This is a genomic window from Candidatus Palauibacter soopunensis (assembly GCF_947581735.1).
Lineage (GTDB): Bacteria > Gemmatimonadota > Gemmatimonadetes > Palauibacterales > Palauibacteraceae > Palauibacter > Palauibacter soopunensis.
This window is the reverse complement of sequence record NZ_CANPVT010000027.1, coordinates 115343-172311: the sequence shown is the minus strand read 5'-3', so window position 1 is coordinate 172311 and position 56969 is coordinate 115343. Positions and strand designations below refer to the sequence as shown.

The following is a 56969-nucleotide window of genomic DNA, read 5'->3' as shown; positions in this document are numbered from 1 at the left end:
AGCCTACACCTGGCAGGATCTCTCGGAGATGATCTACGAGCCGGGAAGGATCTACCAGCATCCCGGTGCCCGGTGATCGCGGTAGACACCAACATCCTCGTTTATGCGCACCGCCGGGATTCGTCCTTCCACGAGTCGGCGCGCGACATGCTGGGGATGCTGACGGAGGGCGACCGCGCGTGGGGCATACCCTGGCCCTGCTGCTACGAGTTCCTGAGCATCGTGACGAACCGGCGCATCTGGCGCGACACGGTGACGGAGCCCGACGAGGCCTGGACCCAGCTTCGCGCCTGGACCGAGTCGCCCTCCAACCGCTTGCTCGGAGAGACGGACGGTTTCCTCGACCTGTTGGAGCGCTTGGTCACGCGCCGGCGTGTCCGCGGTCCGCTCGTGCACGATGCTCGCGTGGCGGCGATATGCCTGGCCCACGGCGTGGAAGCTCTGCTCACGCGAGATCGCGATTTTGCGCTCTTCCCGGAACTGGTGACGCGGGACCCCTGGCGAGACCGCCCCGGTTGAGACGACCGGCATCCCGCGACACAGGCGTCGGGACAGTCCGAGACCGCCGGACGGCTCCCGGACCCAAGCTACGGCAATCCCACTGCCGACCCAGGAACTCAGCGACTCCGGCGTAGTCGGCGCCGACACTCGGGATGCAGCGTAGACACCAGGCGATTGAAGTGCGCACGCATCCACTCGACGGCTTCGTCAAAGTCGCGGATCTCCTGTCCGGCTACGAAAGCCGTGCTGCGACGGAACCCCAGCCGCGGTTGGCTGTACTTGTTGTCCCACCGTTCCCATCCGTCGAGTACGCTTCCAAGTCCCTCAGCATGGTCCACGGCATCGACGATCTCATCGAAGATTCTTCCCTCTTCCGGGAAGCCCGCACGCCTCGTCAGATAGGTTCCGATACTGGATCCGCTACGGTCCAGGTAGGCACCGAACGAGATGCCCCACCCTCCGTGCCCCGATCCCTCGACCTTCACCCAGACAGTTGCACCCCTGGAGGACTGCGGTATCTCGGGTCCGGGGTCGTCAAAGGCGAAATCTCTCAGCACCGCCGTCCAGAATCGCTCGTTTTCATCCTCCCTCGGCGATGACTCGTGCTCTTCAATCGGGTCGTCGTCGGTCTCCTCCATGATCGTCCTGCGAACGAGAACCGTGCGGGGCAGGAGTTCGGTCCGCGCCAAAACTCGCGGTTGGATGATCAGATCTTCTCCATCCGCACGTCGAAAAACGGCGGCTTCGACGAGCGCGAGATTGAAGCGGAGGCCGCTGTGTGCCTGAACGTAAGCGACAATGTCCTCGACTCCCTCGCGGATTCCGTCGCCGATGATCAGAAGCAGGAATTCGCCCCGTTTCAGCCGGCGAGCGACGTTATCGACGAAGACATGCTCCCGGACGTTGCGGTGCGCGGCGGAAACGATTTCGAACGGCGACCGTTTGGTTCGATTCCTGACTTCCCGCTCCAGGTCGTCGTAACTCCACGACGCGAGCACGCGGGCGTAGTCGAGGATCTGGCCGATGACTTCCCGGCGCGCGTCCGGGTTCCTCCAGAGTTTAAACTCGGCAAGGATGATTCTCCCGGTGGGCGTCAGAAACAAAGCATCGGCCGATCCGGCCCGCGTGCCGAGTTCCATGCAAACCGGAACTGGATCGCCGTACGCTGGATCGATCTCACCGAGCGGCAGGATGTCGGCGTGGCGGAACAGGACTTCTTGCAGGCGGCCCTCGTCGAACAGACCTTCGCCTCCGGTAGACCCAACCGGAATGTGCTGCCAAGTAGTTTCCGCGGTGAGGTCTTCGTTCAACTGAACGAGGTTTCCGTACATCTCGCACCCTTCCGTGTACAGTTCTGAGGAGCAAGGCGGACTTGGCAGAGTCCGATCCTGGATCGGGATGCAAGATAGCGGAAACTCATGGAGCTCCCCACCGACCGCATCTCGTCGCGACCAGGCGGGCTAGCGGAGCGACGGGACCCCCCGTAGAGTCTCGCGCATGGATCTCAAGCTGAAGGGGAAAGTTGCGGTCGTCACCGGCGGGAGCCGGGGGATCGGCCTCTACATCGCGCGGGCGCTGGGGGCGGAAGGCGCGCGGCTGGCGCTGTGTGCGCGCAACCGGGAGCCGCTCGAAGAAGCGGCCGAATCGCTGCGGGCGGACGGCGTCGCGGATGTCGTCACGGTGGCCTGCGACATCGCCGAGGAAGGCGGTGCGGCGCAGCTCGTCGAGGCGGCGGTCGACCGCTACGGGGCGCTGGACGTGCTCGTGAACAACGTCGGGGGCAACCGGCGCGGGAAGTTCGAGGAGACGAGTGACGAGGACTGGCTGGACATCCTCCAACTCAACGTCCTGTCGGGCTTCCGGGCCAGCCGGCTGGCGATCCCGCACATGCGGGCGGCGGGCGGGGGGTCGATCGTCTTCGTGTCGTCGGTCTTCGGACGCGAGAAGGGCGGTCCCGGACTCTCGATCTACAACACCACGAAGACGGCGCTGATTTCGGCCGCCGGGATCATGGCGCTGGAACTCGCCAAGGACGGCATCCGCGTGAACTGCGTCGCGCCCGGCTCTATCCAGTTCCCCGGCGGGAGCTGGGACAAGCGCGTGAAGTCGGACCCGGAGGGGATGCGGAAGTTCGTGGAGGCGAACCTGCCGCTGGGGCGGTTCGGGCGGGCCGACGAGGTGGCGGATGTCGTGACGTTCCTGGCCTCCGAGCGCGCCAGCCTGGTCACCGGAGCCTGCATCGCCGTGGATGGCTCACAGGGCCGCTCGCTCGTCTGACCGGAGCCGCCTGAACCCCGGCGTCGCGCCCGTTCAGGTTGAGGCGACGCCCATTTGATCCCAAGTTGATCCTTGCCCGGAGGTTGGTGCGGAAACGGCACGCGGCCGTCGCGTCGCCGCCGCACGGAAACCTCGACGGGAGCTCGAACGATGGGATTGGACGTGGCCGGAATCATCACCCTGATGCTGACCATCATCAGCGTGGGCGCGGCGGTCGGCGCTTTCACCCACGCCGCCATCCGCAAGCTCAGCGGCGAGATGAAGGAAATGCGCGGCGAGATGAATGGATTCCGAGCCGAGTTGGGCGGCGTCCAGGAAAGTTCGCGCGGCGAGATGAAGGGCCTCCAGGAAGGGCTTCGAGGCGAGATGAAGGGCCTCCAGGAAGGGCTTCGAGGCGAGATGAAGGGCCTCGAGGAAGGGCTTCGCGGCGAGATGAAGGGCCTCGAGGAACGGCTGCGGGGTGAGATACGCGGCGTGCGCGATGAGCTGCGGGGTGAGATACACGGCGTGCGCGATGAGCTCCGGGGCGAGATACAGGCCGTGCGCAACGAGCTTCGGAGCGAGGTACGGGGCGCCCGCGACGATCTCCGGGCCGAAATCGCGGAAGTGCGCACCGAACTCCGCGGGGTCGAGGGTCGGCAGACCGGTCGTGTGACCCGCCTTGAGGACAAGGTGTTCGGAGTCCCACTTCAGGACCCCGCCGCCGGCCCGGCCTGACACGGCCGCCGGAGTTGCGGCCCGGGCCTTCGCCGCGGGCGGCTGCTAGCTGCTAGGCGAAGCGGACGAGTTTCACGTCGAGGTCGCGGGTCGTTTCCCCCGGGGCCCTCCACTGGATGAGGATGGGGCTCTGGTAGGTGCCCCACGGGATCTCGCCGTTCCCATCCCCGTCGCGGTCGATCACGGGAAGGCTGATCTCCCGCCTGAGGCCCTGGAAGCGGCGCACCGGAAGCGCCACCGCCCGGTTCAGCACCCGCGCGATCACGGATTCGTCCACGCCGATCCGTTCCAGGACCCGATTCATGATGTGGACGGCCTCCACCGTGGCGGTGTCGAGGACGGGGCCGGGAGAGGTTCGCAGCACGGTCGTGCCCATTCTGGCGACGTTCAGCGCTTTCCCGGACAGCCGCAGCGCCTTCCCCGGCAGCCGCAGCGCCTTGCCCGGAAGTGACAGCGGCGTTCGCAGGATCTCCCGGCCCTGATCGGCCATGAATCGCAAGGGGCTGAGAAGCGCGCCGCGAAGATCCTGCGTCATCAACAGGGGCTCGAACTCGTTGACCGTCAGGCTGGCGTTGGTCTCCTGCGGCGCCAGCGAGACATCCAGTCGCCCGAAGGAGACGCCGTGTTCCTCGACCAGGTCCTGTAGCCGATCCACGAACCCGGCCTCCGGTTCCCTGAGGTCGATGGCATCGATGGCCCGCGTCGAGGCTTTGACGCTCAACTGCGTTTGGGCCACGACTTCCTCCGAACCGTATCCCACGACCGTCGTCCGCCTGTTGCGGGTGCCCCCCCTGTGGACGCCATCGAGATCGACGAACCAGACCGGTCGCCCTTCTTTGTTGTCGTACGAGGTGGCGCTCTGGAGCCCGGCGCCGATGAACGTCAGGTGCGAGTCCGCGTTCTCCGGCTCCGTGGCCTTCTGCTCCTCCGACAGCTCGGTCCGCAGCTCGAGTTCATCGTGCTCGTATCCCGCGTTGGGCGGAAAAATCTCGAGGAAGACCTTGATGTATTCCCGCAGCCTGGTCCGGTCGTTGTCGAGCCGCTGCGCGAGCCGCTGGTCCAGGTATCCCGCCGTCGTATGGTGCGAGACATAAAGCGCCTTCGGATAGCGGGCGAACTCGGACCCGAACTCCTCGGCCAGCTTCGCGCGCACGTCGATGAAGTCCGTGCGGGACGCGGGCCTGATCCCGAGCGTGGCCTTGAACGGTGGATCCGATGACACGCCTACGACACCTCCTCCTCGAGCTGTCTCGCTGTCCAGCCGGCGCCTACGGCCGCCAGAGCCACCCGTGGCGGTCTTCTATCCGCCCCGTCTGTATCCCGTGAAGCTCCGCCTTGAGCCGTGCGGCAAGGGAGTCGGGACGCTGCGGAAGCAGGACATCCGTCCCGTCGAGGCCGAGGCGGTCGATGGGCTGGACCGTGGCGGCCGTTCCCGAGCCGAACGCTTCGTCCAGGGTGCCGGCGGCGTGCGCCTCCAGGAGTTCGTCCACCGCGATCCGGCGCACCTCGCACGGGATCCCGAAGTCCTCGCACAGCCGGATCAGGGAGTCGCGCGTGACGCCCGGGAGGATCGTCCCCTCCAGCGGAGGCGTGATCGCGGTCCCGTCGATGACGAACCACATGTTCATGACCCCGCACTCCTCGACGTACCGGCCCTCGTGGCCGTCGAGCCAGATCACGTTGTCGTACCCCTGCTCCTGCGCCTGCTGGGAGGCCAGCATCGTCGGCCCGTAGTTGGCCGCGGGCTTGTGGCCGCCGGTACCGCCGGGGAAGGCCCGCACGAACTTGCGCGTCGTCACGAGGCTGACCGTTTCCGATCCGGTGAAATAGAGCCCGACGGGCGCGGTCATCAGGACGTACCGGAACGAGCGGCCCGACACGACGCTGAGCGTCGGATCCGTGCTGAAGTAGCTGGGGCGGATGTAGAGCGCGCCCTGTTCGGCGGTAGGCAGCCAGCCGCGGTCCACGTCGAGCAGTTCCCGCATCGCGTCGAAGAACAGATCCTTCGGGAGTTCCGGCATCACGAACCGGGTCGCCGTGCGGTTGAACCGCTTCTGGTTCATGTCCGGCCGGAAGACCGCCAGGTCCCCCTCGGGGGTCATGTGCGCCTTGAACCCCTCGAACATCGAGACGGCGTACTGCAGCCCCTTCGAACTCGGGTAGATCGGCATCGGGCCGTAGGGCCGGATCTCCGCGTCGGTCCATTCGCCATCGATGTTGTCGGCCACGAACATGTGGTCCGACCAGATCGAGCCAAACGGAAGGTTGTCGAAGTCGACGGATTCGAGCCGTGAACGCTCGACGTGTCTGAGGGGAAACCTCGTGGTGATCGTCGCCATTATCTCTCGCCTGTAGTCAGTCGCATGTATCAGTCGTCGTCGGCTGCCCACCGGTTCCGCGTCATGCCCCTTGCGGAGTCCGGGATGGGCAGGATGCGACAGCCTAACGCGCACCGTCCCGCCCTGCCAACCGCTGGCGACCTCGCCGGAGCGGGCGGCTACTCGCGGGCCGAGCAAGCTGTTAGTGTCAATTTACGCAAGCTCCGCTGAAACGAGGAGGTTCCCGCATGTTCCGCCCCACCCGCCGCGCCCTCTCGATCACCACCACGCTGGCCTTTCTCGCCATCCTCGTCCCGGGGGGCGGGCTGCTGGGGCAGGCGACGGCGATCGTCGGCGCGACCCTCATCGACGGAAACGGCGGCCCTCCTCTCCCCGATGCCACCGTCGTCGTGGAAGGGGACCGCATCGCGGCCGCCGGTCCGCGCGCGGACGTCGACGTGCCGGATGGCGCGCGCGTCATCGACGGCGCCGGCAAGTTCGTCACGCCCGGCTTCGTCGACACGAACGTGCACATCTCCCTGTACGGCGGGGGAAACAAGGACCGGAAGGAGAGTTCCGTCTTCTACCGGTTGATGGGACCCGAACTCACGCTCGAGGCCGCGCAGATGCACCTCAAGTTCGGCGTCACCCACCTCCGCGACAGCTACGGCGCGCTCCCGGAACTCCAGCAGGTGCGGGACGCGATCGCCTCGGGCAAGGCCATCGGACCGCGGCTCCAGGTCGCCGGCAACATCGTCGGCTGGGGCGGGCCCTACTCGATCACCTTCGCCCTCATCCCGGAGGACGACCTCTCGCTCTACGAGGAACAGTTCTCCGACCACATCGCCCAGGGCGCGGGCGAGGATCTGATGGACCTGTATCCCGAGGAACTGCGGGTGAGGATCCGCGAGTATCTCGACAAGGGGGTGGACTTCCTCAAGTACGGGGGGACGAGTCACTGGGCGTTCCCCACGCTGATCGGGTTCTCGCCGGAGGCGCAGCGGGTGATCGTGGAGGAGACGCACGCGCGGGGCCTGATTGCGGAGACCCACTCCACGAATCCGGAGGGGCTGCGGCTCTCCGTCGAGGCGGGAATCGACCTCATCCAGCACCCCGAAGTGCTCGCGAACCGCGAGCTGTCGGACGCGCTCGTCCAGCAGATCGTGGACCGCGGCATCGTGTGCTCGATGCTCGTGAACACGATCACCGGCCCCGCCTGGGAGAACCACCTGGCGAACCGGGCGGCGGCCGAGGAACGTCTGGCCCGCGAAGCGGAGGGAGCCCGAGCGCGCGAATGGGGGCGGCTGCGGCGTCCCGTGGAGCGCGAGAAGACGAGCTACCAGATTCGCCGTGAGCAGCGGGCGCTTGGGTACGGCACGGAGATGCGCCGCCTGAACGCGAAGAAGCTGATCGACGGCGGGTGCATCACCACCCTCGGCACGGACAACTATGCGGGCGTGGCGCCGGAGTACGGACGCGCGCCCAAGCCGATCTGGCAGGAGCCCGGCATCGGGACGATCCTCGCCATCGAGGGTCTCGTCGAACTGGGGATGACGCCGGGCGAGGCGATCGTCGCCGCCACCCGCAACGGCGCCATCGCGTCGGGCGCGCTCGATGAGTTCGGCACGGTCGAAGTTGGCAAGCTCGCCGACCTCCTCGTGCTCGACGCCGACCCGCTCGCCGATATCGCGAACATCCGGAAACAGTCGGTCGTCATGGCCGCCGGCAGGATCGTCGATGTCGACGCGCTGCCGACCGACCCCGTCTACTTCAAGCGTTGAGACTTATGAACGTCCCGAAACAGGAGCGTCGGATGCTTCCCGTCTCTGGTTCTTCCCGTCCTTCCGTCCGCCGCCGCCGGTTCGCCGCCGCGGCCGCCTTTCTCCTCGCGCCCGCCGCGCTGGCCGCCCAGGAAGTCAAGCCAGCGCTGGATCACGAGGACACGTACCGCTGGAACTCCATCGGCGGCCGCACGATCTCGGCGGACGGCACCTGGCTCGCCTACGTCCTCACGCCCTGGGACGGCGACCCCACGCTCGTCATCGCGCGCAGCGACGGCTCGGCGGAACGCCGCTTCCGGGGTCGCTCGCCCTCCTTCACGCGGGACTCACGGCACCTCGCCTTCCGCGTGCCGCCGGTGAAGGCCGTGGTCGACTCGCTCCGCCTCGAAGGGAAGCGCGGGGACGACCTCCCCGGCGACTCGCTCGCCGTAATGAACCTCGCCGAAGCGTTCGCGGACGGCGCCGGAGATGACGTCGGAGTCCGGCGGGCCGGTCCCATCGACTCCTTCCGGGTCCCGGAGGACGGGGGCGCCTTCGTCGCCTACCTCCTGTCCGAGAATCCCGAGGAAGAAGAGGAGGAAGAAGAGGCCGAGGAGGCCGCGGAAGCCGCCGAGGAGGAAGAGGGGGAGGGCGAAGAGGAAGAGGAAGAGGAGCGCTCCGCGGAGTACGAGAAGCGGCACGAGAAGGAAGATGGGACGCCGTTCGTGCTCCTGAATCTCGACACGGGCGAAGAGCACAGCTTCGCCGACGTCGTCTCCTACACCGTCGCGGACGCGGGGAACGGGCTCGCGTACGTGGCCTCGACCGAGGACGAGGGCGGGGACGGGCTCCATCTCGTGGATCCCGCGAGCGGCCAGAGCGTGGAGGTGCTCGCCGGGGAGGGCCACTACGAGCAGGTCGCCTTCGACGAATCGGGTGAACGCCTCGCCTTCCTGAGCAACGTGGACGAGTGGGAGATGGACCAGCCGTCCTTCGCACTCTACCGGTCCGACGGCGGGGCGGCGGAGAAGGTGGCGGACCACGAGACGGCCGGCGTGTCCGCCGGCTGGTGGATCAGCGAGAACGGGTCCGTCTCCTTCAGCGAGGACGGGGATCGCCTCTTCTTCGGCACCGCGCCGCGTCCCGAGCCGGAGCCCGACGAGGAGATCCTCGACGCGGACCGCGTGACGCTCGACATCTGGAACTGGCGCGACCCGTACCTGCAGCCGATGCAGCTCGTGCAGGCGAACCGCGAACGCAACCGTTCGTATCTGGCGGTGGCGCACGAGGGCCGGGACGGCGTCGTGCAGTTGGGCACCGCGAGCATCCCGGACGTGTCCCGCCCCGAGAGCGGCATGAGCGACTACGTGCTCGCGACCAGCGACATGCCGCACCGCCAGAAGATCTCGTGGGACGGACGCTACGAGGACGCGTACGCGGTCGACGTTCTGACCGGCGAGCGCCGCATGATCGTGGAGGCGGTGCGCGGCTTCGGCGGCGCCAGCCTCTCGCCGGATGGGACGTACGCGTACTGGTGGGACGAGACGGATCGGGACTGGAAGGCCGCGCCGATGGACGGTTCCGGGCCGACGCGCAGCCTGACCGCGAGTCTTCCGGTCGCCTTCTACAACGAACTCGACGACCACCCGCAGGGACCGCCCCCCTATGGTGGCGCGACGTGGGTCGAAGGGGACGCCGCCATGCTCGTGTACGACCGGAACGACGTGTGGCGCGTCGATCCGAGCGGCGATGAGCCCGCCGTGCGCCTCACGCAGGGGAGGGAGGCCGACCTCCGCTACCGGGTGCAGCGCGTGGCCGAGGGTGGAGGCGGCAACTTCTTCGGGTTCGGATTCGGCGGAGGAGGCGGCGCGGGCGAGGGCATCGAGGAGGGCGACGTCCTCTTCTCCGTGTTCGACATGGGTACGAAGGCGTCCGGGTTCGCGCGCGGCCGGACGGACGAGGCGGGCCGGGTCGAGGAACTGGTCATGGACGATGTGCGCTACGCGTCGCCGACGAAGGCCGAGGACGCGGAGCGCTACGTGTGGACGCGCCAGACGTTCGTCGAGTTCCCCGACCTGTGGGTCGGCGACGCCGACTTCGGGAACGCGCGCAAGGTGAGCGACGCGAACCCGCAGCAGGCGGAGTACCGCTGGGGGAGCGCCGAACTCGTCCACTGGATGTCGAACGACCGCACGCCGCTCGACGGCATCCTGATCAAGCCGGACGGCTTCGATCCCTCGCAGCAATATCCGCTCATGGTCTACTTCTACGAGCGCATGTCCGACGGGCTGCACAGCTACCAGCCGCCCGTGCCGAACCGGGCCTCGGTCCGCTTCTCGTTCTACGCGAGCCGGGGATACGTCGTGTTCGTCCCCGACATCCCGTACGAGATCGGCTATCCAGGCGAGAGCGCGCTCGACGCCGTTGTGCCCGGCGTGCAGGCGCTCATCGCGCAGGGGTTCATCGATCCGGACCGGGTCGGCGTGCAGGGCCACTCGTGGGGCGGATACCAGATCGCCTACATGATCACGAAGACGAACGTCTTCGCCGCCGCGGAGGCGGGTGCGCCCGTGTCGAACATGACGAGCGCGTACGGCGGCATCCGCTGGCAGAGCGGGATGAGCCGCATGTTCCAGTACGAGCGCACGCAGAGCCGCATCGGCGGCACTCTGTGGGACGAGCGCGACCGCTACGTCCACAACTCACCCGTCTTCTTCGCGGACAAGATCCGGACGCCGCTCCTCATGCTCCACAACGACGAGGACGGCGCGGTGCCGTGGTACCAGGGGATCGAGATGTTCGTCGCCATGCGCCGGCTGGAGCTGCCCGTGTTCATGCTGAACTACAACGGCGAGGGACACGGGCTCGGACGACAGGCGAACCAGGAGGACTGGGCGATCCGCATGCAGCAGTTCTTCGACCACTACCTGATCGATGCCCCGGCCCCGCGCTGGATGGAGGAAGGCGTCCCGGCCGTCGTGAAGGGCCGTGACCTCGGCCTCGAACTCATCGGCAAGCCGGTCTCCGAACAGGGCGGGGTTTCCAGCGAGCGCGGCGGCCGCTAGCCCCGGGCGCTTGGTGCGCGCGTGATGCGGTTGCGGTTTCCGCACCCGCTGACGCTGCTCACGGTCGCGATCCTGGCGGCCGCGGCGCTGTCGTACGTCCTGCCGGCGGGGGAGTACGACCGGCGGGACGATCCGGTGACGGGGCGCAGTGTCGTGGTGCCCGGGACCTTCCACGAGGTCGAAGCCAACCGGATCGGCGCCTTCGAGGCGATTGTCGCGATCCCGCGGGGGATGGCGGATCGCGCCGATGTTGTGTTCCTCATCTTTCTCATCGGCGGGGCGTTTGCCGTGTTCGATGCGACGGGGGCGCTCCGGCGGGGCGTGACCTGGCTCGTCCGGGGGCTCGAGGGCCGCGAGATCCTCGCGATCCCCGTCGTCTGTCTCGCCTTCGCGGCGGGCGGCGTGACGGAGAACATGCAGGAGGAGATCATCCCCCTCGTGCCCGCGCTCATGCTGCTCACGAAGCGGCTCGGCTACTCTCCGATGGTCGGGGTGGCCGTGAGCGCGGGCTCCGCGTTCGTGGGGTCGGCCTTCAGTCCCATCAACCCGTTTCAGGTCCTGATCGCCCAGCAGGTGGCGGAGGTGCCGCCGCTTTCGGGCAGCCTCTTCCGGATCGCTTTCCTCGCCATCGCCCTCGGTCTCTGGATCTGGTGGACGATGCGCTACGCCGCCCGCACCCGCGTCCCTCCGGAAGACGCGGACGCCTCCGAACCGGACACCGCGTTCGGATGGAGGGACGGGACCATCTTCGCCATCGTCGTCGCCACCTTCGGCATCCTCGTGTGGGGACTGGTCGGGCTGAAGTGGGACTTCGACCACATGTCGGCGCTCTTCTTCATCATGGGGATCGTGGTGGGGATCATCGGGCGGCTCGGCGTGACGGGGACGGCGAAGGCCTACGCGGAAGGCTTCCGGTCGATGGGGTACGCGGCGCTCCTCATCGGCTTCGCGCACGCGATCTACGTGGTCATGGTGGACGGGCGCATCATCGACACGATCGTGCGCGGGCTGTTCATCCCGCTCGCCGACCTGCCGCTCGCGCTTTCGGCCATCGGCATGTCGGCCGCGCAGGGGGTGCTGCACTTCGCCGTGCCCAGCGTGAGCGGCCAGGCGGTGCTGACGCTGCCGGTCCTCGTCCCGCTCTCGGACCTGCTCGGGCTCTCGCGGCAGATCACGATCCTCGCCTACCAGTACGGGGCGGGGCTGTGCGAACTCATCACGCCCACCAACGGCGCCCTGATGGCGATCCTGGCCGCGAGCGGCGTCCGCTACGAGTCGTGGCTGCGCTTCGTGATCCCGCGCTACCTCATGCTCATGGCGCTCGGAGCGGTCGCCCTCGTCATCGCCCTCGCCATCGGCTACAGCTGAACCCCGCCGCGTTCCCGCGGGAACGTCCGAGTCAGAAGTTCTTGCGATCGACCGAACAGGCCGGTGAAGTCCCGAGCCACCCTGTCGCCCAGCCGGCGGGGCCGGCGGTGGTCCAGGCGTCGCGCGCCAGCCAGTCCATCGCGGGCTCCCCGATCGGCGCGCCCGGCGGGGCGTTCGGCGTCCCCGGCATCGCGTAGGGCGCCGACGGCTTCTCGAGGAAGCGCTCGATGTCGCGGTCGACTAGTTGCACGAAGGCCGCGTCCCTTTCCGGTGGGGGATTCGCCGCCATCTCGGCCCTCAGGTCCACCAGCTTCCGGGTCGCAAGGGCCCGCACATGCGGCATGGAGGCCCCATCGGCGAGCACCATGATCCGGTCCACGAGCACGCGGTAGGCCGCGAGCCGCAGTTCGGTGCGATAAAGCGTCTCGTTCGGCTCCGGGCGCACGGCGTCGACGAGCGCCGTCAGCACTTCCTTAAGCCCCGGGAGCGTCGGGTCGAGCGCGTGTTGCTGCACGAGCCGCGCGGCCCGCGACGGTTCGAGGACGCGTGACAACGTGTGGTCCGCCGCCACCACCGCCGGGGTGACCGCATCGAAGGCCGGCCCGGTGTAGCGCGGGAAGGTCTCGCGCGTGCGGCCGAACCCCGGCGGCCGGGGCGGCAGCAGTTCCAGCACGCCCGCGGGGATCTCCAGCTCCGCCGGCCGCATCGTCCGGGCCAGCGCGCCGAGCGCTGCCCGCTGTGCCTCGCCGGCGACGCGCTTCACGGGCGTCCGCCCGTCCCCTCGGAATGCGTAGACGTACTCCAGCCCCCCGAGCAGCGAGGCGGCGGCGTCCACCTGGTAGCGGTGGTGCATGTACAGCGGGACAAGCGCCTCCTCGACCGTCACGATCGGTCGTCCCGAGCGGATCGCGCCCTCACCGAAGCGGTCCAGCGCGTGCCGCCGCACGTCCATCATCCGCTCGAGTTCCGCGGCCGCGTCGACCCCGTTCGACCACTGGTCGGCGCGCGCGTGGATGTTGATGTCCTGGTTCGTGAAGTAGATGAGGTCCTCGTCCCAGGCTTCGTCGAGGATCCGCTGCAGTTCCGCGGCTTCGTCCGTCCCCTCCGGGAAGTCCGAATACCCGTACACGATGGCGACCTTGTCCCACTCTCCGATGTCCACGTCGTAGACCTCGGAATAGTCGAGCCGTCCGTCGTCGCCCAGCGTCACGAGTGGGTGCGGGTAGTCCAGAACCGAGATCCGGCCGCGGCTGCTGTCGTAGTAGTTGTGGCCGAGGCCGAGCGTGTGTCCGACCTCGTGCGCCGACAGCTGCCGGATCCGGGCCAGCGCCCACTCCGCCAGATCCGGCGGCACTTCGTCGCCGTTGGCGTAGGGCGAGAGGAGACCCTCGGCGATCAGGTAGTCCTGCCGCCACCGGAGCGAGCCGAGCGTCACCACCCCCTTCAGGATCTCGCCCGTGCGCGGGTCCGTGACGGAGCCGCCCGTGCTCCAGCCGCGCGTCGAGCGGTGCACCCAGTTGATCACGTTGTAGCGCACGTCGTGCGAACTCACGCCGTCCGGCAGCATCTCCACCCGGAACCCGTCCCGGAAGCCCGCCGCCTCGAACGCCTGGTTCCACCAGCGGGCGCCGTCGAGCAGCGCGGTCCGGATCGGCTCCGGCGCCCCCGGATCCAGGTAGTAGACGATCGGCTCGACCGCCTCGCTCATGGCCGCCGACGGGTCCCGCTTCTCAAGCCGGTGCCGGCGGATGAACCGCTGCCGCATGTCCTCTCCCAGCGGCGCCGAGTAGTCCGCGAAGCTCATGGCCCCGTAGCCGGCCCTCGGATCGAACGCCCGCGGCGTGTACTCCCCCAGCTCCGGCAGTTGCACGAAGGAGTGATGGAGACGGATTGTCGCCGCCTCGCCGGTCGAGGCCACGTTCCCGACCCCTTCGAACGCGCCGCTCCCACCTCCGAATCCGCCGAACCCGCCGCCCCCACCTCCCGGCTGGCGGACGAAGGTGAGCGACGCTTCGATCTCCGTGTTCTCCGGGAACCCCATCGTCATCGGCAGGTGCACGGCGCTCCGGCTCGCGTCGAACCGGTATGTCCCCGGCCGCAGCCGCTGCGCCCAGTTGATCATGTCCCGGACCACGAAGTCCGTCGCGTCGACGAGCACGCGCCCGTCCGTCTCCGCCGCCGCCGTGAAGCCCCACAGCGTGGAGGGGGCGAACGCGTCCGTGACCGCCTGCACCTCGCGCGGGTTCGTGCTGCTCGCCCGGAAGTCGAGGTTCGGCTGGATCATCAGCACCTTCGGCCCCACGCGGTGGAAGCGCACGAGGCGGGAGCCCGAGAGCGCCCCGCGGTCGAGCCCGATGTCGTTCGACCCCAGCCCCGAGGCGAGCCCCGTCATGTGGAGGATGTCCGTGTCCCAGCGCGAGATCTCGAGCCACAGCTTGCCGCTCGACGCTTCCCAGTACATGGGGATGAAGCCGTCGATGGCCCGCATCGAGGCGGTTTTGTCCGCGATCGAGGGGAGTTCGCCTCCGGAGTCCTGCGCGACCGCCGCCGCGGGGATCAGGACGAGAAGAAGCGCGATAAGACGCATTCGAAAACGGGTCAGCGAGTACACAGACGCCTCCTGCCGACAGGAACTGACTCCCCCGGGGTGCCGGGGAAAGGGCCTACACATTACAACGGCGGACGGCTACCGGTCGATTGCCGCGGTCACTTCGCCGATGATGTCCGACATGTAGGCGCCGTGGTCGGCGGGACTCGGCCCCAGCCGGACGATCACCAGATCCCGGGACGGGATGATGGCCGTGTACTGTCCCATGGCCCCCGCCGCCCAGTACGCGTCTTCCGGGGCCCCCGGAAACGCTCCGCCGCGATTCACCCAGAACAGCCCGCCGTAGTTGAGGAGTTCCGCGCCGGGAGCCGGCGTGCTCACGAAATCCACCCAACCCTCCGGGAGGATGCGGTCGGACCCGCCATCGGGCGTCGGCCATACGCCGTCCCACAGGTGGAGGAGCCCGAACCTCGCCCAGTCCCAGGCGCTCCCGTAGTCGTATCCCGTGATGATGAAGTTCCCCCACGCGTCCGTCTCGAGGACGTAGTCCCGCGCCCCGATGCGGTCGAACAGGATGCGCTGGGGATAGGTGAGCCAGTCCTCCCCGCGCGCCTCGACGGCCTGCCGCACGATGCGCGTCGCCGTGAGGGGGTCGGAGTTTCGGTAGCGGAAGATCGCGCCCGGCAGCGTGTCCATCGGCTGGTCGATCGCGTGCTCGAACACGTCGATCCCCTCGAAGTAGATCCGTGAGTGTTCGTGGGCGTGCGTCCAGCGGAGGACGGGGTCCGAGCCCAGGTTCAGGAAATCCAGCCCCGAACTCATGTTCAGCAGGTCGCGGAGGCGGATCTCCCGGCGCGGATCGTCCGCTCCCTGCCATTCGGGCACGGGCGCGGGGTCGTCGAGTCCCGCCTCGAGATGCCCGGCCTCGATCGCCGCGCCGACGAGGGCGCTCGCGATGCTCTTCCCCTGCGACCACGAGATCTGCGGCGTGTTACGCGTGAAGCCCGGCGCGTAGCGCTCGGCGAGAATCCGCCCGGCGTAGATGACGACGAGCGCCCGGGTGTTGTGCTCCGTCTGCGTCATCGCCCAGTCGAGGGCCGCTGCGAGCCCCGCCACGTCGACCTCCGCCGGCGGCGGGTCGTGGTAGGCGCCCACGTCGCCCGTAGGCCACGCGGTCGCCTCGGGATCCGGGCTCAGGCGCTCGACGACCGTCGGCTCGAACGTCACATCCTCGAACCCGGCCGGAAGGAGCGTGCAACCCTGGTCGCCGTTGTACTCCGCGTACTGCGTCGGGACTCCGTTTCCCGAGACGGAGGCCGTGCGCGTCTCGAAGTCCACGGCGTACTCGAAGTCCTCCTGCCAGTCGAAGCGGTCGAAGGGCCGGATGTCCTGCGTCACGACCTCCTCGACGGACCGCTCGTAGTCCCGGCCCACGACGAAGACGCCGGCGCAGAGGTGGTGCGCCGCCATCCCGGCCACGTGTCCCCGGATGTGGGCCTCGTCCTCTTCTTCCGTTTCGATCCGCGCGTCCGGCTCCGGCGCGCAGCCCGGCAGCAGCAGCGCGGCCGCCGCCGCAATCGGACGCCAGTGCCGGCGCCGAAGCCCCATGCGAGCGCTCATGCGAACCCCCATTCCGGAGAGAGGGACCGGACTACCGGTCGATCGCCGCCGTCACCTCTCCGATGATGTCCGACAGATATGCACCGGTGTCACCGGGGCTCGGGCCGAGCCGGACGATCACGAGATCCCGGGACGGGATGATGGCCGTGTACTGTCCCATGAATCCTGCGGCCCAGTATGCGTCCTCCGGGGCGCGCGGAAGCGAGCCGCCACGATTGAGCCAGAACAGCCCGCCGTACTGCAGCGCTTCGGCGCCCGGAGCGGGCGTGCTGACGAATTCCGCCCAGCCCTCGGGCAGGATGCGGTCGCTTCCGCCATCGGGCGTCGGCCACACGCCATCCCACAGGTGGAGGAGGCCGAACCGGGCCCAGTCCCACGCGCTCCCGTAGTCGTAGCCGGTGACGATGAAGTTGCCCCAGGCGTCCGTCTCGAGGACGTAGTTCCGGGCTCCGATGCGGTCGAACAGGATGCGCTGGGGATACGTGAGCCAATCCTCGCCCCGTGCCTCGACCGCCTCCCGCACGATGTGGTTGGCGGTGAGCGGGTCGGAGTTCCGGTAGCGGAAGATCGCGCCCGGCAGCGTGTCCATCGGCTGGTCGATCGCGTGCTCGAACACGTCGATCCCCTCGAAGTAGATCCGGAAGTGTTCGTTCGCGTGCGTCCACGACAGCGAGTCCGTCAGGCCGAGGTTCAGGAAGTCGAGGCCCGAACTCATGTTCAGGATGTCCCGGATCCGGATCTCCCGGCGCGGGTCGCCCTCCCCGTGCCATTCGGGGACGGGCACCGGGTCGTCGAGTCCGGCGTCGAGGTGACCGGCCTGGATCGCCGCGCCGACGAGCGCGCTCGCGATGCTCTTCCCCTGGGACCACGAGATCTGCGGCGTGTTGCGCGTGAAGCCGGGCGCGTAGCGCTCGCCGAGGATCTTTCCCGCGTAGATGACGACGAGCGCGCGCGTGTTGTGCTCGGTCTGGGCCATCGTCCAGTCGAGGGCCGCCTCGAGCGCCTCCATGTCGACCTCCGGCGGCGGCGGGTCGTGATACGCGCCGACGTCACCGGTCGGCCAGGCCGTCACCGCCGGGTCCGGACCGAGCCGCTCGACAACCTGCGGCTCGTACGTCACGTCCTCGAGGTCGGCCGGCAGGATCGTGCACCCCTGGTCTCCGTTGTACTCGGCAGAGCGCGTGCCGAAGTCCTCTCCGGAGATGGAGGCGGTGCGCGTCTCGAAGTTCACGTCGTACTGGAAGTCGTCCTGCCAGTTGAACAGTTCGAAACGCCGGATGTCCTGCGCCACGACCTCCTCGACGGAACGTTCGTAGTCGCGCCCCACGACGAAGACCCCCGAGCAGATGTGGTGCGCGGCCATCCCCGCGATGTGCGAGCGTTCGTGGGCTGCCTCGTCTTCCTCGGGCACGGTGCGCGTTTCCCCGCACCCGGCAACGCACGCCGCGACCAGCAGGATGCCGCCTGCCGCCGCCCGGATGCGGAACCTGTGACGGATTCCCGGCTGAGCCTTCATGCGAAACCCCCATTCGTTCCTGGCCGGCGGCCCTCGCGGGCCGGCAGCCCGTGGCAAAGCACCACTGCGTAGCTGAGTGCATCCGAAGCGTCCGGCGCAAGGGCTATAACGTTTCCGGCGGGATCCGTGTCGTTTCAAACGAGAAGGCCGTTCGCCACGCGGACGGGAAACAGGCGATGGAATCAGGTGATGGAATCAGGCAGGAAAGAGAGGATATCCATGAGAAAATCGATCGGAGCATTCGCTCTCGTAATGGTCGCACTCGCCGCTGCGGCGCCGCTCGAGGCGCAGGCTCAGCGGGGAGCCCGCGGCTTCGGCATGAGCCTCGACGACCAGATGACGGCCCTCACGGAACGGCTCGCGCTGGAGGAGGAGCAGGTCGTAAAGGTCCGTGAGATCCTTGAGACCCAGGCGGAGAGCCGGCGCGAGCGTCTCCAGGCCGCGCGCGGGTCGGGGGACCGGAACGCGATGATGCAACTCATGCAGGAACTCCAGCAGGAGACGGAGACCAGGCTCGCCGAAGTGCTGAGCGACGAGCAGATGGAGAAGTACCGGGAATACGTGGCCGAGCTGCAGCAGCGACGCCGGCCTCCGCTCTCACTCTGACCGCGCGGGGCGACTACCTCGAGGCCGGTGCCCGCACGGTTGCCGGCCTCGGGCCGCCCTTCGGCGCCCTTCCCCGCTGTACGAGCACGACCCCCGCCACGATGATCACGGTGCCCGCCAGCATCGGCAGCGTGAACGCCTCGTCCGCCAGCCACCAGCCCAGAAAGAGCGCCACGACCGGGTTCACGTACGCGTAGGTGCCCGCTGCCGCCGGCCGCACGGTGCGCAGAAGCCACATGTAGGCCGAAAAGGCCACGATCGACCCCATGGCGGCCAGGTAGATCAGCGACAGCCATGACCGCAGGGACACGTCGCCGAGCGACAGGCGGCCGAACTCTCCCGTCGCCAGTCCGATCAGCACGAGGATCAGGCCACCGGCGGCCATCGTGAGCGCCGTGCCGTAAAGCGGCGGCTGCGGCAGCGCGGCCCGCCGGTTGTACATGGAGCCGATGGCCCAGCTGACGGACGCCCCCACGACGACGAGGGCCCCCGCCACCACCTGGTTCGCGCTCGCCCCGCGGATCCCAATGTCCGCCCCGGAACTGCTCACGAGGAGGACGACGCCGCCCAGGCCCAGGATGAGCCCCGCGACTTCGAGCGGACTCGTCGTCTCGCGGTCCGGCCCCAGGCGCGCGATCGCGACCAGCCACAGCGGCACCGTGGCCACGAGCAGGGCCGTGAGCCCCGAGGGTACGTACTGCGCCGCCCAGCACACGAGTCCGTTGCCGCCCACGACCATGAACACGCCCGAGATGGTGGCGGCCTTCCATTCGGAAGGCTTCGGGACCGGTGCGCCCCGACGGCGGGACACGACGGCGAGAATCACGCCCGCCGCCAGGAAGCGCGTGCCCCCGAGGAGGAAGGGAGGGATCGTCTCGACGCCGAAGCGGATCGCCAGGTAGGTCGACCCCCACACCAGGTACACCGCGGCGAACGCCAGCAGCAGATCTCGGGTGGAAGCCGCGGGCGCGGCGGATGTGGGGGGCGCAATCAAGGGCGGGTCCGTCGGTCGTCTGTGCGTCGATTGTCGCTCCGTCGATCGCGGGCGCGCGTGACGGCGTAGATGATGAGGCCGACGGCGATGAGCCCCAGTCCCAGCCCGGCCTCGAGCGGCCGGTCGCGCAGGATGTAGGCCAGCGTCCACCCTGTCACGGCCAGGAAGATGAGCGGCGTCACGGGGTAGCCCCAGGCTCGGTACGGTTCGTCCGCCTCGGATCCACCGACTCCGTCCGCCCGCCCGTCCGCGCCCCGACCCGACGTCCGGCCTGACGTCCGGCCCGACGCCTGCCGCCGGCGCAGGAGAAACACGCCGCCCGCCGCCAGGAACGTGTTGAGGCCCATCGTGAAGCCCGAAAAGACGAGGATCGTCTCGAACGATTCCGTGAGGATGAACAGGAGGCTGATCGCGGCCTGCGTGAAGATGGCCACGCCGGGCGTCCCGCGAGCGTTGATGGAACTCAGGAACCGGAAGGTCGGATAGTCCTCGCCGATCGCATGCAGCACGCGCGGACCCGCGAGCACCATGGCGCTCACCGTGGAGACGAGGAGGAGCGCGAGCGTGATCCCCATCAGGTCGGCCCCCACCGGTCCGAAGATGTACCCCGCCGCGATGTATCCCACCTCGAGCCGTCCCACCATCTCCTCTACGGGGGCGGCGCGCAGGAAGACGTAGTTGAGTCCGACGTAGAGTCCCATCACGAGCAGCGTCCCCGCCGCCAGTGCGCGGGGGAGCGTCCGCCGCGGGTCCCGGAGTTCGCCCGTCACGTAGGTCGCGGCGTTCCAGCCCGAATACGAGTACGACACGAAGATGAGCGACACGGCGAACCCGGCGGAGAACACACTCGAAACGCCGCCCGCCGAGGGGAGCACACCGACTTCCCGGGGTTCCGCGACGAGGAACAGCCCGGCTGCGACGAACGCGAGGATCAGGACCACCTTGGCCGTCGTCGACCAGCGCTGAAAGCCGCCCGAGGTGCGGTGGGTGCGCCCATGGACGACCGAGAGCAGCACGACGAGCCCGACGGCGAGCCACCGCGCGGGCAGTGCCGGAAAGACGGACGACAGGTACGTCCCGAACGTGATCGCGGCCAGCGCCGTGGGAGCCGCGAACCCGATCGTGGCCGAGATCCAGCCCGAGACGAAGCCGGCTGCCGGGTGGTAGATGTGCGAGAGGAAGGTGTATTCGCCGCCCGAGCGCCGGATCGTCGACCCCAGCTCGGCGTAGGTGAGGGCGCCGCACACGGCCGCGACGCCGCCCACGACCCACAGCATGAGCAGGGCGAACCCGGATCTCAGAGACTCGAGCTGGAAGCCGAGGCTCGTGAAGACGCCGGTCCCGATCATGTTGGCGACGACGACCGCCGCCGCCGTGTGGAGGCCGAACCCGGCCCTGGGATTCTTCAGGGGATGGGCTCGGCCAGGCCCGCCTCGCTCACCAGCAGGAGGAGGTTCGCCTGGATCCCGCGGTGGCCGTCACGGTTGATCCACCATTCGCCGGGCGAGTGGGCCCCGCTCCCGATGCCCCCGCTCCCGATCGTCACCGCGGGGATCCCCAGGGAGATCGGGATGTTCGAGTCCGTCGACGAACGGGTCAGCGCGGGCACCGCCCCGAACAGGGGCATGACCGCGATGGCCCGCTCGACCAGGGGATGGTCGTCCGCGACCTCTCCCGAGGGACGGTCCCCGATCTGGTCCAGCTCCAGTTCGATCTCCGGCCCGGCCCGCCGCAGGGAGTTCTCCTCCTCCAGCGCCCGGCGCATCGCGTTCCGGAAGGCGGCGTCGATGCGCGCGAGGCTCTCCTCGCTCTCGGAGCGCATGTCCACCTCCATCCACGTCTCGAACGGAATCGAGTTGACGGAGGTCCCGCCGCCGAGCCGCCCCACGTTGTAGCTCGTGCGCGGCCCCGATCGCGTGAGGGTGTCGGCCACATCCTGGAAGTGACGGATCCCGCGGCCCAGCGCATGGGCGGGGCTGGCCATCCCGAACGCGCCCCAGGAGTGCCCGCCGGGCCCCCGGAACGTCACGCGGAAACGATGGGAACCGAGCCCCTTGTTCACGATGCGACCCAGCCCGGTGCCGTCGATGTCGATCCAGGTGTGGATGGGGTCCGCGCCTTCGCGAAACAGGTACTTCATCCCGCGCAGGTCGCCGAGCCCCTCCTCCCCGACGGTCCCGATGAACCGCACGTCCGCCTCCGTCTCGATGCCGGCGGCCTCGAGCGCCCGCAGCACGGTGAGGACCGCGATGAGGCCGCGCGTGTCGTCGCCGATGCCGGGGGCGAAGAGCGTGTCCCCGCGCTGCGTGACCGTCACGTCGACGTCCGCCGGGAACACCGTGTCCAGGTGTCCCGACAGCGCGACGGTCCGCCGCTCCCCCTCCGGCGTCGCTCCCCGCGCGCCGCCCCGGCCGTACCGGATCGCGACCGCGTTGCCCTCCTCGTCGATGAACACGGAGTCCGCGCCGGCCTCCCGGAGCCACTCCGCGTAGACCCGGCCGCGCTCGTCCTCCATGAAGGGGGGCGCCGCGACTTCCGTGAGTTCGATGAGTTCGCGGATCGTCCTCGGCTCGAGTTCCTCGATGATCCGGAAGGCGCTCCGCACCGCGGGATGCTCGGCGAGGCGCCGCACGTCGTCACCCGGCGCCTGGGCCGTCGCCACAGCCGGGATGCCCCCGACGATGGCCATGCCGAAGAGGGCGGAGACGATGAATCCACTGACGGTCCGGGCATATCGTGCGTACATGGCGGCTGAGTCTCCTCGAATCGGATCTCTTCGGCGGTCGTCGTCGGCCGCCAGGGGCACAGGAATGCCGCTCTCTGGCGGGAGTCGGCTCGTGAAGAATACCGTTTCCGAACACATGTCGAAAACGCGGTCTCACTGCGGGCCGACGGCTGAGAGAGATGTCGAGGTGAAGTTCAAGGCGACAGAGTCGATCGCGCGGCCGCTGCTGGCCGGGCTTGCGCTCGTCGGTGTGGGCTGCGGAGGCGCCGTGGAGCCGCCGCTGTCGGCGACGTGCGGCGACGCGCCTCTCACGGTCGCGTTCTACGCATTCTTCGCCCCGGTCAGCTACAGCGCGGACGAGGACCCGCACTCGCCCGGGTTCAGTCGGCACATGGGCTACGAGGCCGACCTCCTCAGCGCGCTCGAGGCCATGCCCGGTACCGGACTCTCCTTCGTGCGCCGCCCGATCGCCGACTGGCCCGGAATCTGGCTTCTGCCCGCGACGCCGGACTTCGACATGGCCGGCGGCGGCATCACGATTCTCGAGTCGCGGACGGTCGACGATTCCGGCGCCCCGGCGGTTGCGTTCACGTCCGGCCACATCGCGTTCCGCCAGTCGCTCCTGGTGCGAAACGAGGATGCCGCACGGCTCTCCTCCTACGACGCGCTCACGAGCGCGGTGCGCGTGGGCGTCCTTCCGGGGACAACGGGAGAAGCACGGCTGCTCCAGATCACGGGAATCGTGGACGGTTCCGGCGTGCTCCGGGCGGGGACGCGCGTGGAGACGCCGGCCGGCACGGTGGTCGCGGATGGTACGGCGGCGTTTACGATCACGGCCGCCATGGCATCGCCCGTCCTCGGGGGCCGAACCCGCCTTCACCCCGCATCCGGCGACATGCCGCAGGTGGTGTACCTCGGCCGGGAGTCCGGCGACCAGGAATTGTTCGACGCCCTGCACGATGGACGCATCGACGCCGTGGCCCAAGGGGAAATCGGAAGCGGCGAGGCCGCGCACAGGTCGGGCGGAGCGTTCACCGTCGCCGCCCGGGATTCTCTCGCCGAGTTCGGGGGCTTCGCGCTGGATGCGGACGACCGCGATCTGTTGACCTGCATCGACGACCGAATCAACTGGCTGACCGACGAACGCCGCACAGGCTTTGCGGAATGGCGCGCCGACCCGTCCGTCTTCCGGCAGCGGGCCGCACTCTGGCCCGGCGGCGGCTGACCGGCCGCGAAGGAAGCCGTTCCGGGGCGGGCTAGCTGCCGAAGCGGGCGAGGATCCAGTCGGAGATCGTGTCGAGGAAGCCGTCGACGAAGTCGTGCTCGAGCGTCGCATATTCGGCCGGGGATCCGCTGGTGGCGGCCTGGAAGAGATGATTGGCGCGCGGGAGAACCTCGACCGTCACGTCCGGGTTGCCGGCCAGCGCCTCTTCCAGCGGCGGGCGGTTCTGATCGACGAGCACTTGCAGGTCGAGGCCGCCGAAGAGCGCGAGCACCGGCACCCGCGTGCCCCGGAGGCCCTCGACCGGATCGTACGTGAGAAAATGCCGGAACCAGGGGGTTTCGACGCGGTTGATCTGCCCGTCGATCTGGGTTTGTACGTAGGAGGCCACGTCTGAGATCGCCGCGCGCTGCTCTTCGGGGAGGGCCTCGACGCCCTCGCGGATCGCGGCGCCAAGCTCCTCGCGATACGCCTCCAGGTCTTCCCCCGCCTCCAGGGCCGCGAACAGACGGCGCTGGAAGTCGGTGTTCCACTCGATGCGATCCTCGGGCACGCCGCTCGCGCGCTGAATGGCCGCGGACTGTTCGTACAGGATCTCGGTGCCGGGCACGGTCGAACCGGCCAGCAGCACGGCGAAGCGGACGGCGTCCGAACGGGAGGCCGCGAGGGGCGCCACGATGGCTCCCTCGCTGTGTCCCACAAGGCCGACACGCGCGGAATCGACGTCCGGGTGCTCCGAGAGTCGGGCGAGCCCCGCCAGCGCGTCGCCCGCGAAGTCGGCAGTGGTGGAGGAAGAGACGCTTCCCGTCGAGCCGCCGACGCCGCGGTCGTCGTAGCGGAGGACGGCGATGCCCTGCCGCGTGAGGTGATCGGAGAGGAGGCGGAAGACGGCGAACCCGGCCACGACCTCGTCCCGGTCCTGGGGTCCCGACCCCGTAATGAGGACGACGCCCGGAAACGGTCCCGTCCCCTCCGGCACCGTCAGCGTCCCCTCCAGGTGGACGTCGCCGTTCTCGAACGAGACCTCTTCCGCCCGGTACGGTACCGGCTCGTCCGCCTCCGCTTCCGGAAGCTCGGCGCGCGACACGGAGAACGTGGCGGTCACGACCCCCTGCGTGAACTCGCCCTCGATCGTGTCGCCGTTGAGAGCGCCATCCCACGCGGCGATCCCGATGGGAGCCTCGAGTTCGAAATGCACACGGCCGTCCGCGTAGGACACGGCGGTGAGGGGAAGACCCATCGCGCCCTGCGCGGGGATGTCCATCGAGGCGGACAGCACCCCGTCGGCCCGCTCGAAGGTGACGGAGAAAGGCAACTCACCCGTAGCGAGCACCACGGATCCCGCCCACCGGCCCTCGACGCCGCCGGCACTCCCCTCGGGGCCCGTATCCGGCTCCTGTGCCAGCGCCGGAGAGGGGAGTACGCACCCGGCCGCGACAAGCATTCTCAGGACCACGGTCAGACCTCCTCGACCTTGACGGCGGAGCCGTAGACGACGATCTCGGCGGTCCCTCCCAGGACATAGGAGGTGGAGAAGCGGATACAGAGGATCGCGTTCGCGCCGGCTGCCTCCGCCTCCGCCTCCATCCGATCGACCGCCTGTTCCCGCGCCTCGGCCATCATCTTCGTGTACTCCTGGATCTCGCCGCCCACGATGGTCTTCAGGGCGGCGAGAATGTCGCGGCCCAGGTGGCGCGCCCGGATCGTGCTGCCGCGGACGAGGCCGAATTCCTCTACGATCCGGTGTCCGGCGAGGTCGTTTCGGGAGGTGAGGATCATCGGACGACATCCTTGTAGGGGTCTTTCTTCTGCATGAACAGGCGCTCGCGAACGACGGAGACGAACAGGATCACGAAGCCGGCGATCAGCGCGAGCAGGCTCCAGCGAATGTACGCGGGTATCGTCGTGTCCCGAATCAGTTCGCCGACCGCGGTCCACAGCGCCCATGTCCCCACGATGATCGTTCCCAGCGAGACCAGGACCCAGCCGATGCCGCGTTCGAGCCGGCGATAGACGTGTTCCCAGTAGCTGTCCCAGGTTTCCTCCGGCGGCTTCAGCGGAGCCATGGTGTCGGTGACCTCCTTCAGGCGCTGGTATGTCGCCAGTTCGTCGCGAAGACCGGGGTTCTCCTCGAGCGCGGACTCGAGTTCGAGCCGTCCCTCTCCCGAGATCTCCCGATCCAGTTCGGCCATCATCAGATGGCGCACCCGCTCGTCCCCGGGCGGGTTCGCGTTTCTCTCACTCATCGCCCGCACCTCCCCCCTGGCCGGGGTGCGTTCCCGTCGTCTCCATCTCGCGCGCGAGCGACCGCCGCGCCCGATAGAGCCGCGACATCACCGTGCCGATGGGGATTCCCAGCAACTCGGCGATCTCCCGGTAGCGAAGTTCCTCAAACTCGCGCAGGACGAGCGTCTCCCGTTCCCGCTCGGGCAGGCGTTCGATCGCCGCGCCGACCTGTTCGCGCAGTTCCGAACGCATCACCGCCTGATCCGGGCTGAGCGGGCGCCGCCCCATCGTCGTGTCCGTAAGCCAGCTGCCCGCCGCCTCGAGCTTCAGGCGGCGTGATCGCTGGTCCCGCGTATGGTTGAAACAGAGTCGTCGGATGATCTGGTACAGCCAGGGAAAGAAGGGACGTTCGGGGTCGATCCTGGCGCGTGCGCGGAACGCCCTGGCGAAGGCCTCCTGCGAGAGGTCCAGCGCATCGTCGTGGTTCCCGACGAGGCCGAGTGCGGTATAGTAGGCACGCTGCATGTATCGAGTGACGAGTTCGCCGAAGGCCGCACGCTCGCCACGCTGCGCGCGAAGAACGAGCATGCGGTCGGTTGCCTCCGAGCTGTTCAATGATGGCTCCCATGTCGTGGGCACCGGTGTAGACCGTGGTGACTGCCTGCTACGCGAGGGTTACACGAAGCCGCGATGTTTATTTCGCGGACCAAGGAATCGAGAGACAGGATGAACGAGTTCCCGGCCGGAGCAACCCTGCACCCCGAAATCGTTCCCTCGCGCTGGACGCTCATCCGCGACGTGGCCGTCTTTCAGCTGAAACTGGTCCTCGATGGTCTGAGGGACGCGCTGCTGCTGCCGATCTCGCTCTTCGTCGCCCTCCTGGACGTGCTCGGAATCGGCCCCCGAGCGGGCTGGCAGTTCTACGGGTTGCTGGAGTGGGGGCGCCGGACGGAGTACTGGATCAACCTGTTCGGCGCCACGGAGCACGTCCGTGCCTCGACGTCGGCCCCGCGACCCGGCGTCGACGCCCTCGTCGACCGTCTGGAGCGGCTGGCGGTGCAGGAGTACGAGAGGGGCGGGATCACGGCCTCGACGAAGGACGCCGTGGACCGTGCCCTCGACCACCTCACGAGGCCCGGACCCTCCGACCGCGATCTCTCCGGGCCGCCGCCGTGAGCCGGAGTTCGGCCGACAGCGCGTGCGCTTCCAGTCCCTCCAGTCTGGCGAGCGCCGCGGTGTCCCGCAGCAGGTCCTCGTAGGCGCCATCTTCGGGCGAAAGCGACAGCCACATCGGTCGACGCAGGAACGAGAACACGGAGAGTCCCGAGTCGAACGCCGCGGCGCCCGATGTGGGAAGGGTGTGGTTCGGTCCGGCTCCGTAGTCGCCGGCCGCCTCGGGCGTGGCCGTCCCCACGAAGAGCGATCCGTAGCGGTGGAGGCGAGGAGCAAGCGACTCCGCCTGCTCGCCGTGCAGGTGCAGGTGCTCCGGCGCCACCGCGTCGCAGATGGCGGCGGCCTCGTCGGGGCCCGCCGCGAGGAGGGCGCCGCCGGCCGCGAGGGCCTGACGCGCGATCGGGGCCGTCCGCAGCGTGGCCAGCTGCCGCTCGGCCTCTTCGCGGACGGCCTCGACGGTCGCATCGTCGAAGGCGCACAGCAGCGGGACGGCGTCGGGGTCGTGCTCGGCCTGGGCGAGCAGGTCGGCCGCGACGCGCGCCGGCTCCGCATCCGGCGAGGCGACGACGAGCAGCTCGGATGGGCCGGCGATGGTGTCGAGGCCGACCCGGCCGTAGAGGAGACGCTTGGCCGCGGTGACGAACCGGTTCCCCGGCCCCACGATCTTCTCGCAGCGGGGGACGCCTCCGGCCCCGAAGGCAAGCGCGCCGATCGCCTGCGCGCCGCCGATGGCGAGCAGGCCGTCCGCGCCGGCGATGAATGCCGCGGCCTGGACCGCCCCGGTCGGGCGGGGCGATGCCGCCCAGACTTCGCCCACGCCCGCCACCCTCGCGGGGATCGCGGTCATGAGCACCGAGGACGGGAGGGGGAAGCGCCCCCCGGGCGCGTAACAGCCCGCCGCAGCGACCGGTACGAGCCGATGGCCGCCGCGGCCGCCCGCGACCCGCGTGTCGAGGTCGGCCGCGGATGCCCGCTGGGCCTCCGCGAACGCGCGGATGCGGTCGGCCGCGCGGCGAAGCAGCTCGCGGTCGTCGGGGTGGAGTGCCTCGGTCGCGCGCCCGAGCGCCGACCGGTCGAGCAGCAGGTCGTCGCCCGGATCGAGGTCGCCGAGCCGCTCGGCGTGCTCCCGGAGCGCCGGCTCTCCGCGCCGCTCGACATCGTCCAGGATCGTGCGCGCGACCTCGAGAGCCGCCGGATCGAGTGCCGGCGAGCGCACCGCCCGCACGGCCTGCTCGAGGCCGATCGGCGGGAGGATCCCGCCCGCCGCCGCGGCGGGCGCCGAAGCCGTCCGCCCCGTCGGCCCTCCCGGCGCTCGCGGGACTCGTCGACGCACCCTGAGGGCCCGCCGCCCGAGTTCACGCCGTACATCTTCGAGCGAGCCGCCGGCCTTCACGAGCCGCGTGAGGGCGAAGTAGCAAAGGTCCGCGAACTCCGCCACCGCGTCGGCCTTCGATCCGGCTTCCGCCAGTTCTAGCGCTTCCTCGACGAGCTTCCCACGCAACAGCTCGGGATCCCCGGCGAGTCGCGCGGTCAGCGAGCCGGGTTCCGGGTCGGCGAGTCGCGCGCGAAGGCGGGTCTCGAGGTCATGCAGTCCCATGCCCGCCACCGATGACGGGGCCGCCGACGTGCCGGAAGGCGCAGCGTCGAAACAGGTCGGGGCGCCGGTGTGACAGAAGCCGGTCCCACGCTGCCGCACGGTGAAGCGCAGCGTGTCCCGGTCACAGTCCGCCGCCACGCGGACGAGTTCCTGTGTGGCGCCGGAGGTCTCGCCCTTCCACCACAGCCCCCGTGAGCGGCTCTGGTAGACGCCGCGTCGTTCGCTGACGGCGGCGCGCAGGCTCTCCGCGCTCGACCAGGCGAGCCCGAGCGCCCGCCCGACCGTGTCCTCGACCAGCGTCGCCCACAATCCGTCCGCCCGGTCGGATTTCAGAGGAGCCGCGATGGCGTCGGCCAGGTCCATGCGCCCGCTGTAGATCGCCATCCCCACCTGCGCGTCCGCGCCCATTCGGTCCAGCGCCGCGATCTCCGATACCTCGCGGACGCCACCCGCCACCGTAACGCGCGCGGATCCAGCGGCCCCGACGAGGGCGGATACCCGGTCCAGCGGGATCCCGCCCAGCGTGCCTTCGACCTCCACGAAGGTGACCAGATAGCCGTCCGCGAGACCATCGAGTTCCTCCATCCGTCCGATGACGTCGCGACCCGTCCCGCGCTGCCAGCCCTCCACGACGACCTCGCCATCGCGCGCGTCGAGCGCCGCGATCACGCGTTCCGCGGGAAGCCCGTCCAGGACCTCGGCATTCGCGGCCGTGCCCAGGATCACCCGCCGCGCACCCGCGTCGAGCCAGTCGAGCGCCGCCTCGGGGGACCGGATGCCGCCACCCACCCGACACGGTGCGAGCGGGAGCAGTTCCCGGATGAGGGCGGCGTTGTCTCCGCGGCCGAGCGCCGCGTCGAGATCGATGATCGCGACTTCCCCCGCGACGGCGAACTTCTCGGCGAGCGGCCGCGGGTCGCCGGCGTCGATCTCGAGCGTGAAGCCCTGCCGGAGCTGCACGGCCCGGCCGCCCATGAGGTCGATGGATGGGATGATCATCGACGTACCGCGACCCCGAGTTGCTGCAGTCGATCCTTGAGCCGGCCGATCGACCAGTCGCCCTGATGGAAGATCGACGCCGCCAGCACCGCGTCCGCCCCGGCCTCGACCGCCGCGCACATGTGACCCGCATGGGCTCCCCCGCCGGAAGCCACGATCGGCACCGGCACGGCTTCGCGGATCGCTCCGATCAGGGCCAGGTCGTAGCCGCTTCGCGTCCCGTCGCGGTCGAAGCTCGTGAGGAGTATCTCGCCCGCGCCCAGTGCCGCCGCGCGGCGACCCCACTCCGCGGCATCGAGGCCCGTGCGCCGCCCTCCCGAGTGCGTCAGCACCTCGAAGCCGCTTGGACACGCATCGTCCGACGTCGCGCCGGCGTCGAGGGCCAGGACCGCGCACTGGGCCCCGAACCGCGTCGCGATCTCCGACAGGAGTTCCGGTCGCTCGACCGCCGCCGTGTTCACGGCGACCCGGTCCGCCCCCGCCTCCAGCAGCGCGCCCGCGTCTTCCGCCGTCCGCACGCCGCCGCCGACCGTAAGCGGAATCGAGATCTCGTCACGAACGCGGCCCACCGTCTCGAACTGGGCCACCCTTCCCTCCGCCGTAGCCGAGACATCGAGGATCACGAGTTCGTCCGCCCCTTCGCGCTCGTAGCGTCGAGCGAGCCGGGCGGGGTCGCCCTGGTCTTCGAGGTTGTCGAAACGGACGCCCTTCACGACCCTGCCGTCCCTTACGTCCAGGCACGGAACGACCCGAACGTTCAGCATGCCGCGGCGAGCGAGGGCCGCAGCACGCGCCGTTCGAAGGCGGACGCCGCGCCCGGCGACTCTTCGAGCCAGCGCTTCAGGAGACCCGCTCCGACCTTTCCCGACAGCTCCGGGTGGAACTGGCAGGCGAGGACGCCGCCGCGCTCCAGCCCCGCCACGAAGCGGCTTCCGTGCCGCCCCATCGCGGCGGTCCAGCCCGAGGGACCCATCTCGAGCCCGTAGGAGTTGGCGAAGTAGACGACGGATGACCGCAGGAAGGTGGTTCCGGCCGGGGCCGCGACACGGTTCCAACCCAACTGGGGGACGCGGCAGCTCTCCGCCAACCGGACCACCCGGCCTGGTACGCACCCGAGCCCGGCGGTGCCCGGAGCCTCCTCGCTCTCCTCGCACAGGAGTTGAAGTCCGAGACAGATGGCGAGCGTCGGACGTCCCTCCTCCACGCGCCGGCGGACGGCTTCCGCCCATCCACGCCGGCGAAGCTCCGCCATGCCGTCGGTGAAAGACCCCACGCCGGGGAGGACGACGTAATCGGCACTCGAGATGCCGGCGGCCGAGTCCAGCAGCCGCGGGGTTCTTCCCAGCCGCCGGAAAGCGGCCGCCACCGCCTCGAGGTTCGCCACGCCCGTCGGAACGATTCCCACATCGTCCGGGCCCGTTGCCATCCGCGCGGCGCTCATCGAGACACCGTCTCGAGGGCCCCGGCCCCCGAGTCCTCTTCCACGTCGGCCGCGGGCGACTCTCCCGATCCGAGCACACCCTTCGTACTCGGGACTCCGGCCGCGGCGCGTTCCGCGACCGCTTCGGCGAGGGCGAGACCGAACGCCTTGAAGGCGGCCTCCGCGCGATGGTGGTCGTTGTCTCCACGGATGACATCCAGGTGGAGCGTCAGGCCTCCCGCCGCCGCGAGCGAGGTGAAGAAATGGGTGAGGTTCTCGGTCGCGACCGCCCCCAGCATCTCGCGCCGGAGGCCGAGGTCCACCTTGGCGAAGGGACGCCCGGAGAGGTCCACGACCGCCCGGGCAAGCGCCTCGTCGAGAGGCGCGTAGGCGTACCCGAAGCGGCGAATCCCCTCCCGGTCCCCGAGCGCGTCGCGGATGACCGAACCGAATACGAGTCCGCAGTCCTCCACCGTGTGGTGATCGTCGATGTCGAGGTCGCCCTGCGCGCGCAGATCCAGCGTCATGCCGCCGTGAAAGGCCGCGGCGCCGATCATGTGGTCGAGAAACGCCAGTCCGCTATCGACGCGGCTGCGTCCCCGGCTGTCCAGGTCCAGCCGGGCTTCGATCCGGGTCTCGAGTGTCCGCCGCGACCGTTCTCCCACTCGCCCGGCGGCCGGGCGACCCTCTCCGGAGTTCGCGTTCATCGGAATCTCCTCACGAGATGTGTCCAAGAGTGTCGAGCACGCGGAGGACGCGGCGGAATGTCGCTTCGTCCCCCGGAAGCGTGATCCGGACAAGGTCCGGGAAGTTCGGAAAGCGTCGAATGGCGATGGCCTGCTGCCGAAAGCGGCGGTGTAGCGCGGCCGCCCGATCCGTGGTTGCGAGTACGAAGTTCGCCTGCGACGCGAAGGGCTCCGCCGCTGAGGCGAGCAGTGCGGAGACGAGCCTCTCACGCTCGTGGCACACGGCGGCGACGTACGTCGCGGTGACCCGGTCTCCCAGCGCCAGCGCCCGCTCCGCCAGCCAGATGGAGGGGGCCGAAAGAGGGAAGGGAGCACCGCCGGCCCGAAGGCCCTCGATGACCGCGGGCGGGCCCAGCACGAAACCCACGCGAAGCCCGGCGAGGCCCCAGGCCTTGGACAGCGTCCGCACGACCAGGATGTTGTCGCGCTGCAGCAGCTCCCGCGTCGGATCGCGGTCGGCGAACTCGACGTAGGCGAGATCCGCGAGCAGAGCGGCGTTCGCCGGAAGGCTGTCGGCGATGGCCAGGATCCGCTCGACCGGGGCCACCGTTCCCGTGGGGTTGTGCGGCGAGATCACGGCGACCAGGCCCGTCCGTTCCCCGAGCCGGTCGAGGATGGGTCCGAGAGGCGCGGGGTCGTTCAGCGTGGGTATCGACCGCACCCGCCCGCCAGCGAGCGCCGCGAACGTCGGCACCATCTCGAACGTCGGAGCCACCGTGATCAGTTCGCGGCCCCCCGCGAGATAGCGACGGCAGACGCGGTCGATCGCGTCGTCCGCCCCCGCGGTGACGAGGACCCGGTCTTTCCCGACCCTCGAGGCTTCAGCCAGCCGCTGCTCCAACCGCGAGGCATCCGGATAACGCGTCAGCGCGCTCGCCGGCACTTCCGGGAGGAGACGGACGAGTTCCGGCGCCGGAAACAGGCGCTCGTTGTGATCGAGGCGAAGCCGTTCGCCCGGGGGCGCAGCCACCGTCATCCCGCTCATGCGACGATCTGTCCCGGCGTCGTCACGACGAGATCGGTGCCGCCCCGCGCCTTCACGCTGGGGATCAGGCCCGGAAGGGCCTCGCGCGGCACGGCGACCCGAATGGCATAGCCCTCCTCGCCGTGCAGACGCGACACGGTCGGCTTGCGCATGCAGGGAAGCACCGCCACCAGGTCATCCAGACGCGCCGCGGCCACGTTGACTTCGAGCATGACCCGCTGCCGGGCTTCCACGACCGACTGCAGCACCACGACCAGGTCGTCGATGCGCTCGCGGTGCCGCGGATCCTCGAGCGCGCGCGGATTCGCGTAGAGGCGGGTCGATGAGGTCATCAGTTCGTCGACGATCTCGAGCCCGTTGGCCTCGAGCGTCGCACCCGTCGCGGTGTTGTCGACGATCACGTCGGCGTCCTCCGGCGGAAACACTTCCGTCGCGCCGTACGACCGCACGAGCGTCGCGTCGAGTCCCCGATCTCCGATCCAGCGCGAAGAGAGCCGCGCGTATTCGGACGCCACGGTGAGGCGGCGGCCAGCGGCGTGCAGTCCCGCCCGGGCGACCCGGGTCGGGGCGGCTGCGACGACGCGCACCGGGTCGAGCCCCGTGTCCAGGAGTTCGACCAGCGATCCGTTCAGTTCCGCCACCCAGTCGGCCCCCGCGAATCCCAGGTCGCGAGATCCCGCATGCAGCATCTCCACGACGTTCTGCGGTTTGAGCAACTTGGCGCCGAAGCCGGGGACCGAGATGACCGGGCGGTAGCGGCGCTCCCCGAGATCCACCCGCACGCCGGCGGCGGTCAGCAGCTCGAGTACACCGGACTGCATCCGCCCCTTGGGCAGGGCGAGTCTTGTCGTTTTGTGATTCATGTCGTGGACTCTGGAGGCCGACACCGGCGGGGAGGCAGCGACAAAAAAAGCCGGCCACCCCGGGCCGGCATCGATCGTTCGCAACCTTTGTTCAGGATACAGCTAGACGATCACCGGCCTCCGCGTGGGCGGTGGTAATAATAGTGGCCGAAAAACGGATGGGTGTTCGTCATGGGCGCGGAGGATCGCATCGCGCCGTTAGCTTGTCAAGCATGACCGAATCCCCGACCCCCGGCCGCCGGCCCCCGACGCCGGCGCAGAGCCGCAAGACACGAGCGCGCGTCGCGCCGTGGATCGAACGCACGCCGGTCAGACGCTGGATCCCGGATCGCGGCATCGCTTCGCTGCCCGCGGGAATCGAGCTTTTTCTCAAGCTGGAACTCTTCCAGCGCACGGGCTCCTACAAGGTCCGGGGTGCCTTGAACAACGTCCTCTGCGCTGACGCGGAGACGCTGCAGCGAGGGGTCACGGCCGTGAGCGCCGGGAACCATGCCGTTTCCGTGGCCTACGCCGCCCGGGCCGCCGACACGACCGCCAAGGTCGTCATGCTGTCATCCGCGAACCCGGCACGCGTCGCGCGCTGCCGGAACTTCGGGGCGGAAATCGAGTTCGCGGACGACGGGGCGAGCGGATTTGCACGCATGGAGGAAATCGCCCGGCAAGAGGGTCGGCTCGAGATCCATCCGTTCGAGGGGGAGGCGACCGTCTTCGGCACTTCGACCGTCGGTCTCGAGGTCGCGGAACAACTTCCCGACCTCGATGCGCTGGTCGTCCCCATCGGGGGCGGAGGTCTCATCTCCGGCACGGCGAGCATCGTGAAGCAGCTGGCGCCCGTGTGCAGCGTCTACGGCGTGGAGCCCGTCGGTGCCGACTCCATGCGACGCAGCCTCGATGCGGGCGAGCCGGTCGCGCTCGATCGCATCGACACGATCGCGGACAGCCTCGGCGCCCCCCACGCGGCTCCGTACACCTTCGGACTCGTGCAGCGTTACGTGGATGACGTCGTGCTCGTCGACGACGACGCGATCCGCGCCGCCCTGAAGGCGCTGTTCCTCGACGCGAAGCTGGTGGCCGAACCCGCGTCCGCCGCTCCGCTCGCCGCCACGTGCGGTCCCCTCCGGGAGCGGCTGGAAGGCCGCCGCGTGGGCCTCGTCCTCTCGGGCTCGAACATCGACCTGGACACTTTCGGTACGCACATCCGAGCTGCGGGCTGACCCGGGAACCTTTTTCCGACCCGGAGCGTCCTAGTCGATGTGAAAGGCAAGAGAAGCAGGAAAGGCAAGAGAAGAATCTGGCGGCGGCTGGGAATCCTGGCCGGCGTCCTCGCCGCGGGCTGGCTCGGGTATCTCGGTTTCGAGGCGAAGGTCGCGCGCGACTTCGAAGCGATCGATTCGGTCTCCCCGACCCGTGTCGTCGCCCGGCCGCTGGTGCTGCGTCCCGGCGACCGCGTGGAGCCCCGGCAGGTGGCGAGCCATCTGACGCGAGTCGGTTATCGGTCCGTTTCGAAGCGCACGCCCGACCAGGGAGAGTTCGCCTGGCGCGGCGGGGAACTGAGGCTCGGCAGGCGGCCGCTGCGCCTGGGCGGTTACATGGATCCCGGCGGTACCGTGCGCGTCCGGTTCCGCGGCTTTTCCGGCGCGGGTCGCGTGACGTCGATTCGGGATGCGGACGGGCAGGACCTCGCGACGCTCATCGTGGATCCCGAGGTCATCGGAACCGTGCCGGGCGAGCACGGCCGGGACCGCATCCCGGTAAGACTCGAAGACGTGCCCGGCCATCTCATCGACGCCCTCCTGACCGTGGAGGATCGCCGCTTCTACGAACACGGCGCGCTGGATCCCCGCCGCATCGCCGGCGCCGTGCTCTCGAACCTGCGCCAGGGGCGGATCGCCGAGGGCGGCAGCACCATCACCCAGCAACTTGCGCGCACGCTCTTCCTCTCGACCGATCGCACGCTGCTCCGAAAGGGCCGCGAGGCGGCCATCGCCGTGGCTCTGGAGAGGCGGTTCTCCAAGCGGCGCCTCCTCGAAGCGTATGTGAACCACATCTACCTCGGGCAGGATCGAGGCGTGGCGATCCACGGCTTCGGCCGAGCGGCGCCGTTCTTCTTCGACCGCGACGTCTCCCAGTTGACGCTGGGGCAGTCCGCCATGCTCGTGGGAATCATTCGGGGTCCCAGCATGTATGCGCCGCACCGGCACCCGGAGCGCGCCCGGGCCCGGCGGGACATGGTCCTGCGGCAGATGCATGCACTCGGACACATCGACGCGGACCGGCTGAATGCCGAGCTCGAAATGAGTCTGACCCTCAGCTCTCCGCCGGAGCGGCGCGCCGATGCCCGCTGGTATATGGACTTCCTGCGGCGAGAGCTGGGGTCCGGAGCACGGCCGCTGAGTCTGGATGGTGCGGGCCTGACCGTCGTGTCGTCTCTGGAGCCGGACATACAGCGGGCGGCGGAGCTGGCCGTGTCGGATGGAATCCGAACGCTCGAGCGCATCCGTCCCCGTCTCACGGAGCAGACGGGGCCTCTCCAGGCGGCGCTCGTGGCCCTCGACCCGCAGAGCGGTGACATCCTGGCGATGGTTGGCGGGCGCTCATACGCCACGTCGCAGTTCAACCGCGCCGCGGACGCGCTGCGTCAGCCGGGGAGCGCATTCAAGCCGATCGTGGCGCTGGCCGCGCTGGATCCGCGGGCGGACGCCCCGTTCACCCTGGCTTCCACACTACGGGATGAGCCGCTGGCGCTCGACACGCCCGCCGGCGTGTGGCGGCCCTCCAACGCGGATCGCGAGTTTCTCGGGCCCGTCAGGCTGCGCGACGCGCTCGAGGGGTCGCGCAACGTGCCGTTCGCCCGTCTGGGACTTGCCGTCGGTCCCGAACGGATCGTGGAGACCGCGCAACGGCTGGGTGTCGAGAGTCCGCTGGCCCCATATCCGAGTCTCGCGCTCGGCGCCTCGGAGGTGACGCTCCTCGAGTTGACGGCGGCCTACGCGGTGCTGGCGGCGGAGGGGAGACGGGCGCCTCCGCGCGCCGCGCGCGCCGTGCTGGGTCGAGAGGGCGAGGCCATCCGACCGGCCGAGCTTCGCCGTGAGGCCGTCATCAGCCCGGCGGAGGCGTACCTCGTGACATCGGCCCTGCGCGGGGTGGTGGAGCGCGGCACGGGAAGCGGGGTGCGCGCGGCCGGGTACAGGGGACCCATCGCCGCGAAGTCCGGGACCACGAACGGCTCGCGCGATGCCTGGTTCGTCGGCTACACGCCGGAGCTGGCCGTGGGTGTCTGGGTCGGTTTCGACGATGGGACGCGTCTGGGGTTGTCCGGGTCGCGTGCCGCCCAGCCGATCTTCACGGATTTCCTCATCCGGGTCCTCGGACCCAGGGGCGGAAGCAACTTCCGGTTTCCCGACGGCGTGGAATGGGTCGAGGTCGAACCCGGGACCGGCCTGCGCGCCGGGTGGGGATGTCGCGGCCAGCCCGAACTCTTCCTCGCCGGCACGGCGCCCGAGGTTTCCTGCGGATACCCGATCCGCGGGTGGCCCCGGGGAAGGCCGTGGCGCACGTCGCCGAGGCCGTGAACCGGACGGAACTGGCCTGCTAGTCGTGAACGTGGTCGTGGCGCCCCTGGTGGAACACGACGTGAAGCAGCGACCCCGCGACGAACGCCTGGTAGAGTTCAAGCGCCGCGTGCTCATCCGGGAGTATCCCCGTGCCGGCCGCGAACCCGATCATCGTCGCCACGAGGATCGCTCCGACTCCCACGATGGCCACGACGACTCCGTGCCGCGGCTCGAGCAGCCACCAGATCAGTAGCCCGACGGCGACCCGATGCAGGATAACGGCGAACGCGAAGGGAGCACTCGCCGTCGCCGGCATCAGCGCGCCGCCTTCCAGCAGGGCGTGCAGCACCATCGACGCCACGCCAAGCAGAATCGTGAGGTTGTCGGTGTGCTGCGCCACTCTATGGGAGATCTTCTCGATGAGATAGAGGACGCCACCGCCCGCGATGACGGCGAGGAGGGGCGTGATCTGACGTTCCAGCCAGACGTGCGGAAAAATCTGCCAGGCGACGAGCACCGGCAGCGCCACGAAGACGATCGTATCGATCATCCGCATGGTGTGAGGCCGGTTGTGCAACCAGATGTAAAGGAGGACTCCGGCAACTGGCGCCAACAGCGCAAGGATGAACGGGGTCATTCAGAACCTGTCAGGTGGCGCCCCGCGCCGGAGGTTCGCGGCGGAGGGGATCGGGAGGAGCAGCCGCCGACCCGGGGCGGCGGCCGCTCCCGAGGGAAGCTGGCGAACCGTTACGCCGGACCGTGATCGTCGCAGTGCCCGGCGTGCGCGTGATGCAAGTGGCCGCCAACCACATAGTCCGTGTGGCCGTCGTGCTGCACCGCCTCGTGGCCGCAGTCGTCGCCGTGCGTGTGGCCGCTGTCATGGCCATCGCAGTCGTGGCCGTGACCTTCGGCCGGACCGTGGTCGTCGCAGTGGTCCCCGTGCACGTGGTGCAGGTGGCCGTCGACGACGTAGTCCGTATGCCCGTCGTGCTCTACGGTCTCGTGGCCGCAATCGTCACCGTGCGTATGGCTGCTGTCGTGACTCTCGCAGCTGTGGTCATGCTCGCCCATGAGTTTTTCTCCTTGACTAGTGAGAATGAGGCCGCGCGGTGGCGACCAGGTGATCGACGTGGTGGTCTTCGTTGCACTGCGTGGCACTGGCCTCCACCTGGACCGTGACGTGCTGCAGGTTGAAATCGTCGTAGGCGATCTCCCGGATCCTGTCGAGAAGCTTCGCCGTATCGCCTTCGTGCTCGGGATCCACCAGGACATGCGCCGTGAGCGCGTCGTAGCCCGGCGCGAGCGTCCACACATGGACGTCGTGAATCACCGTGACTCCCTCGAGATCCTCGATCTGGTGGCAGAGCTTGTACACGTCGACGTGTTCCGGCGTCCCCTCGAGCAGCACGTGCACGACCTTGGCCAGCAGGCGCCACGTGCTGAGCAGGATCAGAATCCCGATGAGGACGCTGAGGATCGGGTCGGAGATGTACCAGCCGAAAGCCCACACGAGCACCCCGGACACGATGACCGCGACCGACCCGAGAATGTCGGCGATCACGTGGGCCAGGGCCCCTTCCACGTTCACGCTGTGCTTTGCCGACCGGTGCAGCACCCAGGCCGCGGCGAGGTTGGCGAGGAGCCCGAGGGTCCCCACGATCAGCATCAGGCCGCCCTCGACCTCCGGGATCTCCTGGAAGCGGTGGTACGCCTCGAAGATGACCCAGGCGGAGATCAGCCACAGCGTGAGTGCGTTGATGAGCGCGGCGAGGATTTCCACCCGGTGGTAGCCGAAGGTGCGCTCCACCGAGGCGGCGCGCGTCGCGAAGTTCACGGCGAACAGCGCGAGGCCGATGGAGGCCGCGTCGGTGAGCATGTGCCCCGCGTCGGCGATGAGGGCCAGGCTTCCGGACAGAACGCCCCCGACCACCTCGACGAACATGAAGCTGGCAATGATCAGCAGGGCGACGGTGAGGTCGCGCTTGCTGGCGTTCCTCAACTCGTCCGAATGATCGTGGGCGCCGAAAATCCCGTGGTGGTGGTGATGGTGGTCGTGATCATGGCCGTGGTGGTGGTGTCCGTGGCCGTGGTCGTGCCCATGGTCGTGGTCGTGCCCGTGATCGTGGTCATGCCCATGGTCGTGGTCGTGCCCATGGTCATGGCCGTGCCCGTGAGCATGGTCGTGATCGTGCCCATGGTCATGATCGTGTCCGTGACCGTCGCGACCACCGCTGGAGTTCATGAGAACCACCGCCATCCGGGATGGTTGGTTTGCCTGGCTTCCGCAGCGAAAAAGCTACCGTCCCCTCTGCGCGCGCCGATAGCCCTGTCCCCCCGAACAAGTAGGATTCGAGATCGGTAGTCAAGGGACCATCGGATCACGGAAGTCAACGGCTCTCGTACACCGACGTGTTGCCCGCGGCGTCGAACCGGATCACGTCGTAGGGATCGACGCGGTCCCCGAACTCCATGCCCGGGGAGCCCACCGGCATCCCGGGTACCGCGAGCCCGCTCGCGGAGGGCTTCTCGGCGAGGAACCGGGCGATGACCTCCGCGGGGATGTGGCCCTCGAACACGTAGCCGTCCACGAGCGCCGTGTGGCACGACTGCAGCTGGAGCGGCAGGCCCGCGTCCACCTTCACGCCGATCATGTCGTCGGTGTCCTCGACATCGAGTTCGAACCCGGCCTCCCGCATGTGGTCCACCCAGAGGGCGCAGCACCCGCAGGTGGGCGACTTGTAGACCTTGATCGTCGGCGTTTCCGCGATGGTCGCGGCCAACCTCGCGTCGACCATGGCCATCGACGGAGCCGCGGCCGCGGCCGCCGTCCGTCCGCTCTCCCCCGCCGCTTCCGGCGCACATCCGCCGACGAGCAGCGTCAGGCCGAGCGAGGCCGCTCCAACGCCCATCTTTCCGAACTTTCCGTTCAACATCGTCACTCCCGGTTCGATTCCTGCCGCTCTATCCCCCAAGTTATCCGCGAGGAGGCTGCCACGGTACCGTTACGATACGATTCCGGGCGGTATCATGCGGCGATCATGCGCGGGGATGCGGGCGCCGCTCGGGCGGCGGACAACGCTTGAGAGAGGCGAAGCGTGATGGAGAGACTGTTACAACTGTGGAGCGAAGTGGTCGCCTTCATGGCTCCGCGCTGGCTCCCCAGCCTGATCGTGATCGCGGTCGCCGGCCTCGTCTACCTGGTGGCGCTGATGGTGCTGGGCCGCGCGCAGAAACACTGGGTGACCCGGACCGCGACGCAGCTCGACGATCTGGCCGTGCGGCTGCTCCGCCAGGCGCTGCTGCTGTCGAGCGGGGCCTGGGCGGTCTGGCGCCTGCTGGACATCTGGGCACTGCCCATGGCGGCCCAGTGGGTCTATGCGATCTGGATCGGCGTCCTCTTCTTCCCGCTGAGCCGCTTCATCGGAGATCTCCTGACCGCGCTCGAAACCGAGGTCGTTGCGCGCACGTCGACGCCGCTCGACAAGACGGCGCTGCCGATGATCAACAAGGCGATTCGCTTCGCGGTCATCGCCCTCGGCATCGTCCTCGCGCTCGCCGAACTGGGCATCAACATCGCCCCTCTCCTCGCCGGGGCCGGCGTCATGGGACTCGCCCTTTCGCTTGCCGCCAAGGACACGCTCTCCAACGTGATCGCGGGAGTGCTCCTCATCGTCGACCGCCCCTTCCAGGTCGGGGACCGGATCGAACTCTGGACCGCACCCAACGAGACGGGGTCCTGGGGCGACGTGATCGAGATCGGGCTCCGGGCCACGAAGATCCGGAATCCCGACAATCTCGTCGTCGTCGTCCCGAACAGTCAGCTCATGCTGCGCGACATCGTCAACTACACGATGTCCGGCCAGGACATCCGGCTTCGAATCCCGTTCTCGGTCGCGTACGAATCGGACATCGAGCGGGCGAAGTCGCTGCTGGTGGACATCGCCCTGGGCGTCGATGGGGTCAAGGACGACCCGGCGCCGGTCGTCATCGCCCGGAGCTTCGGCCCGTCCGAGGTCAACCTCGAATTGCGCGTCTGGATACTGGAGGCGAGGGCGAGGCGGCGCATCGCGGACGACATCAGCGAAAGGGCGCTCCCCGCCTTCGAGGGGGCCGGCGTGGAGATCCCCTACCCGAAGCGGGAACTCTTCATCCGGTCCGCGGATGGGTCACAGGTTGGCGGGGCCTGAATTGCGACACGCCGGGACGCCGGGACGCCGGCCGCTCCTCGCGGTTTCCGCGATCCTGGCGGGGGCGGTTCTCCCCGACGGATTGGTCGGCGCGGGCCAGGACGCGTTCATCACGCCGCAGTCGGAGCTGTTCACGAATGTGACGGTGATCGACGGCCGCGGAGGGCCGCCCAGGCCTTCTTCGTCGGTCCTCGTGTGGGGCGGCCGCATCCGGGACATCGGCACCCAGGGTTCCGTGGCTGCCCCGGAGGGAACCGTCGTCGTGGACCTCTCGGGCTCCTACCTCATCCCCGGCTTCATCGATGCGCACGCCTCGCCGCAGACCACGGAAGAATTGCGGGCGCTGCTGGCCGCCGGGATCACGGGGGTGCGCGACGGGGCCACATCGCTGGCCGCCTTCGAGGAGCGGGGCCGTGGGGGCTTCGGCGAAGATCCCGTTCCCGCCGTCTACGTTGGCGGTCCCGTCCTCGAGGCCGGGGAGGCGGTGCGCGGTGCGGCGCTGGAATCGGAAGCCGCCGCCATCGCCGAGGTGGCGCGGCAGGCCGCGGATGGAGCCGGCTTCGTCTCGCTCGCCTCGAGCGTGCCTCCGCCGTGGCTCGTCGGGGTCGCGCGGGCCGCGCGCCGGGCCGAGGTGCCGCTGTGGGCCGACCGTCGCGATGGTGGCTGGCTGCTGGCCCTCCGTGCCGGGTCCGCCGTCGCGAGCCCGCTGGTTTCCGGCGACGCCGAGTTGCTTCCCGAGAGCGAGCGCGGCCCCTTCGACGCGCTTGCGGAGGCGGGGCAGGTCCCGATCCGGACCGCCTGGCTGGAGCGGCTGGAGCCGCACGGACCCGATGTCGACCGTGCCGTTACCGCACTCCTCTCGAACGACTCGGCCCTCCTGCCGCTGCTCGCCAGCGCGTACGCCCCCCTCGACTGTTTGGCCGAAGCCGCCACCTGCACGCCGCCGTCCGCCGACGAGCGGGCCGCGCTTCAGGCGGTGTGGCCCAAGGCGGAGGCGCTGGTCCGGACCTTCCACGGCCACGGGGTCCGCCTGCTCGTGGGATCCGATGCTCCGCGGACGACTCCGTGGGGAGAGGGTTTCCACCGCGAGATGCAGTTGCTCGCGGAAGCCGGCATCCCCCCTCTCGAAGTCCTCGGCATGGCCACGAGGAACGGCGCCACCGCGCTCGGCCAACTGCACGAGCGGGGGACGATCGAGATCGGGAAGCGCGCCGACTTCCTCGTCCTGGAGGCGAACCCCGTCGCGGACATCCGGAACGCGCGCCGCATCTCGTTCGTCGTGATCGACGGGGAGGCCTGGAGGTTCGACCGGGAGGGGAACTGGAGGCGGGTCCGCTTCAACTGACGCGGACGCCCGTCCGCCGCTATCGGCTGCGGTAACAGTAGGCGTCGCGCCGGCGCGTCAGGTCCTCGATCACGGCCGCCTTGAAGGTTTCCGCGCACTCCGAACCGCCCAGTTCTCGGCCGTATTCCTCGATATCCACGACTTCGGCGCCCAGCCACGCGCTCCGAAAGGGTCGCGGGAAGCGCTCCCCGGGGGCCTGAATGTGGTGGAGTCCGCCGCTGTAGCCGATGAACAGCCGGCCGTCCGGCATCGCCCGGAGAATGTCCGCGATTCCCCCGCGGATGGTCATCGGATTCCCCTGAAGATCCAGCCCGGTGCGACGCATCATCCGCCCTTCCGGGAGGATGATGAGCATGGCCTCCGGATCCTGGACCTGCCGGAGCACTTCCTCCCACGTGTCATCCTTCTCGCGCGTCACCGGCACCACGTGTTTCGCGATGAGCAGGAAGAGCCGGCCCAGTATCGGTCGGGCCGCCGTCTTGTCCGCGAGCGGCACGACACCGTGCGTCGCGAGGTGCCAGAGCACGCGGCTCGGCACCACGGCGAGGAAGACCGGTTCGAAGAGACTCGTGTGGTTGAGCAGGGCGAGCACGCGCAGATCGGACCAGGGATCGTCGGCTTCGCGGAGCCACTCCAGCCGGACCCGGCAGAGCGCCTTCGCCGCGACCTTGATCGAAAAGAGAAGAAGAAAGACGATATAGCTGCGCATTTTGCGCAGTGTGCTTCAGGAATCGTCGGGCGGTCAAGAGTCCCCGCGCTTCGGCCGGATGCGGCCAAAGGTGGCATTGGCCCGGGCCCTGCCCCATCTTCGGGCGCCCGGCGGTACTCGCCCGGCTGTACGCGTTCGGCGCCGCACGGCGCCCGTATTCAGGAGTTTCTTTCCATGAAAGTTCGATCGTTGTTCCTCGCGACCCTTCTCACGGTCCTGTTCTCGACCCCCGTCCTCGCGCAGCGTGACTTCTCGGCCGTCCAGATCGAGGCGACGCACGTCGCCGGCACCGTCTGGATGCTGGTGGGGAGCGGCGGCAACATCGGCGTGTCGTCGGGTTCCGACGGCGTCGTGATGGTTGACGACCAGTTCGCGCCGCTGGCGGACAAGATCCGCGACGCACTTCGGGAAGTGGGACAATCGGAGGAGGCCGCGGAGCCGCAGTTCCTCATCAACACGCATTTTCACGGCGACCACACGGGCGGCAACGTCGAGTTCGGGGAGGCCTCCACGATCGTGGCGCACACCAACGTGCGCACGCGGCTGGCCGCGGGCGGATCGCCCGACGTGGCCCTGCCCGTCGTGACGTTCGACGACGCCGTCTCCATCCACTTCAACGGCGAGGAGATCCGGGCATTCCACATCCCGCACGGACACACCGACGGGGACGCGCTCATCTACTTCACCGGCTCCAACGTCCTCCACATGGGCGACGATTTCTTCGCCGGCCGCTTCCCCTTCGTCGACATCGACAACGGCGGGAGCGTGGAAGGGCTCGCGAACGGGATCTCGGACGTGCTGGCCAACGTGCCCGCCGACATCCACATCATCCCCGGGCACGGCCCGCTCTCCTCCGTGGACGACCTGCGGACGTACCACCGCATGATCACCGAGACGATCGCGATGGTCCGCGGGAAAATCGACGCCGGGATGAGCAGCGAGGAGGTCCAGGGCGAGGGCGTCGCCGAGGAGTGGGCCGACTGGGGCGCCGGGTTCATCTCGACGGAACGCTGGCTCGACACCGTGCACCGCAGCCTTTCCGGGGCGGCGGGCGGCGAGGATGTCGAACACGGCCACGGCCACGGACACCACTAAACGGCCACGGACACCACCGGGAAGGGTGACGACCAGGTGAGCGACGACGGAAGCCGCTCCGCCGACGACGGCGGCTGGGTCGCGGACGGCTACAACGCGGGGTACGCCGAGGGGCTGGTCGAACGGGCGCTGCGCGACCGGGGCGTGATCCCGCCCCCGCTGGCGGGCTGGGATCCATCGGCAGGGGCGGTCATCGAAGCGCCGCCGCCGGTCGTCGTTCCTCCTCCTCCTCCCCCCGCTCTTCCCGCGCCCGCCCCGACGCCCGCCGAGGCGGAGGTCGTGGCGACGGAGGATCTGCGGCTCGCCGCCATCGCCGGGGCGCTCGTCGAGGCCCACCGCGCGTACGGTCACCTGGGGGCCCGCATCGACCCGCTCGGCTCCGAGCCTCCGAGGCACCCGCTCCTGGAACCGGAATACCACGGCATCCGCCGCGACGAACTCGCGCGCGTGCCCGCCTCCGCCGTCTGGCTCAAGCACCTGGGCGACAACGCCGCCGAGGTCGTGGACCGCCTCGAGGAGATCTACTGCGGCCCGATCGGCTACGAACTCGACCAGATGGAGAACCCGACCCAGCGCGACTGGCTCGTGGACTACATCGAGTCGCATCGCCACCGGCTTCTCATGAGCCGCGAGCGGGCGACGGCGTGCCTCGAGTGGCTGACCCGCGTGGAGGGGCTCGAGACGTTCCTGCACCGCACCTACCTCGGGAAGAAGCGGTTCTCCGTCGAGGGACTCGACATGCTCGTGCCCATGATGCGGGGGATCATCGGGAGCGCGGGGCGGCGCGGGGCGCGGCAGGTGTTTGTGGGGATGGCGCACCGCGGGCGCCTGAACGTGCTGGCCCATGTCATGGGACTTTCCTACGAGTCGATCGTGGCCGAATTCGAGGAACAGGCTGCGCGCGGCATCATGACCGCGCTTCCGGAGCACGGATCCGGGGACGTTAAATACCACGTGGGCGGCAGATCCCAGGTCGCGGAGGACGAGGTCGAACTGGACGTGCGGCTCGCCCCGAACCCGAGCCACCTCGAGCACGTGAACCCCGTCGTCCTCGGCATGGCCCGGGCCGCGCGCTTCAGCGGCGAAGCCTCCGACTCATCCGCCATCCTCCCCATCCTCATCCACGGCGACGCCTCCTTCGCGGGGCAGGGCGTGGTGGCGGAAACGCTGAACCTGTGCCGGCTGCGGGCCTACGAGACGGGCGGCACGCTTCACATCATCACGAACAATCAGCTCGGCTTCACCACCCTGCCCGGCGACAGCCGCTCGACCCGGTACGCCAGCGACTTGGCGCTCGGCTTCCGGCTCCCCGTCGTGCACGTGAACGCGGACGACCCCGAGGCGTGCATGGCCGCGGTGCGGCTCGCCGTCGACTACCGGTTCGAGTTCGGGGAGGACCTGGTCATCGACCTCGTGGGCTACCGGCGCTACGGGCACAACGAGGGGGATGAACCCTCGTACACCCAGCCCATGATGTACGAGCGGATCGCCTCGCACCCGCGGGTCCGCGCGCAGTTCGCCGAAGCCGTCGTCGAGCGGGGGCTCCTCTCCCGCGAAGAGGCCGACGCCATCGTCGCGGACGTGGATGCGGAACTCGAGGCGGCGAGAGGAGCGATCGCCGCGCACAAGGAAGCGGACGAACAGACGGGGACGGCGCCGGACCCGAAGCGGCTGCTGGATCCGGCGGAACCGGCGCGGCCAACCGGCATTCCGGAGGCGCGGCTGCGGACCCTCAACGAGGCGATCCACCGCTGGCCGGACGATTTCAAGCCCTTCCACAAGCTCGGCCGACAACTGGAACGGCGTCGCGCGGCGCTGGACGAGGGAATCGACTGGGGGCACGGCGAGTCTCTCGCGCTGGCGGGCCTGCTCACGGAGGGCGTCCCGGTGCGCCTCACCGGCGAGGATACCGAGCGCGGCACGTTCAGCCACCGGCACCTCGTGCTGCACGACGCCGAGGACGGGCGCCCCTACACGCCCATGGCCCACCTCGAAAAAGGACAGGCGGCGTTCCGCATCGCGAACAGCCCCCTCTCCGAGATCGCCACGCTAGGCTTCGAGTACGGCTTCTCCACGATCGCGGCCAACGCGCTCGTCATGTGGGAAGCGCAGTTCGGCGACTTCGCCAACGTCGGGCAGGCGATCATCGACCAGTTCATCGTGTCGGGCCGCACGAAGTGGGGGCTGGAGTCGCGGCTCGTCCTGCTCCTTCCGCACGGCTACGAAGGCCAGGGCCCGGAACACTCGAGCGCCCGGCTGGAGCGTTTCCTGCAACTCGCGGCCGAAGGCAACATCCGCGTCGTGAACTGCACGACGCCCGCGCAGTACTTCCACGCGCTGCGCTGGCAGGCGCTGCGCGCGACCTGCCGTCCCCTGATCGTGATGACGCCGAAGAGCCTGCTGCGCCACCCGCGCGCCCGCTCGACGATCGGCGACCTCACCGGCGGCGCCTTCCGCCCCGTGCTCCCGGACCCCGACTTCCGGGCGGATCCGTCAAACGTGAACCGGGTCCTCGTGTGCAGCGGGAAGGTCTACTTCGACCTGCTGGCGGAGGCTCCCCCCGCGCACGACATCCCGATCCTGCGCGTGGAACAGCCGTACCCCTTCCCGGCCGAGGAACTGGCCGCCGCCCTGACCCCGTATCCCCGCGAGGCGGAGATCTGCTGGGTACAGGAAGAACCGGAAAACATGGGTGCCTGGACGTTCATGCGTCCGCACCTGCGCCAACTCCTCGGCCGCGAGCCCGTCTACATCGGCCGCCCGGAGCGCGCGAGTCCGGCGGAGGGCTATTTCGGCAAGCACGTACGACGCCAGCGGCGCCTCCTCAGAACGGCGCTTCGGCTTCCGGAACAGTAGGGAAGGTCAGCGGATGCGGGTCTGGATCGTCCGCTTCATGTCCGAGAGTTCGGAGACCACCTTCTGGTGGAGGACGCCGAGCGCCTGGCTGCGGCCATCTTCCTCGGAGTCGGAAAGCTCCTCGAGGCGCGTCTTCGCCCCGTCGTACTTGCGCTCCAGCCGGTCGATCATGGCCATGATCTGAACTTTTCGGCCAGCGCGGGCCTCGCGGAGCTTCACCCTCAGCTCCTCGGCCCCCTCGCGGTATTTCTCGACCGTCGCGGTCGTGCGCTGCAGCATCTGCTCGTAGTTGTCGGAAAGCTCCATCCAAACCGCCTCGGTCAAGAACTTCGCGGTGCGACGCAACGCCCGACCGGCATGGTTCGCACCGTCACCTCATACTGCCAGCATTTGAAAATAGAGGCCGGAGGCCGCCCGGGGCACCCCTTCGTCCGTCGGGCCGAAATCGGTGGCCGCCTACGGGCCGCGGCCGGGACTCCCCAAGGCGATCGTCTCGCGCATCGGAACCTTCGGGAAGGTCGTCGAGTAGGCGCCGTACGCGAGCGCGAACAGGCCGACGAACCCGACCGAGATCATCGCCTCGGGCACGCCGAGCGGCAGTCCTTCCCCGTGCCAGATCGACGGCGCCACCATGTTCCAGCGCTCGACCCAGAAGCCGATCAGGATCAGCAGCCCGACGAAGGCCAGCCAGCGCGAACTCATCTTCGGGCTCCGCCCCAGGAGGAAGGGGAAGGGGAGGGCGAAGATAAGCACCATCTGGAGCCAGAACATGCGCCCGAAGCCGCCCGTCGAGCGCGGCATGAAAAAGTTCGTCTCGCGCGGGATGTTGCCGTACCAGATCACCAGATACTGGGCGAACCAGAGGTAGGTCCAGAACGCCACGAAGGCGAACGTCAGCTTGCCGAGATCGTGGAAGTCGTACTTGCCCCACGGCCGGATCCCGCCGGCGCCGTTGTAGCGGTGGGCCATGACCGCGACGAGCGCGAGCATGCCGAGCCAGCCGCCGATGAAGTAGTACGGCCCCCACACCATGCTCATGAAGCCCGGCGTGAGCGACATCCCGAAATCGAACGACAGGAGCGAGAAGATGACCGCCCAGCTCAGGATCAGCAGGGCGGACAGCCGTCCGATCCGGCTTCGGCAGCGCTCCACCTCCACGTCGTCTCCACGCCAGCCCCGGGCGAAGAGGGAAACGACGGCCTTGCGCCAGCCCCGGCTCTCCGCGGCGACCAGCGGCGCGTCGGCCCGGATCGAGTAGAAGAGCCACACGAAGGCGAGCAGATAGAGCACCGCGAGCAGGACCCCGTTCCGCATGAAGACGCCTTCGAGCGTCAGCCAGTCGCGGTTCAGGTGTTCCGTCTCCACGGGCCCGATCCAGGGGAAGACGTGCTCGGCGCCGAGCCGGAGCGTGAAGAAGAGGGCGAAGGAGAGGGGGAGGAAGGCGCCCGCGGCCTCCGCCAGCCGGCGGAAGCTCTTGCCCCAGTGCCCCTTCGCGACCTGCAGGACGGCCCCGAACACGACGCCCGCCATCGAGATCGCCGTCCAGAAGAGGAAGTTCGACCACACGCTCATCCAGGCTCGCTGCGCGTCGCCGCCGACCGTGGTCGCGAAGCCCACGGCCCCGATCGCGACCGCCGCCAGCCACACGGCGAGCCATACCGTCGGGATGCGGCCGCCGATCGTCTGCAGCGCCTCTCCCGTGGTGAGGGCCGGACGGCCGCCGCCGCCGCTCACAGGCCTGCTCCCGTCCCGGGGACCTCGCCCGTTTCGGACGCCGCCGCCGCCTCGGCCGCTGCCGCCTCAGCCGCCGCGGCCTCGGCCGCCGCCGCTTCCTCGGCCATCGCCTCGGCCTGCAGTTGCCGCACGTACGCGACCAGATACCAGCGGTCCATGGCCGGAATGCGCCGGTAGGGCGGCATCAGCCCCCGCCCGTTCCCGATCATGCCCCAGATGTAGCCGTCCGTGTATCCGCGCGTGAGTTCGCCGCGGATGTTGAGGAGCGGGATGTCGGGAATCCGGTTCTGTCCCACCACGGAGCCGTCGCCCGCCCCCGTCACGCCGTGACAGACGGTGCAGAACTGGCTGTACAGTTCCGCCCCGCGGGCGAGGTCGCCGTCGGTCCCGGAAATCGGGCTGACCAGCATCGTGTCCGCCGCCATCAGGTCGTACGTGCGCTCGCCGTCGATCGGCATCGTGCCGGGCACCGGCAGCCGCGCCCGCTCCTCGAAGGCCTCGATCGAGGGCTGCCAGGACATCGTGTTGAAGAACGGGGTCCGCTGATCCAGGTGCTTGATCTGGTCGTCGCAGGCGGCCAGCGCGAAGGCGGCGAGGACCAGGGTGGCGGCGGCCCGGGCGGTCATCCCTGCACCTCCACGTCCACCGCGGCCGTCTCACGCACAAGCGCCTCGGCGGCGGCGTGCCCTTCGCCGTTGACCGGGACGAAGATGCCCCAGCGGTCGACCGAGAAGGAGGTTCGATACGCGGGATCGAGGTTGATCACCGGCCGCTTCGTGTGCACGAGCAGCGCGACCAGCCCGAAGATCCCCGTGAGCAGCACCGTGAGCTCGAACATGAACACGACGAACGGCGGCAGCGACACGAGCGGCTTGCCCTGCGTGACGAGCGGGTAGGCCAGCGACGTGCCCGCCGTGAGCAGCACCCCGAGCGTACAGCCGGTGATCGCCCCCGTCAGCGCCCACACCCGCACCGGCGAGGAGTGGATGTCCATCGCCTCCTCGATCTCCGGCGACGGGATTGGCGAGAAGACCTCGATGTCCCGGTGCCCCGCGTCGCGCAGCCGCGCGATGGCGTCGAGCGTGCCGTGCAGCGTGTCGTACTGCCCGAGGACGCCGCTACTCATGGCCATCCCCACCTTCTCCGTGTTCTGCGTGCGAGTGCTCGTGTGCGAGATGTTCCTTCACCTCGGCGATCGAGATCACCGGCAGGCTGCGCGAGAAGAGCAGGAACCAGAAGAAGAACCAGCAGAAGCTGCCGACGAGAATCGACATCTCCACCCAGCTCGGCGTGTACAGCCCCCATCCGCCCGGCTCGTACTCGTGGGCGAGCGACGTCACGATGATCACGAACCGCTCGTACCACATCCCGATGTTGACGAAGATCGTGAGCGCGAACAGCGCGGGAAGGCTCGTACGAACCTTCTTGAACCACAGCGCCTGCGGCACGACCACGTTGCAGAACACCATGACCCAGAAGGGCAGGGCGTAGGCCCCCAGCGCCCGCCAGCGGAAGCTCTCGATCTCGATCGGGTCCGCCGAGTAGTACGCGAGGAAGAACTCCGTCCCGTACGAGAAGCCGACGATGAGGGACGTGAGGAGAACCAGCTTCGCCATGTTCTCGAAGTGGTTCTCGGTGATGTACGCTTCGAGCCCGAACGCCCACCGCAGCGGGATCATGATCGTGATCACGAGGGCGACCCCGCTGAAGATCGCCCCGGCCACGAAGTACGGGGCGAAGATCGTCGAGTGCCACCCCGGCACGATCGAGAGGGCGAAGTCCCACGAAACCACGGAGTGCACCGACAGCACCAGCGGCGTCGCGATCCCCGCCATGTAGAGGTAGATGCGGCGGTAGTGCCGCCACTCGCTCACCGTCCCCTGCCACCCGAGCGAGAACGCGCCGTAGATCTTGTACATCCAGCCCTTGGCCCGGTCGCGCAGGATCGCGAAGTCGGGGATGAGGCCGGTGTACCAGAACAGCGCGGAGATCGTGAGGTACGTCGAGACCGCGAACACGTCCATTACGAGCGGCGACCGGAAGTCCGGCCAGATCTGCCGCTGCGACGGGTAGGGCATGAGGTAGTAGAAGTACCAGACGCGGCCCAGGTGGATGAGGGGGAAGAGCCCCGCCGTCATCACCGCGAAGATCGTCATCGCCTCCGCGGTGCGGTTGATCGTCGTGCGCCAGCCGGAGCGGAAGAGGTAGAGGATCGCCGAGATCAGCGTCCCGGAGTGGGCGATCCCGACCCAGAAGACGAAGGTCGTGATGTACACGCCCCAGAACACGGGGTGGGTGATGCCCGCGACGCCGATGCCGGCCCCGATCTGGTAGAACCAGGCCCCGAACATGAGGGCGAGACCCGCCGCCGCGACCCCGAGCACGAGATAGAAGCGCTTCTCGGGCATCGCGATGGGCCGCGTGATGTCGCGGTTCGCGTCGGCCAGCGTCGGGGTGGCGGGCACCTTCGCCTCGGCGGTCGCCATCAGTGCGCCTCTTCGCCTTCACCGGCCGCCGCCGGCTCGCCGTGCCCGCCCGCCGCCATGTGCCGGTGCGTGACGTCCTCGAGGTAGGTGATCGCGGGGCGCACGCCGAGTTCTCCGAGCGCGTGGTAGCCGCGGGCGCTCTTCGCCTTGCGGGAGACCTCGCTCTCGGGATCCTTGAGGTTGCCGAAGGTGATCGCGTTCGACGGACAACTGGACTGGCAGGCGGTCATCACCTCGCCGTCCCTCACCGTCCGATCCTCCTCCTTGGCGTCGATCTTGGCCTTGTTGATCCGGTGCACGCACATCGTGCACTTCTCCATCACCCCCACCTCGCGGACGGTGATGTCCGGGTTGAGCTGGAGATTGAGAGGCCAGGCGAAGGCCCCGCCGTCGCCGCGGACGCGCGCGTCGTGGTTGAACCAGTTGAAGCGCCGGACCTTGTAGGGACAGTTGTTCGCGCAGTACCGCGTGCCGACGCAGCGGTTGTAGACCTGGACGTTGAGTCCCTCGGGGCTGTGGTACGTCGCGTAGACCGGGCACACGGGCTCGCACGGCGCGTCGCCGCAGTGCTGGCATAGCATCGGCTGCTGCACCGTCTGGAACCCGCCGTCCTCCGTCTCCTCCTCGAAGCGGTGGATACGCATCCACGACATCTCCCGCCGCATCGCCGCCTCGCGCTCGCCCACGGTGGGGATGTTGTTCTCCGAGTAGCAGGAGGTGACGCAGGCGCCGCAGCCGGTGCAGGCGTTGAGGTCGATGGTCATGCCCCAGCGGTACGGGCTGTTCGGATCGGAGTCCCACGCGGCCTCGACCATCTCGACGAGGTCGATATCGTGCGCCTCGATCTCGTGCAGCGCGTCCTCGACGTTCATGGCGTGGACGATCTCGCGGTCGAGGTCGTCGGTGGAGCCCTGCGTGACGACGAGCCGGGCCGTCTCCCCGGTGGGCGTGACGGTGACCGCCGTGCCGGCGTAGGCCAGCGCGCCGGAGCCGGGGTCCGCGTCCGCCGCGAGGAGGTCCAGCGGGTTCACGCCGCGGTTCCGCGCGTAGCGGCCGTACTCCGTGTGTCCCTGTCCGAGCGGGATCGCCACCGTATCCGGGCGGATGCCGCGGTAGACGTAGACCGGCGCCTCGATGGCGCCCTGGGCGGACTCGACCCGGACGAGGTCGCCGCGCTCGACGCCGAGTTCGTCCGCCATGTCCGGGTGCATCTCCACCCACGAGTTCCACACGACCTTCGTGATCGCGTCCGGGTGCTCCTGCATCCAGGAGCGGTTCGCGCCCCGGCCATCGTAGAACTGGGCCGTGGGGTACACGACGAGTTGCGTCCCGGAGGCCGGCTGCGGGAGCGCGAAGCCGCCGCCGCCGCCCGCGGGAGCATCGGCCTCGCCGGTCTCGGCGCCATCATCGCCCGCCCATGCCGCCGCCGAGGCGCCGCCACGCCGGAGCGCGTCGAGCCACGCGGCGTGGTCGCCGAGCCGCTCGGTCCAGGTGTTCCGCAGCACGGTCGCGTAGTCCGTCCCGCCGAACGCGCCGCCCTGTCCCGCCGCGTTCGCGACGTCCAGCAGCAGGTCCTCGCGCTGGCGCGTGTCGAACACGGGGTGCATGAGGGGCTGTCCGAGCGCCATCGCGCCGCCCGCCAGGTCCGCGTCGCACCACGACTCGAGCGCGTGGTGGCACGGGAGCACCCAGCCGCAGGCCGACGCCGTCTCGTCGAGGTGCGGCGTGATCGCGACGCTGTTCGCCACGTTGGCCAGCGCCTCGCCGAACCCCGCGGCGGCCGGGAGCGCGTAGATGGGATTGCACCCGGCCACGATGAGCGTCCGCACCTGCCCGGCCCGCATGCGCCCAATCAAAGCCTGCATGTCCGCGAAGCTCGCCGTCGTGCCCTCGGGCGCGCCGCCGCCCGGGAAGACCGAGCGGCCTGTCGCGCCCAGTACCTCGTTGAGCGCCGCGACCGCATGCTGCGCCTGCCGGGCATCGGCGCCCTGCGATTCGAGCCCCGGCGGGATCGCGACCGCGTTCTCCGCGGCGGCCAGTTCCTCTCCGAGCGCGCGGATCGCGTCAGCCGAGACCCCCGCGGCCTCCGCGGCCGACTCCGGCGACACGGCGGGCAGTCCGGCCGGAAGCTCCGCGCCGCGCGCCGCGGCCACGACGCCGGCGACCGCCAGCGCCACGGCACCCTCGGTGCCCGCCCGGGCTTCGATCCACTCGTCCGCGTTGGCGCCGGTGAGCGAGAGGCGCGGCCCGACGAAGGTGAACTTCGCGTGGTGGTGGGCCTCGATGTCCCGCGCCGCCGCAAAGCCCGCCGACATCTGCGTCGGGGCGAGCCAGGTGCCGAGGAAGTCGGCCCCGAAGCAGGCGATCGCGTCGGCGGAGGAGAGGTCGAAGTGCGGCATGCCCGCGCCGCCGCTCACGTCCGCCGTCCCGCCGGCCAGCGCCTGGTTCGAGAACGGCTCCCACGCGATGTGCTCGACGCCCATCACGCGCGCCCAGTCCGCGATGAAGCGGCCCGTCGTGCCCGTGACCCGGCCCGTGAGGAGCACCCCGCCGCCGACGCGCACCGCGTTCGTGAGCGCGGCCGTCGCATCCTCCCAGCTCGCGAACTGGAAGGGAGGCGCCCCTTCCTCCGTCGATGGATTCCGCTGCAGAGGCTGACTCACGCGATCCGGATCGTACAGGTCCTGCAGCGTCGAGTGCGTGAGCGACGAAAGGCCGCTCGTGCCTCCCCCGAACCGGTCGTTGGGGCTCAGGCCGAGCACGCGGCCGTCGCGCACCTGCGCGTGGACGGCGACCGGTTCCGGCCCCGCGTCCGGCAGCACCGTCGCGTAGGTCTCGGAAACGCCCGGCGTGATCCCCTCTTCCTCGACGAGGCTGGGGATGAGCTTGTCCCCGAAGTTCGGCGGGCCGCACGCCGCCAGCGTCGCCGCTCCGGCTCCGGAGGTCCCGAGCACCTTCAGGAAACGGCGGCGGGAAGTCCCCGTTCCGTTCGCACCGTTCGCCGCGTCGCCGTTCAGGGCGTCGGCGTTAGGCGCCGCGCCACCCGAGCAGCTCCCCGCGCAGCCGCAGCCGCCGTTGCCCCCGTTCAGTAGTGACATGCTGCGCAATCCGTGGGAGCCCGCGTCTGGCCGTAGTCCGTGTCGATGTCCCTCGGGTAGAACCCTTCCGGCTGACGGGGCGCCGGCGCACGTGGCGGCGGGTTGTCCCGCGCCAGCGTGTGGTCCGTCGCGACATCGCCGTCGGAGGGAGGCTGCCGGTGGCACTCGAGGCACCAGCCCATCGTGAGCGGCGCCCACTGGTAGACCCGGTCCATCTCCTCGACCGGGCCATGGCAATCCTGGCACTCGAGGTTCCGCAGGTGGGCCTTGTGGCTGAACTGCACGAACTCCGGCAGCTTGTACACCCACTCCCACTCGATCGGCTCGCCCCGCGCTTCGTACTGACGCAACTCTTCGACCGGCGGCAGCCCCGTGCCCGCGATGCGGTGGCACCCCATGCAGACCTCGAGCGTCGGAACGACTCCCGAGACCGACCGCTCCGTCCCGACATGGCAGTACATGCAGTCGATCTGCAGGTCCGTGACGTGGAAGCGGTGGTTGAACGGAATCGGCTGCTCGGGCCCGCGCCTCGCGTTCTCGTGATCGTAGATCGCGCGCCACTGCGCGGGCATCGTCGCGAGATCCTGCTCACCCGCGTACTGGGCCGACGCGGCGGCCGTCTCGCCCTCGCCCGCGGCCTGCGGATCCGCGCTTTCCTGAACGTGAAGGAAGGAGGACGGATCGAGGCTCGCGACCGCGAGCTCGAGTTCGCCGGTTGAAGGCCGGTACAGCGCCAGAGCGGTGGCGCCGAGGGCCGCGGCGAGGACGCCCGCGGCCGCGCGAGAGCTTATCTTCATCCGCCTCTCTGAGGGGGAATCGACGATGTGAGTCGCCCGTCAGCCTCCGCCGGCGGAAGCCCGGGTCGCGAACAAGGTAAACCCCGTTCCGGTGGATGCAACCGTCGCCGGGGACCGCCGATCCGGCCCCCTCCGAGGTTGACCGATTCGGGCCGTTCCTTTAGCATATGTCCGTCCGAGCGGGCTCCCACCCGGGGCCCGCTCGTCGTGTCTTTCGGAGGGGCCTTAGCTCAGATGGCTAGAGCGCTACGTTGACATCGTAGAGGTCACTGGTTCGAGTCCAGTAGGCCCCATCGAAACGCCGCTGCAGGGGGCTGTAGCTCAGTCTGGTTAGAGTGCCGGTCTGTCACACCGGAGGTCGCGGGTTCAAATCCCGTCAGCCCCGTTCCGAAAAGAGTGTCGAGCGAGGGGCCGTAGCTCAGTTTGGGAGAGCGCTTGAATCGCACTCAAGAGGTCGCGGGTTCAAATCCCGCCGGCTCCACTCCCGTTCGCCGCACCCCCGCACCCCCCGCGAGCCTTCTCGCCAGGGGCGCCCCGGGTAGCGGCCGACGGCTCGCCACCGTAGCTCAGGGGTAGAGCACCGCATTCGTAATGCGGCGGTCGTCGGTTCAAATCCGACCGGTGGCTCTGAAGGGCCCCTCCCGCCGACAGCCGGCAGGCTGGAGGCTTCGGAGGGAGAGGAAGCAGGGACACGCGGGTGTAGCTCAGTTGGTAGAGCGCAACCTTGCCAAGGTTGAGGTCGCCGGTTCGAATCCGGTCACCCGCTCTTCATCGCCGGCTCGCCATCTCGTTCGCGAGCCCGGCCCCCGCGCCCACCGCGCGGTCCGCAGTACCCCTCGGGGCGTGGCTCAGTCCGGTAGAGCGCTGCGTTCGGGACGCAGAGGTCCCCGGTTCAAATCCGGGCGCCCCGATTCCCGCCCGCCTGGTCATATTGGCCGGGCGTACTGTTCCGCCCGCCCGGTCTGCCAAGTCGCCCCCCGAGATTAGGCGGGCCGCCGAAGGCGGTCGTAGCCAAATCCGGGCGCCCCGATTCCCGCCCGCCTGGTCATATTGGCCGGGCGTACTGTTCCGCCCGCCCGGTCTGCCAAGTCGCCCCCCGAGATTAGGCGGGCCGCCGAAGGCGGTCGTAGCCAAATCCGGGCGCCCCTGCCCGGTCAACCAGTTGTGGTTGCATGCCCGTCCGTCGACCGCGCCAGCGGTCGCGGTTCGTTCAGCCGCGGAGCACGTTCCCGCGGGAACATCAAACCCTCGCGCGTGCCTTTACATGGCGGCAAACGGGCGTTTACGATGGTTGCAGCCCCAGCACGAGAACCTCTTGGGATTGCGCTCGACCATGGGACTCACGCACGCCGCGATCGGACTGTCCGTCGGGATTTCGCTTCTCGGCTCTGAGCTTCACGCGCAGGACTGGGGCGACCACCGCGCGTACCAGTATCAGTTCGGAGAGATCTCCATCCCGCCGGCGTCGGCGGATGAACCGATTGCGGAGACCCTGTCTCTCGAGCGTGCGCTCGCCTACCTGGAGGATGGAGCCAAGGCCTGGGCGAACCACCGCGGCTGCGTCTCGTGTCACACCACGGGTTGGTACGGGATCCTCCGTCCGCAACTCGCCGAGAGCCTGGGTCAGCCCGACCCAGCCTTCCGGACCTTCCTCGACGAGCGGCTTCAAGACAGGCTCGCCACGGACCCCGAAGAGCTCCAGCAGGATGTGAACCCCGCGGAAGTCGTGCACTTGGCCGCGTCCCTGGCATCATGGGATGCGCACGTGGACGGGCGGCTGTCTCCCGAGACCGGGCAAGCGCTCGAACTCATGTTCAGCCTTCAGCGCGACGACGGGGCGTGGCACTCGCCGGACACATGGC

Annotated in this window: 48 protein-coding genes, 6 tRNA genes and 1 pseudogene (2 of these 55 running past the window's edge); 23 read left to right on the top strand and 32 right to left on the bottom strand. The window is 69.2% G+C overall.

Annotated elements, in window-relative coordinates:
- Positions 1–76: the final stretch of a hypothetical protein gene (locus tag RN901_RS08990; protein WP_310757935.1), read on the top strand. It extends 191 nt beyond the left edge of the window; the window shows 76 of its 267 coding nt (coding positions 192–267); its start codon lies beyond the left edge, outside the window; the stop codon is at positions 74–76.
- Positions 73–519, top strand: a complete 447-nt coding sequence (locus RN901_RS08985; RefSeq protein ID WP_310757934.1) for a TA system VapC family ribonuclease toxin — start codon at positions 73–75, stop codon at positions 517–519. The genes RN901_RS08990 and RN901_RS08985 overlap by 4 nt, the downstream gene beginning before the upstream one ends.
- A 98-nt stretch (positions 520–617) precedes the next feature.
- Here RN901_RS08985 and RN901_RS08980 read toward each other — a convergent pair whose 3' ends face one another.
- Complete coding sequence (locus RN901_RS08980; protein ID WP_310757933.1) at positions 618–1811, bottom strand: hypothetical protein; 1194 nt, start codon at positions 1809–1811, stop codon at positions 618–620.
- A 187-nt stretch (positions 1812–1998) separates the two neighbouring features.
- On the opposite strand from RN901_RS08980, the gene RN901_RS08975 reads away from it, so the two are divergent.
- Together RN901_RS08975 and RN901_RS08970 are read left to right on the top strand one after the other, a co-directional pair.
- Positions 1999–2778, top strand: a complete 780-nt coding sequence (locus RN901_RS08975; RefSeq protein WP_310757932.1) for an SDR family NAD(P)-dependent oxidoreductase — start codon at positions 1999–2001, stop codon at positions 2776–2778.
- Between the two features lie 150 nt (positions 2779–2928).
- Complete coding sequence (locus RN901_RS08970) at positions 2929–3495, top strand: hypothetical protein (protein ID WP_310757931.1); 567 nt, start codon at positions 2929–2931, stop codon at positions 3493–3495.
- Positions 3496–3547: 52 nt separating this feature from the next.
- Here RN901_RS08970 and RN901_RS08965 read toward each other — a convergent pair whose 3' ends face one another.
- Together RN901_RS08965 and RN901_RS08960 are read right to left on the bottom strand one after the other, a co-directional pair.
- The gene (locus RN901_RS08965; RefSeq protein ID WP_310757930.1) at positions 3548–4717 is read right to left on the bottom strand and encodes a hypothetical protein; all 1170 of its coding nucleotides are present in this window, start codon (positions 4715–4717) and stop codon (positions 3548–3550) included.
- A gap of 46 nt (positions 4718–4763) precedes the next feature.
- Positions 4764–5834, bottom strand: coding sequence for a branched-chain amino acid aminotransferase (locus RN901_RS08960; protein WP_310757929.1), 1071 nt, complete (start codon positions 5832–5834; stop codon positions 4764–4766).
- Positions 5835–6061: 227 nt separating this feature from the next.
- Here RN901_RS08960 and RN901_RS08955 point away from each other — a divergent pair, with 227 nt between their 5' ends.
- Genes RN901_RS08955 through RN901_RS08945 form a run of 3 tightly spaced genes read left to right on the top strand, consistent with a single transcriptional unit; the run spans position 6062 to position 12006 of the window.
- Complete coding sequence (locus RN901_RS08955) at positions 6062–7594, top strand: amidohydrolase family protein (protein ID WP_310757928.1); 1533 nt, start codon at positions 6062–6064, stop codon at positions 7592–7594.
- 32 nt (positions 7595–7626) lie between these two features.
- On the top strand, positions 7627–10638 hold the full coding sequence (locus RN901_RS08950) for a prolyl oligopeptidase family serine peptidase (protein ID WP_310757927.1): 3012 nt from the start codon (positions 7627–7629) through the stop codon (positions 10636–10638).
- A 24-nt stretch (positions 10639–10662) separates the two neighbouring features.
- The gene (locus RN901_RS08945) at positions 10663–12006 is read left to right on the top strand and encodes a hypothetical protein (RefSeq protein ID WP_310757926.1); all 1344 of its coding nucleotides are present in this window, start codon (positions 10663–10665) and stop codon (positions 12004–12006) included.
- 31 nt (positions 12007–12037) lie between these two features.
- On the opposite strand, the gene RN901_RS08940 is transcribed toward RN901_RS08945, so the two are convergent.
- From RN901_RS08940 to RN901_RS08930, 3 genes are all read right to left on the bottom strand, one after another.
- Positions 12038–14617 (bottom strand): zinc-dependent metalloprotease, encoded by a 2580-nt coding sequence (locus RN901_RS08940; RefSeq protein ID WP_310757925.1) that lies wholly within the window; start codon positions 14615–14617, stop codon positions 12038–12040.
- A gap of 75 nt (positions 14618–14692) precedes the next feature.
- Positions 14693–16174, bottom strand: coding sequence for a serine hydrolase (locus tag RN901_RS08935; protein ID WP_310757924.1), 1482 nt, complete (start codon positions 16172–16174; stop codon positions 14693–14695).
- 31 nt (positions 16175–16205) lie between these two features.
- Entirely contained in the window at positions 16206–17690 is a 1485-nt protein-coding gene (locus RN901_RS08930) for a serine hydrolase (RefSeq protein WP_310757923.1), read from the bottom strand.
- A gap of 219 nt (positions 17691–17909) precedes the next feature.
- On the opposite strand from RN901_RS08930, the gene RN901_RS08925 reads away from it, so the two are divergent.
- On the top strand, positions 17910–18296 hold the full coding sequence (locus RN901_RS08925) for a hypothetical protein (RefSeq protein WP_310757922.1): 387 nt from the start codon (positions 17910–17912) through the stop codon (positions 18294–18296).
- A gap of 13 nt (positions 18297–18309) precedes the next feature.
- On the opposite strand, the gene RN901_RS08920 is transcribed toward RN901_RS08925, so the two are convergent.
- Genes RN901_RS08920 through RN901_RS08910 form a run of 3 tightly spaced genes read right to left on the bottom strand, consistent with a single transcriptional unit; the run spans position 18310 to position 22036 of the window.
- Positions 18310–19290, bottom strand: a complete 981-nt coding sequence (locus RN901_RS08920; protein ID WP_310757921.1) for an EamA family transporter — start codon at positions 19288–19290, stop codon at positions 18310–18312.
- Positions 19287–20699: an amino acid permease gene (locus tag RN901_RS08915; protein WP_310757940.1), complete on the bottom strand. Its 1413-nt coding sequence runs from the start codon at positions 20697–20699 to the stop codon at positions 19287–19289. The genes RN901_RS08920 and RN901_RS08915 overlap by 4 nt, the downstream gene beginning before the upstream one ends.
- Positions 20696–22036, bottom strand: coding sequence for a M20/M25/M40 family metallo-hydrolase (locus tag RN901_RS08910; RefSeq protein WP_310757920.1), 1341 nt, complete (start codon positions 22034–22036; stop codon positions 20696–20698). The genes RN901_RS08915 and RN901_RS08910 overlap by 4 nt, the downstream gene beginning before the upstream one ends.
- A gap of 166 nt (positions 22037–22202) precedes the next feature.
- On the opposite strand from RN901_RS08910, the gene RN901_RS08905 reads away from it, so the two are divergent.
- Positions 22203–23240 (top strand): transporter substrate-binding domain-containing protein, encoded by a 1038-nt coding sequence (locus RN901_RS08905; protein ID WP_310757919.1) that lies wholly within the window; start codon positions 22203–22205, stop codon positions 23238–23240.
- 31 nt (positions 23241–23271) lie between these two features.
- Here the strand turns inward: RN901_RS08905 and RN901_RS08900 are convergent, their stop codons facing one another.
- Genes RN901_RS08900 through RN901_RS08885 form a run of 4 tightly spaced genes read right to left on the bottom strand, consistent with a single transcriptional unit; the run spans position 23272 to position 26051 of the window.
- Positions 23272–24693, bottom strand: a complete 1422-nt coding sequence (locus RN901_RS08900; RefSeq protein ID WP_310757918.1) for an alpha/beta fold hydrolase — start codon at positions 24691–24693, stop codon at positions 23272–23274.
- Positions 24694–24695: 2 nt separating this feature from the next.
- Positions 24696–25016: a heavy metal-binding domain-containing protein gene (locus RN901_RS08895; RefSeq protein WP_310757917.1), complete on the bottom strand. Its 321-nt coding sequence runs from the start codon at positions 25014–25016 to the stop codon at positions 24696–24698.
- Positions 25013–25483, bottom strand: coding sequence for a hypothetical protein (locus RN901_RS08890; protein WP_310757916.1), 471 nt, complete (start codon positions 25481–25483; stop codon positions 25013–25015). Before RN901_RS08890 ends, RN901_RS08895 begins: the two co-directional genes overlap by 4 nt.
- A complete protein-coding gene (locus RN901_RS08885; RefSeq protein WP_310757915.1) occupies positions 25476–26051 on the bottom strand; it encodes a sigma-70 family RNA polymerase sigma factor in 576 nt (191 codons plus the stop codon). The genes RN901_RS08890 and RN901_RS08885 overlap by 8 nt, the downstream gene beginning before the upstream one ends.
- A 138-nt stretch (positions 26052–26189) precedes the next feature.
- Between RN901_RS08885 and RN901_RS08880 the strand changes: the two genes are divergently transcribed.
- Positions 26190–26639 carry a hypothetical protein gene (locus tag RN901_RS08880; protein ID WP_310757914.1) on the top strand — a complete coding sequence of 150 codons (450 nt, stop codon included), beginning with the start codon at positions 26190–26192 and terminating at the stop codon, positions 26637–26639.
- On the opposite strand, the gene hisD is transcribed toward RN901_RS08880, so the two are convergent.
- The 6 genes and pseudogenes from hisD to hisG all read right to left on the bottom strand — a co-directional run bounded on the left by hisD (position 26590) and on the right by hisG (position 33246).
- Positions 26590–29232 carry a histidinol dehydrogenase gene (gene hisD / locus RN901_RS08875; protein WP_310757913.1) on the bottom strand — a complete coding sequence of 881 codons (2643 nt, stop codon included), beginning with the start codon at positions 29230–29232 and terminating at the stop codon, positions 26590–26592. The genes RN901_RS08880 and hisD overlap by 50 nt on opposite strands.
- The gene (gene hisF, locus RN901_RS08870; protein WP_310757912.1) at positions 29229–29996 is read right to left on the bottom strand and encodes an imidazole glycerol phosphate synthase subunit HisF; all 768 of its coding nucleotides are present in this window, start codon (positions 29994–29996) and stop codon (positions 29229–29231) included. The genes hisD and hisF overlap by 4 nt, the downstream gene beginning before the upstream one ends.
- On the bottom strand, positions 29990–30673 hold the full coding sequence (gene hisH, locus RN901_RS08865) for an imidazole glycerol phosphate synthase subunit HisH (protein WP_310757911.1): 684 nt from the start codon (positions 30671–30673) through the stop codon (positions 29990–29992). Before hisH ends, hisF begins: the two co-directional genes overlap by 7 nt.
- Before the next feature lie 71 nt (positions 30674–30744).
- A pseudogene (gene hisB, locus RN901_RS08860) lies at positions 30745–31359 on the bottom strand (imidazoleglycerol-phosphate dehydratase HisB); the annotation flags it as partial.
- A gap of 10 nt (positions 31360–31369) precedes the next feature.
- Complete coding sequence (locus tag RN901_RS08855; RefSeq protein WP_310757909.1) at positions 31370–32383, bottom strand: histidinol-phosphate transaminase; 1014 nt, start codon at positions 32381–32383, stop codon at positions 31370–31372.
- Entirely contained in the window at positions 32380–33246 is an 867-nt protein-coding gene (gene hisG, locus RN901_RS08850) for an ATP phosphoribosyltransferase (RefSeq protein WP_310757908.1), read from the bottom strand. The genes RN901_RS08855 and hisG overlap by 4 nt, the downstream gene beginning before the upstream one ends.
- A 212-nt stretch (positions 33247–33458) precedes the next feature.
- Between hisG and RN901_RS08845 the strand changes: the two genes are divergently transcribed.
- The gene (locus RN901_RS08845) at positions 33459–34460 is read left to right on the top strand and encodes a threonine/serine dehydratase (RefSeq protein ID WP_310757907.1); all 1002 of its coding nucleotides are present in this window, start codon (positions 33459–33461) and stop codon (positions 34458–34460) included.
- Positions 34461–34499: 39 nt separating this feature from the next.
- Positions 34500–36818 carry a transglycosylase domain-containing protein gene (locus tag RN901_RS08840; protein ID WP_310757906.1) on the top strand — a complete coding sequence of 773 codons (2319 nt, stop codon included), beginning with the start codon at positions 34500–34502 and terminating at the stop codon, positions 36816–36818.
- Positions 36819–36837: 19 nt separating this feature from the next.
- Here the strand turns inward: RN901_RS08840 and RN901_RS08835 are convergent, their stop codons facing one another.
- The 5 genes from RN901_RS08835 to RN901_RS08815 all read right to left on the bottom strand — a co-directional run bounded on the left by RN901_RS08835 (position 36838) and on the right by RN901_RS08815 (position 39601).
- A complete protein-coding gene (locus RN901_RS08835; RefSeq protein ID WP_310757905.1) occupies positions 36838–37437 on the bottom strand; it encodes a hypothetical protein in 600 nt (199 codons plus the stop codon).
- Between the two features lie 110 nt (positions 37438–37547).
- Positions 37548–37871, bottom strand: coding sequence for a hypothetical protein (locus tag RN901_RS08830; protein WP_310757904.1), 324 nt, complete (start codon positions 37869–37871; stop codon positions 37548–37550).
- A 16-nt stretch (positions 37872–37887) separates the two neighbouring features.
- On the bottom strand, positions 37888–38799 hold the full coding sequence (locus RN901_RS08825) for a cation diffusion facilitator family transporter (RefSeq protein ID WP_310757903.1): 912 nt from the start codon (positions 38797–38799) through the stop codon (positions 37888–37890).
- Positions 38796–39002, bottom strand: coding sequence for a hypothetical protein (locus tag RN901_RS08820; protein WP_310757902.1), 207 nt, complete (start codon positions 39000–39002; stop codon positions 38796–38798). The genes RN901_RS08825 and RN901_RS08820 overlap by 4 nt, the downstream gene beginning before the upstream one ends.
- Positions 39003–39187: 185 nt before the next feature.
- Positions 39188–39601, bottom strand: a complete 414-nt coding sequence (locus RN901_RS08815) for a DUF411 domain-containing protein (protein WP_345782371.1) — start codon at positions 39599–39601, stop codon at positions 39188–39190.
- 297 nt (positions 39602–39898) lie between these two features.
- Between RN901_RS08815 and RN901_RS08810 the strand changes: the two genes are divergently transcribed.
- The gene (locus RN901_RS08810; RefSeq protein WP_310757900.1) at positions 39899–40987 is read left to right on the top strand and encodes a mechanosensitive ion channel family protein; all 1089 of its coding nucleotides are present in this window, start codon (positions 39899–39901) and stop codon (positions 40985–40987) included.
- Between the two features lies 1 nt (position 40988).
- Positions 40989–42332 (top strand): amidohydrolase family protein, encoded by a 1344-nt coding sequence (locus RN901_RS08805; RefSeq protein WP_310757899.1) that lies wholly within the window; start codon positions 40989–40991, stop codon positions 42330–42332.
- 19 nt (positions 42333–42351) lie between these two features.
- On the opposite strand, the gene RN901_RS08800 is transcribed toward RN901_RS08805, so the two are convergent.
- Positions 42352–43041, bottom strand: coding sequence for a hypothetical protein (locus RN901_RS08800; RefSeq protein WP_310757898.1), 690 nt, complete (start codon positions 43039–43041; stop codon positions 42352–42354).
- Between the two features lie 174 nt (positions 43042–43215).
- Here RN901_RS08800 and RN901_RS08795 point away from each other — a divergent pair, with 174 nt between their 5' ends.
- Together RN901_RS08795 and RN901_RS08790 are read left to right on the top strand one after the other, a co-directional pair.
- A complete protein-coding gene (locus RN901_RS08795) occupies positions 43216–44136 on the top strand; it encodes an MBL fold metallo-hydrolase (RefSeq protein WP_310757897.1) in 921 nt (306 codons plus the stop codon).
- A gap of 36 nt (positions 44137–44172) precedes the next feature.
- Positions 44173–46992: a 2-oxoglutarate dehydrogenase E1 component gene (locus RN901_RS08790; RefSeq protein WP_310757896.1), complete on the top strand. Its 2820-nt coding sequence runs from the start codon at positions 44173–44175 to the stop codon at positions 46990–46992.
- A gap of 6 nt (positions 46993–46998) precedes the next feature.
- Here RN901_RS08790 and RN901_RS08785 read toward each other — a convergent pair whose 3' ends face one another.
- The 7 genes from RN901_RS08785 to RN901_RS08755 form a co-directional block, all read right to left on the bottom strand.
- Positions 46999–47298 (bottom strand): hypothetical protein, encoded by a 300-nt coding sequence (locus RN901_RS08785; RefSeq protein WP_310757895.1) that lies wholly within the window; start codon positions 47296–47298, stop codon positions 46999–47001.
- A gap of 150 nt (positions 47299–47448) precedes the next feature.
- Positions 47449–48726, bottom strand: a complete 1278-nt coding sequence (locus RN901_RS08780) for a hypothetical protein (protein WP_310757894.1) — start codon at positions 48724–48726, stop codon at positions 47449–47451.
- Complete coding sequence (locus RN901_RS08775; protein WP_310757893.1) at positions 48723–49352, bottom strand: cytochrome c; 630 nt, start codon at positions 49350–49352, stop codon at positions 48723–48725. The genes RN901_RS08780 and RN901_RS08775 overlap by 4 nt, the downstream gene beginning before the upstream one ends.
- Positions 49349–49852: a DUF3341 domain-containing protein gene (locus RN901_RS08770; RefSeq protein ID WP_310757892.1), complete on the bottom strand. Its 504-nt coding sequence runs from the start codon at positions 49850–49852 to the stop codon at positions 49349–49351. The genes RN901_RS08775 and RN901_RS08770 overlap by 4 nt, the downstream gene beginning before the upstream one ends.
- Positions 49845–51212 (bottom strand): NrfD/PsrC family molybdoenzyme membrane anchor subunit, encoded by a 1368-nt coding sequence (gene nrfD / locus RN901_RS08765; protein ID WP_310757891.1) that lies wholly within the window; start codon positions 51210–51212, stop codon positions 49845–49847. The genes RN901_RS08770 and nrfD overlap by 8 nt, the downstream gene beginning before the upstream one ends.
- Positions 51212–54310: a molybdopterin dinucleotide binding domain-containing protein gene (locus tag RN901_RS08760; RefSeq protein ID WP_310757890.1), complete on the bottom strand. Its 3099-nt coding sequence runs from the start codon at positions 54308–54310 to the stop codon at positions 51212–51214. The genes nrfD and RN901_RS08760 overlap by 1 nt, the downstream gene beginning before the upstream one ends.
- Positions 54298–55107 (bottom strand): cytochrome c3 family protein, encoded by an 810-nt coding sequence (locus RN901_RS08755; RefSeq protein ID WP_310757889.1) that lies wholly within the window; start codon positions 55105–55107, stop codon positions 54298–54300. The genes RN901_RS08760 and RN901_RS08755 overlap by 13 nt, the downstream gene beginning before the upstream one ends.
- Positions 55108–55326: 219 nt before the next feature.
- Between RN901_RS08755 and RN901_RS08750 the strand changes: the two genes are divergently transcribed.
- From RN901_RS08750 to RN901_RS08720, 7 genes are all read left to right on the top strand, one after another.
- Positions 55327–55400, top strand: a tRNA-Val gene (locus RN901_RS08750).
- A gap of 17 nt (positions 55401–55417) precedes the next feature.
- Positions 55418–55492, top strand: a tRNA-Asp gene (locus RN901_RS08745).
- 22 nt (positions 55493–55514) lie between these two features.
- A tRNA-Ala gene (locus RN901_RS08740) sits at positions 55515–55588 on the top strand.
- 74 nt (positions 55589–55662) lie between these two features.
- A tRNA-Thr gene (locus RN901_RS08735) sits at positions 55663–55734 on the top strand.
- A 66-nt stretch (positions 55735–55800) separates the two neighbouring features.
- Positions 55801–55873: transfer RNA gene (locus RN901_RS08730), tRNA-Gly, on the top strand.
- A gap of 71 nt (positions 55874–55944) precedes the next feature.
- A tRNA-Pro gene (locus tag RN901_RS08725) sits at positions 55945–56018 on the top strand.
- A gap of 404 nt (positions 56019–56422) precedes the next feature.
- A protein-coding gene (locus tag RN901_RS08720) for a hypothetical protein (RefSeq protein ID WP_310757888.1) crosses the window boundary here: on the top strand, positions 56423–56969 show its 5' end (the start). The gene runs 608 nt beyond the window's last position; 547 of the gene's 1155 nt are visible here — the first part of the coding sequence; it begins with the start codon at positions 56423–56425; the stop codon falls past the right edge of the window.

What these genes read in the sequence shown, in the direction of transcription:
- RN901_RS08975 (WP_310757932.1), top strand. Translation starts at nt 1,999, where the DNA reads ATGGATCTCAAGCTGAAGGGGAAAGTTGCGGTCGTCACCGGCGGGAGC.
- RN901_RS08970 (WP_310757931.1), top strand. Translation starts at nt 2,929, where the DNA reads ATGGGATTGGACGTGGCCGGAATCATCACCCTGATGCTGACCATCATC.
- RN901_RS08960 (WP_310757929.1), bottom strand. Translation starts at nt 5,834, where the DNA reads ATGGCGACGATCACCACGAGGTTTCCCCTCAGACACGTCGAGCGTTCA.
- RN901_RS08955 (WP_310757928.1), top strand. Translation starts at nt 6,062, where the DNA reads ATGTTCCGCCCCACCCGCCGCGCCCTCTCGATCACCACCACGCTGGCC.
- RN901_RS08950 (WP_310757927.1), top strand. Translation starts at nt 7,627, where the DNA reads ATGCTTCCCGTCTCTGGTTCTTCCCGTCCTTCCGTCCGCCGCCGCCGG.
- RN901_RS08945 (WP_310757926.1), top strand. Translation starts at nt 10,663, where the DNA reads ATGCGGTTGCGGTTTCCGCACCCGCTGACGCTGCTCACGGTCGCGATC.
- RN901_RS08935 (WP_310757924.1), bottom strand. Translation starts at nt 16,174, where the DNA reads ATGAGCGCTCGCATGGGGCTTCGGCGCCGGCACTGGCGTCCGATTGCG.
- RN901_RS08930 (WP_310757923.1), bottom strand. Translation starts at nt 17,690, where the DNA reads ATGAAGGCTCAGCCGGGAATCCGTCACAGGTTCCGCATCCGGGCGGCG.
- RN901_RS08925 (WP_310757922.1), top strand. Translation starts at nt 17,910, where the DNA reads ATGAGAAAATCGATCGGAGCATTCGCTCTCGTAATGGTCGCACTCGCC.
- RN901_RS08910 (WP_310757920.1), bottom strand. Translation starts at nt 22,036, where the DNA reads ATGTACGCACGATATGCCCGGACCGTCAGTGGATTCATCGTCTCCGCC.
- RN901_RS08895 (WP_310757917.1), bottom strand. Translation starts at nt 25,016, where the DNA reads ATGATCCTCACCTCCCGAAACGACCTCGCCGGACACCGGATCGTAGAG.
- RN901_RS08890 (WP_310757916.1), bottom strand. Translation starts at nt 25,483, where the DNA reads ATGAGTGAGAGAAACGCGAACCCGCCCGGGGACGAGCGGGTGCGCCAT.
- RN901_RS08885 (WP_310757915.1), bottom strand. Translation starts at nt 26,051, where the DNA reads ATGCTCGTTCTTCGCGCGCAGCGTGGCGAGCGTGCGGCCTTCGGCGAA.
- RN901_RS08880 (WP_310757914.1), top strand. Translation starts at nt 26,190, where the DNA reads ATGAACGAGTTCCCGGCCGGAGCAACCCTGCACCCCGAAATCGTTCCC.
- hisD (WP_310757913.1), bottom strand. Translation starts at nt 29,232, where the DNA reads ATGATCATCCCATCCATCGACCTCATGGGCGGCCGGGCCGTGCAGCTC.
- hisF (WP_310757912.1), bottom strand. Translation starts at nt 29,996, where the DNA reads ATGCTGAACGTTCGGGTCGTTCCGTGCCTGGACGTAAGGGACGGCAGG.
- hisH (WP_310757911.1), bottom strand. Translation starts at nt 30,673, where the DNA reads ATGAGCGCCGCGCGGATGGCAACGGGCCCGGACGATGTGGGAATCGTT.
- RN901_RS08855 (WP_310757909.1), bottom strand. Translation starts at nt 32,383, where the DNA reads ATGAGCGGGATGACGGTGGCTGCGCCCCCGGGCGAACGGCTTCGCCTC.
- hisG (WP_310757908.1), bottom strand. Translation starts at nt 33,246, where the DNA reads ATGAATCACAAAACGACAAGACTCGCCCTGCCCAAGGGGCGGATGCAG.
- RN901_RS08845 (WP_310757907.1), top strand. Translation starts at nt 33,459, where the DNA reads ATGACCGAATCCCCGACCCCCGGCCGCCGGCCCCCGACGCCGGCGCAG.
- RN901_RS08835 (WP_310757905.1), bottom strand. Translation starts at nt 37,437, where the DNA reads ATGACCCCGTTCATCCTTGCGCTGTTGGCGCCAGTTGCCGGAGTCCTC.
- RN901_RS08830 (WP_310757904.1), bottom strand. Translation starts at nt 37,871, where the DNA reads ATGGGCGAGCATGACCACAGCTGCGAGAGTCACGACAGCAGCCATACG.
- RN901_RS08820 (WP_310757902.1), bottom strand. Translation starts at nt 39,002, where the DNA reads ATGACCATGGGCACGATCACGACCATGCTCACGGGCACGGCCATGACC.
- RN901_RS08815 (WP_345782371.1), bottom strand. Translation starts at nt 39,601, where the DNA reads ATGGCCATGGTCGACGCGAGGTTGGCCGCGACCATCGCGGAAACGCCG.
- RN901_RS08810 (WP_310757900.1), top strand. Translation starts at nt 39,899, where the DNA reads ATGGAGAGACTGTTACAACTGTGGAGCGAAGTGGTCGCCTTCATGGCT.
- RN901_RS08800 (WP_310757898.1), bottom strand. Translation starts at nt 43,041, where the DNA reads ATGCGCAGCTATATCGTCTTTCTTCTTCTCTTTTCGATCAAGGTCGCG.
- RN901_RS08795 (WP_310757897.1), top strand. Translation starts at nt 43,216, where the DNA reads ATGAAAGTTCGATCGTTGTTCCTCGCGACCCTTCTCACGGTCCTGTTC.
- RN901_RS08785 (WP_310757895.1), bottom strand. Translation starts at nt 47,298, where the DNA reads ATGGAGCTTTCCGACAACTACGAGCAGATGCTGCAGCGCACGACCGCG.
- RN901_RS08775 (WP_310757893.1), bottom strand. Translation starts at nt 49,352, where the DNA reads ATGACCGCCCGGGCCGCCGCCACCCTGGTCCTCGCCGCCTTCGCGCTG.
- RN901_RS08770 (WP_310757892.1), bottom strand. Translation starts at nt 49,852, where the DNA reads ATGAGTAGCGGCGTCCTCGGGCAGTACGACACGCTGCACGGCACGCTC.
- nrfD (WP_310757891.1), bottom strand. Translation starts at nt 51,212, where the DNA reads ATGGCGACCGCCGAGGCGAAGGTGCCCGCCACCCCGACGCTGGCCGAC.
- RN901_RS08760 (WP_310757890.1), bottom strand. Translation starts at nt 54,310, where the DNA reads ATGTCACTACTGAACGGGGGCAACGGCGGCTGCGGCTGCGCGGGGAGC.
- RN901_RS08755 (WP_310757889.1), bottom strand. Translation starts at nt 55,107, where the DNA reads ATGAAGATAAGCTCTCGCGCGGCCGCGGGCGTCCTCGCCGCGGCCCTC.